Here is a 57,671-nt window from a genome sequence, read left to right as displayed (position 1 = left end):
CTCACCCAATGGGCGTTTTATCTTCTTTAACTTCCGCTTTAACGGCTTTTAATCCTAAAGCTGTGAATGTAAATTCTAAAGAAGAAATGGATCATGCTGCTGAACTGATGATTGCAAAATTCTCTCATCTTTGTGCATGGACGTACAGAAAAACTCAGGGATTACCGCTTAATCACGGAGACAACAGCCTGAATTATGTAGAAAACTTCTACAAAATGGCATTCAGAATGCCAAATCAGGAATTTGAAATCGATCCTGTAGTAGTTCAGGCGTTAGATAAATTATTAATTCTTCACGCAGATCACGAACAAAACTGTTCTACTTCTACAGTAAGAATGGTAGGTTCTGCTCATACAGGTCTTTTTGCTTCTATTTCAGCTGGGGTTTCTGCACTTTGGGGGCCGCTTCATGGTGGTGCAAACCAGGCTGTAATCGAAATGCTTGAGCTTATCGAAAAAGATGGTGGAGATGTAAACAAATGGGTGGCTAAAGCTAAGGATAAAAACGACAGTTTCCGTTTGATGGGCTTCGGACACAGAGTGTACAAAAACTTTGACCCAAGAGCGAAAATCATTAAAAAGGCGGCTGATGATATCCTTAATGCATTGGGTATTCATGATAAAGCTTTGGATATCGCGATGCAGTTGGAAAAAGTGGCTCTGGAAGACGAGTATTTCATAGAAAGAAAACTATATCCAAACGTAGATTTCTATTCAGGAATTATCTACAGAGCTTTGGGAATTCCTACAGAAATGTTCACTGTAATGTTTGCATTAGGAAGACTTCCTGGATGGATTTCTCAGTGGAAAGAAATGAGACTGAAAGGAGATCCTATCGGAAGACCAAGACAGGTTTATCAGGGTGCTCAGAAGAGAGACTACATCGATATGACCAACAGATAATATTTTATATTACTATATATCAATCCCAAAGCAAGCTTTGGGATTTTTTATTTTCAGAAAACTTTTTTAAAATAGGCAATTGAGATATTAAATTCATTAAAAATGATAATTAGTAATATTATTGATTTTTAAAGTAAAAGACCGTTTCACAATTTGTGAAACGGTCTCTTCAATTTTCAATTATGGGCATTGACATCTGTCACAAGTCCAGAGCGTACATGCTCCGGTTTCGTAGTCAAACTCACAACAGCGTCTTGCAGCGGATGCTCCACCAATAATAGATTTTTGCTGATCTCTGCCAAGTTTTTGCGCTTTTTTCAGCACAGAATTTTTTGTTTTCATAATGTAATGATTTTGATAGTTGATGTTGAATGGTTTAGATTAATTAATATATCACTAATATATGAAATTAAATTTAATGTAGATTAAAAAAAGTAGAAAAATATTAATTAAAAAAATATCTGTCAAAAGACCTTAATTAAGCAAACAATTGTTTTAGTCTATTAATTAACTCAAGTAAAAAACTGTAATAAGAACGTTTTTCAGATTAATACTGAAGGTTAGCACTAAAAACCCTTCAAAAGTTTCACAAATACAGACCTTTACTTATATTTGTAACAATGCATAAATCTTTATGAATCTAAATATTAAAAACGAAACAGGAAGGCTGAGATCAGTAGTATTGGGACAACCCAATTCAATGGGAGGAGTTCCTACACTTGAAGAAAGCTACGATGCTAAATCATATTACTCCATCGAACACAATATATACCCGCAGGAAGCAGATATCATCAATGAAATGAATGCTTTCGAATCAGTATTAAAGAAATATGATGTCGAAGTACTGCGTCCAAGTATTATCGAAGACTACAATCAGGTGTTTGCAAGAGATGTGGCATTTGTAATCGACGATAAAATGATTATCTCCAATGTTATTGCAGACAGAGCAGATGAACAGGATGCATACAGAAATATTTTTAAAAAAGTAGAATGGCGAAAAATCATAAACCTTCCCGAAACCGCTCATATTGAAGGTGGCGATGTGATTGTCTGGGACGATTTCTTATTCATCGGAACTTGCTTCAGCGAAGATTACAGAAGTTACAAAACTGCCAGAACCAACGAATATGCCATCGAAATTCTTAAAGAATACTTTCCTAAAAAAAGAATTATCGATCTCGAATTAAAGAAGAATGATAAAATTCCTTATGAAGGCATTCTACATCTTGATTGCACGTTCAATCCAATCAGTAAAGATAAATGCATTATCTATAAAGATGGCTTTGTAGACGAAAGCGATTACCGCCTTATTATTGATATTTTCGGTGAAGAAAACTGCTTCCACGTAACAGCGGAAGAAATGTTTGAAATGTTTCCCAATATCTTTTCAATCTCTCCGGAGGTTGTCGTTTCAGATAAAACGTTTACCAGAATGAACAATCACCTGAGGAACGAGTGGGGAATAACTGTAGAAGAAATTCCTTACCGTGAAATTTCTAAAATGGGAGGATTGCTGAGATGCTCTACCATGCCGCTTGTTAGAGAGTGATAAAGTTTGTGAGAATTTTTTAATCTTTCAATCTTTTAATTTTAAATCAAAGAAACTATGCAGACAACAGATACCGTATTAATGATAGAGCCGATTGCATTTGGCTTTAACGAAGAAACAGCAAAGAACAATTATTTCCAGAGCGAACAGAAAGGTTTTGATATTCAGTTTAAAGCTTTATCGGAATTTAAAATGTTTGTGGAAAAACTAAGAAATAAAGGAATCAACGTAATCACCATAAAAGATACATTAGATCCCCATACTCCGGATTCTATTTTCCCAAACAACTGGGTGAGCTTCCACAGAGACGGAAAAGTTGTTTTATATCCGATGTTCGCTTCCAACAGAAGAGTGGAAAGAAGAGATGATATCATTGAAACGATAAAAGACCAAGGATTTGAAGTTGCAGAAATCGACGATTGGTCTTTCCCGGAAACGCAAGGCCATTTTCTGGAAGGAACAGGAAGCATGATCTTCGATCACGATAATAAAATTGCTTACGGTTCAGTTTCATTGAGACTTGATGAAAACCTATTCAGAGAATTCTGTGAGAAATATGGTTTTACGCCTGTGGTTTTCCATTCATTCCAAACGGTGGGAGAAGAAAGACTTCCGATCTATCACACCAATGTTATGATGTGTGTGGCAGATAAATTTGTCGTGATTTGCCTCGACTGTATCGATGACGAACTGGAAAGAACTAAAGTCATCGAAACCATTAAAAATTCAGGAAAAGAAATCATCGAAATTTCAGAAGAGCAGATGCAGCAATTTGCCGGAAATATGCTTCAGGTTCAGAATAAAGAAGGTAAGAAATTTTTAGTCATGAGCGAAACTGCATATAAATCGTTACTTCCTGAACAGATTTCAGCAATAGAGAAATACTCCGAAATCATCTATTCAGACCTCAATACCATCGAGGTAAATGGCGGCGGAAGCGCACGTTGTATGCTGGCAGAAGTGTTCCTTCCGAGAAAATAATAACATCATCAACAAGCAATCAGCTTAAATATACATTCTGACTTTGGAAACAGGGTCAGATTTTTTTTTTGAATAATACAGATCTTCATACTAAAAACAAACAGACAAAATCATAAAGATTCCAAAGGACTTTTTATTTTGATTTTACTGATATCGGTAATATGTGTATATATTTCAGTGGTTTTGATATTAGAATGTCCCAATAAATCTTTTATGATTTTTAAGTCTGTTCCATTTTCGAGAAGGTGCGCGGCATAAGAATGTCTCAGCGTATGAACGGTTGCATCTGAAATAATATGTGCATCCCTCAATGCATTTTTGAGAATCTGCTGAACGCTTCTTTTAGAATATGATCCACCGGATTGGCCTTCAAAAAGATATTCCCGAGGACTGTATTCCCTGTAATATGATCTCAGTAGCTCCATAAGTTTTGGAGGTAAATTGACAATCCTGTCCTTTTTGCCTTTAGAATCTATTATAACAACTACGGCATCTGCAAATTTGATGTCAGTGATTTTCAGTGCCAGTGCTTCGCTAAGTCTCAGTCCACAGGCATAAATGGTAGTGAGAATGGCCTTGTGTTTTAGATTTTTGGTGATGTCCAGCAATTTTTTCACCTCTTCTTTGGTGAGAACTTTTGGCAGTGCAGATTCATACCGCTTGGGGAAAAGATGCTTTAGATTAAGATTCTTATTATAAAGCAGTTGATAAAACTTAACAATGCTGGAAAGGATAGTCGTCTGATGAGATGCCGAAACTTTGTGCACATTTTTTTTCCATAATACAAACTTCTCAATATCATCCGGAGATATGGCTTCCGCATCGGAATATCTGACAGAATAAATGGTAAGAAAATGCTGAACAGCACTGCAGTAATTTTTAATCGAAGACAGGCTATATCTCCCAATAATAAGTTTCTCTCTATAAGTATCTAATAGTGAGTTGATTTTCATGGTAGTTTTTATTAAATGTATGAAAATTATTCGCCCATACAAAAAAAATGTGGTATAATATTCTGATATATATACTGTTAATAAGTGAGTTGTATTGCAAATGATAAAATATGATTGGCGCAGGTTGTAAGAATAGCGTTGATGCAGTGCGTAAATTTGGGATAAATATTAATCTTTAAGGTTAATATTGCTTTCGTCAATCCTTAAATTTTAAAAGATAGCATACAAAACAAAAACAAATAACCAAAAACAGATAACCATGAACACAATTCAATTTGGATTAGCAGAACAGTATGATTCTGGTCGTAATTGCAATGTTGCTGCCAACAGTCAGTTTGCAGTAGAGGTACACAATTCGGAAGCTTCGTCGGATATGTGGTATCACGTAGGAAGTATGAATGGAGCTACCATCAACTGGGGAGGAAGCCATAACTACAGCAGTGGCTATCACCCTTCCATAGCGGTCAATAGTAACAATGTGGTTGTAGAAGTACATGAAACAAGTAATGTTTTTACCAACAGTATGTACTATAAAGTAGGAACCATCAATGGCACCGGCATAGATTGGGGAGGAGATGAAAAGTATGACAGTGGCAGACAGCCATGCGTATCTGTCAATGACCATGGAGTAGTAGTAGAAGTACACAAATCCCAGTCCTATGATTCCTTGTATTATCGGGTTGGTCAGATTAATGGAAAAAAAATAGATTGGGGAGACAGCCATAAATATGATGACGGAGTAACTCCCTCTGTAAGCATTAATAACGACGGTGTTGTGGTTGAGGTGCATAAATCTCAGGCATACAATAAACTTTGGTACAGAGTAGGCCGAATTAACGGTAAAAACATCACCTGGGGAAGTGCTCATGAATATCAGGACGGGATAGCGCCGAGCATTGGCCTTACAAATGATGGGACAGTCGTAGAGGTTCATGAGTCACAGGGACTGACAGGCTTATGGCAACTCGTGGGAAAAGTAAACGGAAACGAAATTGCATGGGGAGCTTCTTCTAATTTTGACTCTGGTGCAAATCCCCAGGTAGGTGTGGCTCTTAATGGGAGTGTAGCTGTTCAGGTTCATGAAGGAAGTATGTATCAGTTATGGTATTCCAATAGTAAAGTAATGGATACCGCCAACTTTATGAAAAATCTGTTGCCTGTGATCAGCAATTTACCACTGAAAAAAATGGTACTTCCGGCTACCCACGATACAGGAATGTATGCCGGCGGACTGGCAGGAAGAACACAGGATCTGAACCTGTATGAACAATTAAGCTCGGGCTCAAGATACTTTGACTTAAGATTAGACGGAAACTTAAATATACGCCATGGAATTGTCTACGGGCCTTCACTCGATTCAGTATTAAAGAACATAAAGCAATTCTTTGATGAAGGACATCAGGAACTAGCCATCTTAAAGTTCTCGCACTTTGATGATTTCTCGCAAACAAGTTATCAGAATATGAAAAACCTTATCAATTCATATTTAGGGAACTGGCTTTTCAAAACATTGCCACAAGGCGTTTCCAGATTAGCAGATGTGTCTATGGGGACTTACTTAAATGGTCAAGGAAGTATTTTAGTAGTGGTTGACGGAGATTGGGCGATAGATTATCCTGAAGCAGGCTATTGGGTTTACAGAGACTGGGATTCAGGTTCTCCGGCAAAAGGAAACCTTACGGTATATGACCAGTATTCCGATACAACAGATTTAGCAAAAATGGAGAATGACCAACTCGAGAAGCTTAGAAATTTTAATGGAAAATGTAAAAACGATCCCCAGGTTCCGTGTGATCTGTTCTTACTTTCATGGACACTAACACCGATAACGGCTGTGTGGTCCTACGCACAGGATGCCAATAGAGTATTAGGCAGAAAAATGATGACCCAGTTGCAGCCTAATCAATTTGGGTATTTTTCAAACCTGTTGTATCTGGACTATTTTCAATATGCCAGACCTGTATTTATAGCAGATATATTGTTTAAAAGCTACAATAAAATATAAAGAACACTTAACCAAAAACTAAAACCAAAACAATCATGAAAACAGCAACAAAACCAGAAACCCAAACCCATTGGGTTTTATTAGAGAATTTCACATTCACAAATGGGACTGACGTAGACCGTACCGTTTGGGAAAGTCCGCAATGGCAGCAATACAACAATCCCGACTTTTTTGGGCAAACCAATATCCGTAACCCGGTCGACTATCCAGCTCCAAAACCCGGATATGTACCGGTCATTAATAATGCAGCGCAATTATACCTCAGTACCAATGATCCGAATAATCCAAACAACACGACTTTCCTTGGCGCACAAATCGGAACGAAAAAAAAGTGGGGTCTTGCATCATATAACAGTGTAGCTTTTGAAGCGGAAGTCGTTTTACCAATATCAGGTTCGGGAGCAGCACCCGGTGGCGTAGTTGCGGCATTATTTGCCTACAACTTAATATCCTCAAGCCCGTTTTTACATGATGAAATCGACTTTGAAATTTCATCCAATTATTGGCAAGACAGCGGAGAGCAGATTAATACCAACGTATATGTTGTTACCGATGGCAGCATGAATAATTTTGATCAGGTAGTGAGTACTCCTACTCCGCCAAGCTTGTCGGGAACAGTGGTTCTGCGTATAGAATGGTCGGAAGAAGGGGTAAAATGGTACATAAATAAAGATAAAAATCCCACGCCTTTTTACACAGAAACAAACGTTCCGCAATCTGATATGAGCCTGGTTCTTAATTTCTGGGTTCCCGCATCCGGCTGGGGCTGGGCTTACAATGCTAATTTGCAGCCTACTGCCGCTCCCGGTACGACATGGACTTACCAGGTAAACTGGGCGAAGGTCTGGGTAATAGAAAAGACGATGAATATAACAGTTGAAGCGAATCAGACATGGCAAAATACAGGTTTAACGGTTGTGCCTGGCGATACCATTTCAATTAATTATCAAAGTAATCTATGGACAGCAGACCCTAATACAGACCAGGGTAAATTGTATGATGCTGCCGGATTCTCCGGAATAATAGTAGACCAACCCGGATACACCCTGCTTGGTGCCAACATGGGAGCTTTGTGCGGATTTATAGGAGAACAGCCTGTTGGAGACGGATCTGATAATGCATTTCTTGTGGGAGATGCATACAACGGAACCAGTCAGGAAAGCGGGCAGCTTTGGCTCTGTATCAATGATGATTTAAAAGGCTTATATGGAGCCGGTTTAAGAGACAATATAGCAAGCGTAATTGTTTCCGTAACGGTTTCCTGAACGTGATAATTTAGATTCAGGATAAAAGAAATTCTGCTGTATTGATAGGATTGGGCTTTATCCCAATCTTAATAAGCAAGAGAATATTAGACTTTAGCCAGAATGTAAAGTACGTTTTGGCTAAAGCTTTTTTATAATTTAAAAGGATACGGAGCATACAACATTAATTATAAATCTGACTTTGGAAACAAGGTCAGATTTTTTTATTCCCAAATCTTCGGAATTAGAATAAAATCTTCGGAAGTAGAGTTTTACCGAGGTCAGTAGAGCTATACCCAAGATAAGTAGACTCATACCCGAAGTAAGTAGAGCTATACCTAAGGTCAGTAGACTTATACCCGAGGTAAGTAGAGCTGTACCCAAGGTAAGTAGACTCATACTCAAGGTCAGTAGACTTTTACTCGAGGTAAGTAGCGCTATACCCGAGGTAAGTAGAGTCATACTCAAGGTCAGTAGACTTATACCCGAGGTCAGTAGAGCTATACCCAATGTAAGTAGAGTCATACTCAAGGTCAGTAGAATTATACCCGAGGTAAGTAGAGCTGTACTCAAGATCAGTAAGCTTATCCCCGAAATAAATGTCTGATCCTGATCGAAATTGGATAATCCCAAGGATGGTGAAAAAAATGATTAAAACTTTAGGAATTGCAAAAAAATATATATTTTTATCCCGGTTTTTAAAAAACACACATTTATGAAATTACAGAAAGAAGAATACGTTCCGATGGCGGACGTTCTATTAAGAAGCTTAGCTAGGGATTTGTCTGTTTTCGAGGCGGAAAATCATTTATTCAATTCCGGTTACCTGCAGGCCATGCAGAACAAAACAGATGAGGTACGCGTCAAAGAGGCTGCCGACCTGGTGCTTGTGCAGCAAAAGCAATCTACCGAAGATCTTTACATCCTGGGAGATCAGCTCAGCAAGCCTCTGAAGATTCTCAACATGGTCATCAAAAAGGCCAATGTAAAAACATCACTGGCCACCGATGTCCTGAATAAGATCAAAAAAAGAAATTTTGAAGGAGCATTAATGTCGCTTAATTCCCTGAAACAGATCATTTCTGTACAATCAGCATTATTACAGACCAACGGAATGAAGGCCGATATGCTGACCATCCTGGAAGATGCTTTTACGGCAATTACCGCGAAAAGCAATGAGCAAACCGCGTTTCAGCAGCAGCGTAAAGCATTTACATCGACGAACAATCACCTGTACAAAGAGCTTTACCGGTACATAAGCGAAGTCGCTCAGCTGGGAAAAATTATTTTCAACGGTGAGCAAAAAGCTTCGGAGTACACGATTGATCATATTCTTCCGATGCTTCATGCCGCAAAAAGAAACGGCAGCACAGATCCTACCTCGAAATAAAAATCTTAACGGTGGATAAATGATTTTCATTTTAAACATAAGCTTACAGATGCGTATTTGAACATATATCTGTCAAGCTTATGTTTTTTATTAAAGTCATTTCCATGATATAATACGACAGGTTTTGTCGCAGTACAACAATATCTTTGCTTTAGAAAACCAATGAATATTACATTGAAATAACCCGTTGGTATTTTGCGGAATTTTGGTATTGCTTTCGTCAATTCGAGTGTTTTTTCGTAACAGAGTGAAGAAAAAATGTATCGAGAATTTTTGAGTACGATTGGCGGACATTGTAACTTCTCGATACGCTTTTTCAAAGCTACTCGAAGTGACGTGTACGTTAATGCACAATACAAATGTCCTCCGTCTGTTCGAGTATTTTTTGGAGCAAAGCGGAGAAAAATGTATCGAGAATAATATTTATCCTCAATCCCAAACTTCTCGATATGATTTTTTTAAATCTACTCGAAGTGACGAAAATAACTTAAAATCCACAATGAGTTTAAATAATCGTATGATAATATTAATAAAAAATTGATATTACATATCTGTTGTGCGCGAAATAAAAGAATATTTTTACAATACTTTAAAATTAATAATTAACAACTCAAAATAGACGCTAAGTATGAACAGAATCTACTCAGGAGCATTGTTCTTATGCTCTGTCCTGGCCATTCAGGCCCAGGAAGTAGTCTGGCAGAAAGATATTAAATCTTCCACGCAGGATTTTTTAAGCCAGATTACCACAACCATCGACCAGCAATATTTGGTAACCGGAAGCACTATCCCATCCAACAACAAACAACCGTCAACCATCAACCAAAATAATGGTTATGACTATCATTTGATTAAGTTAAACCAGCAGGGGGAAGAGGTTTGGGAGAAGTATTTCTCGGGACAGAACCATGATTTTCTTTCGGCTACGGTGAATACGCAGGAAGGAGGGTTTTTGCTGGCAGGCACGAGTTTCAGTGGAAAAGGTCTGGATAAAAAAGAAGATTCCAAGGGAGGATCTGATATCTGGCTCATTAGAATCAATGAATTCGGGGATGAATTGTGGCAGAAAACCATTGGCGGCACTTCGGATGAAGAGGCCAGAGCGGTGATTCAGACAACGGATATGGGATTTTTTGTGGCGGGGAATGTTACCTTCGGCTCCGCTCAGGCAACGAGCCAATCAACGGATCCGCGTTCCCTGAGCGGAGTCGAAGGGAAAGCAACGAGAGGTTACGGGTCGAAGGATGTTCTGGTAGTCCGACTGGATAAAAACGGAAAAGAATTATCACAACTGGTGTTAGGTGGAAAAGGTTTGGATGAGGTGGAGAAAATGATTCCCACGAAAGACGGCGGAGCGTTATTGGGCGTATATTCGAGAAGTTCTGAGGTAAAAGCTGGAAGTGGTAAAACCATCAACTATCAACCAATAACAACCAACAACTACGGTGAGGGCGATTATTGGATCATTAAGCTTTCCAAAGACGGCAAAGTAGAATGGGAAAAGAATTTCGGAGGCAAAGGAGATGACCATTTGAGGACGCTGGCATTGACTTCCACGGGCTATTTAATCGGCGGTGAATCGAGATCGGAAAGATCAGGAAATAAAACTGCAGGTATTGAAGAAGGAACGGATCTGTGGTTGATCTCTCTTAATGAAAGAGGCGAAGAAATCTGGCAGAAATCGTACAATTTCAAGAACAGGGATGTGCTGATGGGGATGAGTGTAGTTTATAATCGATCAACTGACAACAATCAACCATCAACCAAGGGCATTTTGCTCGGAGGATACACGCAGGCAGAAGGACGAATTGAAACGGATGATGAGACGTTCTGGATGCTGTACTTGGACCAAAATGGCAATGAGCAATGGAGGAAACACGTTACTGGAGATAAGAGACAAAGAGAAGAGAGACTATCGGATATTAAGCTGAACAGAGACGGTTCGATTGTATTAGCCGGAACGAGTGCCGAGGAGTTGGGGAAAGAAAACTGGAAGATTGTAAAGCTTGGCGACAAACAGATTGACCAGTTGATCGAGAAGCAGGATATTAGGATTTATCCGAATCCGGTGAGTGATTATGCGTATGTGGAAATCAATATGGATGCCGGAAGCGGGATGTTGGGAGATGGGAAGACTGAAGCGGAGATTACGGTGTATGATATGGGGGGAAGGCAGCTGCAGAGCGTAAAAACTAAGAATAAGGTGACGAAGATTAATACGCAGCCGCTGGTGCAGGGAGCTTATCTGGTGAGCGTGAAAACAAATGATAATAAAACGGCGAGTGCTAAATTGATTAAGAAATAAGCGAATTCAATCCATGAAAAATATATTTAAAAAAGTACATTTTATTGTTTTTCTTTTACTATTTATAAACATTTTCGGCCAGTCAGCAGGTCCTAATCCGAATAAAGTTATTCCTATAAGCGTTCCACCATCCCCTACTGCATCATCTTTGGGACAATATGGTGATGTGCCTGTTAATAATTATACAGGCGTGCCAAATATTGGGCTTAATCTGTACACTGTTAAATCAGGAAACATTTCATTTCCCATCTCACTGGGATACCATGCATCAGGAATTAAGGTTACTCAAGAAGCAGGATGGGTCGGTTTAGGCTGGTCGTTAGACGCAGGAGGAATAATAACGAGGTCTGTCGTAGGTCTTGATGATTTGGGTGATGCATATGGATATCCTAAAGAAAGAGATATTCCAACTACTCCAACTGGGCATATTGACGGTAGTACAGGTTATACAGGTTTTGACCTAAACTATGACTACAATTCTGTAGCATCAGATTACAGGGACGGTCAGCCAGATAACTTCTTTTTTAATTTTTTAGGTAATTCTGGTAAAATGGTTTTAGATAAAACGACTGGTGCACAAACAACCATAAGCGGAATACCGTTAAAACTCAATCGTTCAAAATTCATATTTGATAAATCAACAAAGAAGTGGAAAGTAATCAACGAAAAAGGGTGGGAGTTTCTTTTTAATACCATTGAAGAAACTGAAAGTTATACGCCTGAAACTATTACTCAAACCGGTGGGACTATTCCTAATAGTTTATTGATGACCATTAGCAGAATGGATACACTTACATTTAACGCACCTAAAAAATCCATTTCTTCTTGGTATTTAGATAAAATTACGACCCCTGAAGGAGACGAAGTAAGTTTTGAATATGATATTGATATTAATCGAAATACAATTGGCCAAGTGATTAGAGGAGAGTTAGAAAGTGAACAATACAATAATACAGAAGAATTAGAGGGTTTTTTTTTCGGGTATTTGAGTGATGGAAAACATAATCATATCATATCAGCAAATATGCAAGGTAATAGTGAAGTCTACTTAAAAAAAATAATATTCAATGATGGGTATATAGTATTTTCAACGACTGAGAGGGATGATCTAAGAGTTCGGTATTCTCAATATAGCCAACCTTATTTAAAAGCAAGAAAGTTATCAAAGATGGAAGTTTTTGATAATTCTCATCATCTGATTAAAAAAGTTATCTTAGATTATGGATATTTTAATGAAAATACCAATGATGCGTTCGGTGACAAAAAAGAAAGATATTTACGCTTAAAATTAAAAAGTGTAACTGAATCTTTTTATGATAAAGCAACTCAAGGTTTTAAAAATTTACCCTCGCATATCTTTACGTACAATACTCAGCCACTACCTTCGAAAACATCTGCGTCAATGGATTATTACGGATATTATAATGGAGCTGACAATGAAAATGTTCCTGCTTTCAACGACTTGTCAAAAAGTATGTATAATTATAACAATCAACTATTTAATTCTCCATATGTGGTAACAACCTCTTCTTTTGCCGGTTTTGGTAACGATAATGGCGGTAAACAAAAATTTTTAATACCCGAGCAGATAATGAATGGTAGTTATTATAGAAGTAATGATTATCCATTCTTGACAGGAGCTAATCGTAGAGTAAATCCTAACTATAACCAATCTGGAGTATTAAAAGAAATAAAATACCCTACTGGAGGGAAAACTGTGTTTACTTACGAAACCAATGATTATGATACCGCAAGCTATGATAGTCAGGCTTACAGTTATAAGGATCATTATTATTTTTCATATGATGATTCTATGGATCCAAATGGTTATGATATACAGGAATTTACGATTACAGGTACAACCTTGATAAAAATTCATTGTAATATTAGAAGTTATTCCAGTGTTATATCAAATGCAAATATTCAAAATATGAGTGCTGTTTTGATGGATAGCAGTGGTCAGGAAATTATTAGTTTTAAACCAAATCAATCAGGTCAGTTTAATTTTAACACATTTGTAAGTTTTATGCTTGCTCCCGGAACATATCGTCTGAAAGCTGCGAATAATATTAACAGTGATGAATTAGAAGTTGCTTTAAGATTGTATTATACTGAGAGAATTCCCGAAAGAACGCAATTAGGAGCAGGGCTTAGAATTAAAAAGATTGAAAGTTACGGTGATAGTGGAAATTCTAATATCATAACTTCTTATAATTATAAATCAACTGATTATTCCTATGGTCAGCCGATGAATAAAATGAGAAATTTTTATAAGGAATTTGATGGTGAAGGTTTAATTGCTGGATACCAACTGCAAGGATTGGATTGGAACAATGGAGGCAGTAAAATCCTAATCAGATCCTCAGATCCAAGTACACAGCTAAGCTCTTCTGCACAAGGTAGTTTTATTGGATATCGTAAGGTTGAAGTTTCAAAGGAAGATTTTAATGGAAATAAATTGGGTAAAAGTATCTACCATTATGAGAATTTACCAGATACTGAATATCCATATTATTTTCCTGGTATACCTTCGAAAGTAAGTAACAATAATGGAAATCTTTTAAAACAAGAAGATTTTAACTCAAATAACCAATTGATAAAACTTATTGAAAATACATATGACCAAGATCCAAGTGTTAAGAAAGTGGCAAAAGGAGGTTACTTTAAAACCAGCTCTTATAAAACGCAAGCTGATACAAATTATCCTTATTATTTTGGTGGATACACAATAAATGCAGAGTGGTGGAGATTAAAAAATTCAAAGGAAACAATATATTCATCATCAGGAAGTAGTCCCGTTATGACGGAAACATCATATTCATATGATAATCCACTGCATTTCCAACCAACAAAAATTAAAGTGACTTTTTCGGATGGTAACATTAAAGAAACTAATACGTATTATGCACATGAGAAAGGTAACCAGTTAATGATTAATCGTAATATGATTGGAATCCCTTTAGAAAATATAAGCACTAAAAAAATTGGAGATTCTTCAAAAATATTATCTAAAAATGAAATTGTTTTTCCTGCTTCATTACCAAACTCACAATCAGGAAATCTAATTTTGCCATTGTCAGATTTATCATATAATTTACAAAGTAATTTAATGTCCAATGAAGTTACATACGATCTTTATGATGTAAAAGGAAATATATCTCAATATACAGTAAAGGGCAATACACCAATAACACTTATTTGGGGCTACAATAAAACAAAACTAATTGCAAAACTTGAAAATGCCAAACTTACAGATATTCCTCAATCATTAATTGATGATATTGTTAATGCTTCTGATAATGATGCCCAACAGTCAAATGATGCTTCTGAATCAGCTTTGATAATTTCATTGGATAATTTTAGAAAGAATAGTTCATTGTCTTCTTATCCGATAACAACATATACATATGATCCTCTAATAGGCTTAACTTCGGTGAGTAATCCAGCCGGAATGAGGGAAGCTTACATTTACAATTTTGCGAACGGATTAAAAGAAATTAGGGAAAATAGTAAAACAGGAAATATATTTAAAGAATATAAGTATAATTATGATTCCGATTCCTATTCCAACTTGATATTTAAAAATACTTTAAAATCTCAATCATTCATAAAAAATGATTGTACTTCTGGAATGGTCAGCACATCTTCTTATACTTATACTGTTACAGAAGGTCAATATACATCTAATATAAGCCAGGCAGATGCAGATCAACAGGCACAGGATGATATTAATGCAAATGGACAAAATATGGCTAATACAAATGGAACTTGTTATTATCCATATTGTGAATTCAATGCTCAATCTTCAAGCTCATATGTTATGGTTCAATATGCGCCATTTCAAAAGGTAAATAATGTGGTTAATGCCGAATTACATTTTATGGTTACATCGAATCAGGGATTGAATTGGTCTGGAGGAGTTTTATTAGGATATATTCCTTCTCTATGCTGGCCTACTGCAACATTTACAAAAACTTCAGGAAACTGGCAGGTTACGATTTACCAAGGATCTGGGCAAACATTATTAAGATGGACAGGAAGTGGAAATCCTTCTACAGGGACACCGTATAATATTACTTTTAACTATAATGTAAACTAATACCGATGAAAAAAATAATAATGCCCATAGGTGCTTTGCTGTTGTCCGGACTGTCGAATGCCCAAAACCAATCCAGTAGCACAGAGAACTATATTTACAGTAAAACCTACCTTGATTACGATGCAGTTACCGGACAGCCTACGAAAACCTCAGAAACCGTTCAATATTTTGACGGCTTGGGCAGACCCAAGCAGGTAGTGAATGTAAAAGCCTCACCACAAGGCAAAGATGTGGTAAACCATATCGAATACGACGGCTTCGGAAGACAGGTAAAAGACTATCTTCCCGTACCACAACAGGGAACACAAAACGGAGCCATTTATACCTCACCATTGAGTAATGCCACCCAACCCGAACTTTACGGTTCAGAGAAGATCTTTGCAGAGAAAATCCTGGAAAACTCTCCGTTAGATAGAATCCTGCAACAAAAACAGGTAGGTACTGCCTGGGATACAAAACCTGTACAGTTTGGTTACGATGTTAACATTGTTGGCGAAGTAAAGAAATATATGGCTACTTTTAATTATAATACTTTTGAGGCAAAAATTACAGCCTCCGGCTTTTACGGAGCTGGACAGCTTTACAAAAATACTGTTACTGACGAAGATAATAATAAAACTGTAGAATTTAAGAATGGTCAGGGTCAGGTTATTTTAGTTAAAAAAATGCTCACCGCAACGGAAAGTGCAGATACCTATTATGTATACAATGATTATGACCAGTTGGCATTTGTTATTTCACCGAATGCCTCGGAAGCGATTAAGAACCTTGCCGTGGGTGAGGAACTTCCTTCGGATGTATTAAATAATCTCTGCTATCAATACAAATACGACGGCAGAAACCGCCTGGTAGAAAAGAAGCTTCCGGGCAAAGGCAGGGAATATATGGTATATGATAAGCAGGACCGGTTGGTTCTTACGCGTGATGCTGTATTGGAAGCCCAGGGCAAATGGCTTTTTACGAAATACGATCAGTTTTCACGACCTATCTATACCGGTATTTTAGACAGTCCACCGGGCAGAGCTCAGCAGGTGGTGGCTGTGGAAGGTTTAGGCTCCAATAATGAAGTGAGAACTACATCAAGCTTCAACAATACAGGAATGGATGTTTATTACACCACCAATTCAGCCTATCCGCAGTATAATTATGTTTTGTTGTCGGTTAATTACTACGACACTTATCCTACTTACAGTTTCAATCCGGCTTTTCCAACAACGATTTTAGGAGAAACTACACTGACTGATACTCCGACCACTGAAGGATTAAGCACCAAAAGCCTTCCTGTAATGAGCCTGGTTAAAAATATTGAAGACGATAACTGGACGAAAAATTACACCTACTACGACAAAAAAGGAAGAACGATCGGAAGTTACTCGATCAACCATTTGGGCGGAAGAACCAAGGTAGAATCCAGGCTTGATTTTGCAGGCGTGGTTCAGCAGAGCATCACACGCCACAAACGACTGGATACCGATACTGATAAAGTCATTACCGAGAACTTCACCTATGATCCTCAGAACAGATTGCTGATGCATACCCATCAGGTGGACAGCAATCCCGTGGAATATTTAGCCCAGAACACGTATAACGAGCTTTCCCAGCTTTCCGGGAAGAAAGTGGGGGGGATATCTTCTTCAAGTCCGCTTCAGGATATCAGCTATAATTACAATATCCGTGGCTGGATGACGAAGATTAATGATCCTGCGAATCTTAATGGTAAACTATTCGGATATAGTATTAAATATGAACAGCCACAGACTACTAACTGGACACCGAGGTACAATGGAAATATTTCCGAAGTTGATTGGCAAACATCTCAGGATGGGACACAGCGCAGATATGTGTATATGTATGATGCTCTTAACCGTCTTACAGGTGGGTATTATCAGGAACCTAATTCGACAGTTATTTGGACTGGCTATTATAACGAATATTATCATTATGACCTAAATGGTAATATAACGACACTTAACAGGTTTTCAAAGCCAAGTTCAGGAACCACCCCTGAGCATATTGACGACTTGGTGTACAATTATACAGGGAATAGGCTGGATAAGATAACCCTTCCTACAGGAGTTATTAATAATCCATCAGGATACAATGCACTACAAAACACCATTAGCTATGATTTGAATGGTAATATGACAATTCATCCGGATAAAGGAATCACTGCAATTACTTATAATTATCTTAATCTTCCCTCGGTGGTTACAAATTCAAGTGGGAGATCCAGCTATAAGGTCGATTATCTTTACAGAGCGGATGGAACTAAAATAAAAAAGTCCTTAAATAGTTTTGTCCAGAGCAAAACAGATTATCTGGATGGTTTCCAGTACTTAACAAGTGGCTCCGATGTTCTATGTGTGGGCTGTCCACGGCCATCACCGGAACTCCAGTTTGTTCCAACGTCGGAGGGGTATTATGATTTTGTGGAAAATAAGTATATTTACAATTATGTAGACCATTTGGGAAATGTACGTGTAAGTTATTTCAACAATGGCAGTGGAATAGAAGTTCTTGAAGAAAACAATTATTATCCTTTTGGGTTGAAGCATGAAGGGTATAATGCATTGGCTGGAAATTCTGCTTATCAGTATGAGTATAACGGTAAAGAACTGCAGACGGAGACGGGAATGTATGATTATGGAGCGAGGTTTTATATGCCGGATATCGGGAGATGGGGTGTTGTGGATCCAAAAGCAGAATTATTAGAAAGTTCATCCCCTTATGTTTATGCTCTTAATAGTCCTATTCTTTATATAGATAAAGACGGTGAACTTCCAATATTAATTAATGGTAGAGTTTCAGAAGGAGATATAGATAGAGCAAGTCCAAGTTATTGGACTCAAGCTATAATCAATACAATAAAAGGTTCTGGAATTCCTAATCCTGGAGGTCAATTTCATTTTGTAGATGGAGATAGATATGCTCAACAAGATTTTTATGGAAACTGGAGTATACAGAAGGGAAATTATTTTTTAGGAAACACACCTGAAAATAGAATACAAGCAGGTAGAATGGCTATGAATAATGCTGAATTCCAAAGTATTTTATCTAAACTTGCAAAAGACCCTAAAACAGGTAAAATCATAGAAAAAATTCAGATATATACTCACAGTAGAGGAGCCGCCTTTGGTCAAGGTTATACAGAACGTTTAGTTCAAATGATAAAAGAAAATGCAGCTTTATTTGCAGATCCTGATAATGAAGTTGAATTCTCATATAATATGGCTCCTCATCAATCTGGAAGGTTGAAAGCTGTTGATGGAGTGGATACCTATACATTAGATCACAATCACGATGGATTATCCGGAAATGATATGAAAGGTGCGAAAGGTGCTTTCAGTTCCAATGAAAGGGTTAAAGGTTTTTTTGGGGCACATGATATATCTTCATTTCAAAAAGATTTAAAAGCATTTACATCAGCGGTTTTACAAGGAGGCACAAATCAACAAATTATTAATAATTTTGTACAAGAAATGAAGAAAAAGTATAATATAACTGTAACTGTTAGTCAATAATTAATATGAAATCACTATTAAAATTTTATCTTTTAAATATATTGTTATTATTGATCTTTATAATTATTTGGTATTTTTCCTGTTTTTTATTAGGATATGCAAGTAATAGTCAAAAGCACCAGTTTAAAATTTGGATGCTTTATTTTACAACTATTCTACTACATTTTATTTTATCTGGAATAATAATAAAAAGAAATTTTAAGGATTTGAGTATTTTTCATTTAATAATAAATGTTTTACTATATGCACTTGCTACAATATATCTCTATAACAATACTTAAGAACCCCGATCTTGCGTATTTGTAATCTGTGACAGTAATAAAGAACCCACTGCAATTGCGGTGGGTTCTAAACTTCGAAAATAACAAGTATATTTACAACTATGTAGACCATTTGGGAAATGTGCGTGTAAGTTATTTCAATAATGGCAGCAGCGTAGAAGTTCTTGAGGAAAACAATTATTATCCGTTTGGGTTGAAGCATGAAGGGTATAATGCATTGGCAGGGAATTCTGCTTATCAGTACAAGTACAACGGAAAAGAACTTCAGGAGACGGGAATGTATGATTATGGAGCAAGGTTTTATATGGCAGACATTGGACGTTGGGGCGTTGTTGATCCTATGGCAGAAAAAATGCGTCGTCATAGTCCTTACAATTATGCATTTAATAATCCTATTCGTTTTATTGATCCTGATGGTAGACAGAATGAAGATATTATTAAAGTTAATTCACAAGGCTACGTTCAATCTATTACTCCTCAAGAAGGTCCCCATGTTGTTGTTGATGAACAGGGAAATCAGTTAAATCTAAATGATCCTGTAGCAGATCAAGAGCAGTTACAAGAGCTTGTTGATTACGCAGGTACAATGACAGATTATGAAGTACAAGATGCAGAAGTCAGATTATTTACGCCTTATTCGGCTCAAGATATGGCAGATGCTTTTAATAAAATTGGCATTGGAAATATAAAAGATAAAGCACAATATCTTCAGGCTTTTGGAGAGCAATCATTCATTATGTTTCCTTGGATGAGTTATATGGGATCTTTAGGTAACGGGGAATTTGATTTCGCTGGAGAGATGGGAGATCTTGTTAGAACTGGTGAAAATTATCCGGCTTTACGTGGAGCTACAAATGTTCCAGAGGATGCAACAGGAGGATTTGTAAAATTTGAAGGAAGCAATACTTTATACAACGTATATGATGGAGGGAATTTTATGACAGGTAAGGCTTTCCAAATGATTGGAGCTCCATTGGATGTATTAAAAAGCGGAGCAGAATTTAATAGTAGATATATATCACGTCAGGGTCCTGATACTTCAACTGATAAGAAAGCATATACTACAGGGTATAATTATAACAGAGTAGGATGGAAAAAATAAGTATTAAAAATTTAGCAATTTTATCTTTTATAATTTTTTTGTTAAATTTTTCAGCATTTATCTTTATAGATATATTAGGATTGATTAGTCCATATTCAGCATTTAATAGAAAATTTAGTTTTTTTGTTTTATTTCCTTTGAATGTAATAGGTATATTAATATCAATTATTGTAATAATTAAGAATAGTTTAAGTAAAGGAAATATTATTAACTCTTTATTATGTATTCCTTTACTAGCATTATTATTTTACTTCTTCTTTCTGAAAGGAGTTTATCTAAAGTGAAATTGTAATATTGTGGATATCTTATCTCGCGGATTTATAATCCGTGAGCAACAATAAATAACCCACCGCAAAGTGCGTTAAAACTTCGAAAATAATAAATATATTTACAATTATACTGACCATTTGGGAAACGTACATGTAAGTTATTTCAATAATGGCAGCAGCGTAGAAGTTCTTGAACAAAACAATTATTATCCTTTTGGGTTGAAGCATGAAGGGTATAATGCATTGGCTGGAAATTCAGCTTATCAGTATAAGTACAACGGAAAGGAGTTGCAGACGGAGACCATTTGGGAAATGTGCGCGTAAGTTATTTACGTAATGGCAGCAGCATAGAAGTTCTTGAAAAAAACAATTGTTAGTAGATTTTTAAAATAATGGAAAATAAAAACACCGAAATAAATGAATTACTTGTAAGATTAAATGAAGAATCACTACAAGACTATAAAATTGTTGATTTTTGGGAAGCTGATACCACAGCAATAGGTATTCAAATAGGAAATAATTTAATATACATATCAACATTTAATTATGAAACAACTCATAAATACAATGTTATTATTGAAAAATATGATACTGGAGAAATAATTGAGCAAGAGAAAGAAATTATATATAATGAACTAATTGAAATGATTCAAAAAATAAAAATATAAATTTTAAATATGCTTCTCAAACGGTTGTCAATGCAAATAAATACATTCGAATTTATAGTAATGTAAGTGGGCATATTATTTTTGAAAAAGTAATGGGATATTAATATTTTTATTGAAAAATGTTAGAGGAAAATATAGATACAGAAAATTTATTTAAACTTTCTTCGGAGTATATAAATAATATACTAAAAGATGAAGAAATTTTGCAAGAATTAAAAGAATCTTGTGAAAATGAGAATATACAATTAATAAATAAGAGTATTTCTTATGTTTTATATGACAAGAATGAACTCTTTAGCAATAATTATAAAATCGAAATGAATATAGAGTGTAAAATTAAAACCATTGGTTCTTATATTTTATATTTAGATAAAGATCAAAATTTTATTGATGAATTTTTTGTTATAAATTAAAGTAAACCTCACCCGCTGGCAAGTTTATAATTTTGAGCAGATAACAAAACCCACCGTAATTACGGTGGGTTTTGTGTTATAAGGCAAAAACATTTTACCTCGAATATCTTTAACAACCACTACAAAAAAAATCAACCACTCAATTAAAGAACCCGAAAAACTTACCTATTTTTGTTTTTAAAGTTAAAACGTATGAAAATGCAGAAGTATCTTCTTTCACTCATGCTTTTGTTGGGGATGTTAAGTTTAAAAGCCCAGCAAAAGACATTTTGTAACCCGGTCAATATTGATTACGGCTATACGCCGTTCGAAGTTTTTTCAAAACAGGGAAAACATCGTGCGACAGCGGATCCGGTGATTGTTAATTTTAAAAATAAACTGTTCCTCTTTTCTACCAATCAGGAAGGATACTGGTACAGCGATGATATGCTCGACTGGAAATTCGTGAAAAGGAAATTCCTGAGAGATAACAAATATATTCACGACCTGAATGCTCCGGCCGTTTGGGCGATGAAGGACACCTTGTATGTTTTCGGATCGACATGGGAGCAGGATTTCCCGATCTGGAAAAGCACCAACCCAACAAAAGATGACTGGAAAATCGCAGTTGACACCCTGAAAGTCGGAGCTTGGGATCCTGCTTTTCATTATGATGAAGATAAAAATAAGCTGTATCTGTATTGGGGTTCCAGCAACGAGTGGCCGCTGTTAGGGACGGAAGTGAAAGTAAAAACACTACAGTCGGAAGGTTTTGTAAAACCGATTGTAAGATTGAAGCCTGAAGATCACGGCTGGGAAAGATTCGGGGAATACAATGACAATGTTTTTCTTCAGCCTTTCGTGGAAGGAGCGTGGATGACCAAGCACAACGGTAAGTATTATATGCAGTATGGTGCTCCGGCAACAGAATTCAGCGGATATTCTGATGGGGTGTATGTGAGTGATAAACCGTTGGAAGGCTTCGAGTATCAACAGCACAATCCTTTTTCATACAAACCGGGAGGTTTTGCCAGGGGAGCAGGACACGGCGCTACTTTTGAAGATAACTATAAAAACTGGTGGCATGTTTCCACGATATTTATTTCCACGAAAAATAATTTTGAAAGACGTTTGGGAATATGGCCTGCAGGATTTGACAAGGATGATGTGATGTATTGCAATACAGCGTATGGTGATTATCCGACTTATCTTCCGCAATACGCACAAGGGAAAGATTTTTCAAAAGGACTTTTTGCAGGATGGATGTTGCTGAATTATAATAAGCCGGTTCAGGTATCATCAACATTAGGAGGTTATCATTCCAATTACGCGGTTGATGAAGATATTAAAACCTACTGGAGCGCTAAAACAGGGAATTCCGGGGAGTGGTTTCAGACGGATTTAGGAGAAGTATCCACCATTAATGCCATTCAGATCAATTATGCGGATCAGGATGTTGAGTTTATGGGAAAAACCTTAGGCAAAATGCATCAGTATAAGATTTACGGCTCCAACGACGGTAAAAAATGGAACATGATTGTTGATAAAAGCAAAAATATGAAAGATGTTCCCCACGATTATGTTGAATTGGAAAAACCGGCCAAAGCAAGATTCCTGAAAATGGAAAATCTGAAAATGCCGACCGGAAAATTTGCCTTAAGCGGTTTCCGGGTTTTCGGAAAAGGAGCGGGGACAGTTCCCGGAAAAGTTCAAAACTTTGTCCCATTGAGAGCAGATCCTAAAAAATATGGAGAAAGAAGAAGCATCTGGATGAAGTGGCAACAAAATGCTGACGCTGACGGATATGTAATTTACTGGGGAAAATCTCCGGAAAAATTATACGGAAGCATCATGGTCTATGGTAAAAATGAATACTTCTTCACCGGGGCCGACAGAACGGATGCCTATTATTTCCAGATTGAAGCTTTTAATGCCAACGGTGTTTCGGAAAGATCGGAAGTTTTTAAATCAGAATAAAATTAAAAATAAGCGCTTTGAATTTTTTCAGAGCGTTTATTTTTTGTCAATATTTTTTAGAAATTCATCGGTTTTTTGGATTAAAAATTTGGCGTTTGAATCTTTTTCCCATCCGAGATGATCTCCGTTAAATTCATAAGATTCATGATAAACATTATTTTTATTTAGAACCGAATCTAAGATTTTCATTTGTGATAAAGGGACAACCTGGTCGTTCATTCCGTAATATGAAAGTGTAGGAGCTGAGGTCGTGCTGATCCAATGAACAGGACTTCCAAAGTTCATTAATGTTGTCTTAGTTCCAACAGTTTTCGGATCGATGAGTTGTTTTTCAACAAAGGTATAATCAACATAGTTTTTAAAACCTGGATCATTGAGATTAGCCGGACCCACAATATTAATAACGGCTTTTACTTTTTTATCTTTATCAAATTTATAAGCATACATCATCGATAAATGTCCACCTGCACTGTTTCCGAGAAGAATATATTTGGGATTAATTTTTAATTTCTTTTCTAAATAATTCATTGCTGTTTTAATGTCATCAGTCTGATCAGGAAGTGCAAAACTTGTAGCTGAAGCCAGCCGATAATCAACATTAACGAAAATCTTCTTTGGAAATTTTTTCATTAAATCAAAAGTAAAACTTGTCAATTGTGATTTTTTCCCGCCTCTCCATCCACCGCCGTGAATAATCATGAAAACGTCATTATCTTTTACCGTACTTTCAGGGATGTAAACATCCATTTTCTGCTCAGTTTCTTTCCCATAAGGAATATTTTTCTCTATTCTGAATGAAATATTATTACCAAAATCAATAGTCTTTTGTTGGCAACTGCTTAATATCAAAAGTAAAACTCCTAAGACAGATAAATATGTTCTCATATTTGGGCTTTTTATGATATCAATGAAGCAAAAATTGTGCTTTAACCAAAGTGTAGAAATAAAATAAAAACTCACCGGAAAACCGATGAGTTACCACAAAAAATAATCTATATGAAGAATGATTGATTTATCTTGTTCTGTTTTTGATAGCGTCAGAAGCACTTTCGATATCTCTTACTTTTTTCACTTTCTGATTTCCGAAATTGTAAGTGATGCTTACGTTTACGCTTCTTCTATACATATCATTTTTAATATAATTGTAATTTCCGTTAGCCTGATAATCTTCAATTTCTACGACATTGGTTCTAAGTACATCATTAAGATTCACAGCAAATGTCCATTCGTTCCAGTTTTTCTTGATGCTAAGGTCAAGGCTCATTAGGTTTTTCAGCATTCCGAGCTCGATCTGTTGTTTGTCAACAAAGAAATAATTAACCCCAAGGAACCACGTTTTCTTCTTGTCTAAACGGATGGTATTATTACTGGTAATAACAAGGCTGGTTGATTTTACATTATTTCGGTACACCAATGGATTTCCGTCTTTGTCTACAAAAGTATCTCCTGTCGTAGGATCCTGTGCCAGCGTTCCGTTGTTGATATTATGTTGAACTCCTGCGTTGAAATTCAGCGTTAAGTATTGTTTAAATAATGACTTTTGAACACCCAGCATGGCAGACATTTCCTGCTTGTCTCCAAAGTTTGTTCTGACGTAACGCAATACATTCTGAGACCCTATCTGGCCATCAATAGATTTTACATAACCCTGTAGAGGTACCTGTGTAATTTGATCTTTCACATAAGTATGGTTCAGGATCAGAAAGTATGAATTTTTATACATATACGTCAGTTCCTGATTGTAAGTGGAAGATGCCTTTACAAAAGGATTATTCTGAGTGTAATTAAAGTCTGTAAGATAATTTCTTACCGGATTAAGTTCCCAGAAACTCGGTCTTCGCATTCTGCTTGAAAATGAATAAGAAATATTATTTTTATCGTTGATGGCATAATTAAAACTCAAATAAGGAAGCAGGTTTTTGTAATTTCTTTCAATACTTTGATGTCTCTGACTTTCAATTTCATTGGTTGGGCTGTCTGCTGTGCCCAGACTGTTCGTAATCTCATATCTTGCTCCTATTTTTCCTGAGAATTTATCTGAAAGTTTCTTTTCAAGTGTCAGGTAAACTCCGTAAATATTTTCATCATATATAAAATGGTTAAAGTCCGGCTTTGGATTAGGATCTGTCCCCAAGTCTTTTAAGCTTCCATCATCATTAAACAGATAGGTGTAATTCTTAGTGTCATTATCAGTTTTTGTTTTATTGAAATTCCCTCCTACGGAAAAAGTAAAATCGTTTTTAAACTTTTGAATATAATCTACCGTTCCTGAAAAGTTATTAATGATTTGCGGAATGTCTTGGGTAATTGTTTTTATTGGAGTTAAGCTTTCATTTAAAGTATTGTTTCTGGAAAACTGGAATCTCTTATAATTCAGATAAGCAGCATTGGCGTTGAATTTACTGCCCAAAGAATCAAGCTTTATTTCATAATTTAAATTAACTGAATTATTATAATTTCTGGCATCTTCTTTATTTTTAGTCCAGCTGTGAATGGTTGTCATTACTCCGGCATTATTTGGCTGTATAAGAGTATTGTATAAATCAATCGTGGAATTATAACTTTTATTAGCCCAAGAGTTCCAAGATAAGGCAAGGTTGCTCTTTTCAGTTAGCTGATAATCAATATTTAAATATCCTCCAAGATTTTTATTCGGATCATCAATATCACCTACAGATTCATTCTGCATTTTATCTGTTCCGTTTCTCAATATGTAGGATTGCGGATTGATATTTTCCCCTCCACTAAGATTTGCATTGATGCCCAGTTTGTCTTTTCTATAATTTACAGAAAAACTTGCATTGCTCGAATTGTATTTGTTCTGAGAGTTAGACATTCTCATGTTTCCACTCGTTCCGTTACTCATTTTTTTCTTTAAAATGATGTTGATAATTCCGTCGGAAGATTCAACCTGATATTCACTTCCCGGAACAGTAATCACTTCAATTTTCTGAATGTTTTCAGCTGGCGTATTTTTAAGGAATTGAGTTAAAGATTCCGCATCCATATTGGTTTTTCTGCCGTTGATGTAGATAAGAGCGTTATTCTTTCCTACAATTTTCAACGTTTTATCATCAGTGGTCGATAATAGGGGAGTCTGTTTCAATAGATCAAAAGTAGTATTTCCTTTTGCGACAGGAGAAGCGGCAACATCGTACACAAAACGGTCACTTTGTTTTTTGAAAACCTGTTTGGTTAAAGTTACCCCTTCAATACTTTTTGTTTTTAAAGTGTCCTGCTTTTTTTCCTGAGCGAAAGAAAGTCCACTGAAAAATATAGCTGCAATAAGAATAGTCGTTTTCATGTTTTATTTTTTTTGAGAGTTTAATAGCTTGTATTTGTTATTATTTAACATTGCAAAGATATATAATAAATTAAGTATCTTGCAATACAAAGTACTTAAAATGTTTTTAAATAATATTTAACTGATTGATTTTCAGTAAATAAAATTTTAATTAAAATTTTAGATTATATTGTCTTTGTTATTATTTAGACAATTCAGGGTGAAATTTTGTTACATCTGATCTTAAAAAAATTAAAAGTCTATAAACAAAACAATTAAAAATGAAGGTGAAATTTTCGATAAAGCACAAAAAAAGGATCTGAAAAAGATCCTGTATATTTTATTCTCTGTCGAAACGGGCGAGCTTTTTATCAATCCAGATGGTGGCAAAAGGGAAAAATGCTGCAATCAATGAAAAGACACTGTCTTCATCATCCCAGACAAATATTTTTCTGATAGCAGGCAAAAATAAAAGATAAAGCGTAAAAAACAATCCGTGAATACTGCCTATCGTACTGATATAGACAATAGGGAAAATGTCTTCAGGATTCGTACGGATCCAGATCATAGCGGTAAAAAGAAAGAACCAGGAAACCGCTTCTGCCAGGCAAATATTTTTAAACCATTTGATTATTTTTTCCTGAGGATATTTTGAAAATAGTTTTTCTAAGAAATTCATAGCTGTTCAATTGATGATTAAGGCATATTCTAGATTAAAGAGTCAGAAGCTTCCGGCATCCATCCTTAAACAGATGCAAATCTACTTATAAAAACTACTACCATCCAAATACTCAAAAACTTCCGGTGGAAGCATCGGTCTTACATTTTTTCCGGTTTTGATCATATTCCGGATTTCCGTTGCAGACAGCTCAATCACAGGTGCTTTGATTAAAGAAATATTTTCGTGCTGCAGATATTCCGAGTCTTTTTTATCTTCCTCAAAAACTCTTGGATAAACGATAATATGATGATTTTTAACTAAAGTTTCAGCATTTTTCCATTTGTGAAGATTCTTCAGATTATCCTCTCCCATGATTAAGCTAAAAGAATAATCCGGGTATTTTTCATGGAGGTAAGTTAAAGTATCAATTGTATAACTTGGCTGAGGTAAAGAAAATTCTACATTGGAAGCACGCATTTTCGGATAATTCTTCACAGCGAGCTGCACCATATCAAGACGGTTATGATCTTTCAGTAAAGATTTCTTTTCTTTGAATGGATTCTGCGGACTTACCACAAACCAAAGTTCATCCATATCCGAATGTTCCAGAATATAGTTGGCAAGAATCAGATGCCCGATATGAATTGGATTGAAAGATCCGAAAAATAAACCTATTTTCTTCATAAATCCTAATCCCTGAATTTCACATCCTTAATATTCAGATAATGCGTCACATTTCCTTTCCAGTGGTTTTCTTCTAAGGTAAAAGCAAGGTCAAAATTTTTAGTTCTGAAATCATCTGCAAATTGCCCCAGCTTAAAACCTACACACTCAATATTTCTCCCGGTAGATTCCTGTCTGATATAAAACTTAATATGATTGTTATCTTTCCCCATCGTTTTAATATATCCGGAAAGCTTTTGATTGGTTAAAGCCAGGATCGGCTTCATATTATGAGGCCCAAATGGAGCAAGTTTTCTGTGAAAATTAATAAATTCCCGGTTGATCTCATCGATCTGGATTTCGGAATCAATCGTGATAGAAGGTTCTTTCTGATGCTCTTTTATTTTTTCGGAAACCACTCTTTCAAATTTTTCCTTAAAAGCATCAAATTTATCTTTCTCCATCGACAGTCCTGCCGCAGCGTGATGTCCCCCGAATTTTAAAAAATATTCAGAACACATATCCAATGCTTCGTGAACATCAAAATCGGAAACAGATCTTGCCGAAGCTACCATTTCACCGTTATTTCCATCCGTAAAAACAAGAGTAGGTTTATAATACGTTTCAATTAATCGTGACGCTACAATTCCGATTACACCTTTATTCCATTCAGGATGGTAAACAATTGTTGTATATTTGGTTTCCTGCTGAGATTCAATGATTTGATTTAAAGCGGAAAGGGTGGAATTCATATCCAGCTCTCGCCTTTCATCATTGAGATCCATGATGTCGCTTACAATTTGGTGGGCATGCTTCAGATTATCGGAAACCATTAATTCAACAGCTGCTTTTCCATGGGAAATTCTTCCTGCAGCGTTGATTTTAGGTGCAATCTCGAAAACAATATTTGAAATTTCAAAATGGGAAAGTTTATCTTCCGGTATTAATAATCTCAGTCCCAGATTTCGCGTTTTACGAAGTATTTTCAGTCCCATTTTAGCCAAAACCCTGTTTTCGCCGGTCATAGAAACGATATCGGCAGCAATGGAAATGGCAAGAAGATCCGTAAGCTCAAATAGCTCGGCTTCAGGAAGTTTATAAATTGTATTTAATCCCTGACAAAGTTTAAAGCCGACACCACATCCGGAAAGTTCCTTGAAAGGATAACGGCAATCGCTTCTCTTCGGATCAAGAACAGCCACAGCATTTGGAATTTCATCGCCAGGTAAATGGTGATCGCAAATGATAAAATCAATTCCCAGATTTTGGGCATAATTAATCATATCCAAGGCCTTTATTCCACAATCCAGGGCAATAATTAATGAAAAGCCATTTTCTTTTGCAAAATCAATTCCTTCCGTGGAAATTCCGTATCCTTCCGAATTTCTGTCGGGAATATAAAAATCAAGATATTTTTTCTGAACAATTTTGCTGAGGTACAGGTACATCAAGGCAACGGCAGTAGTTCCGTCTACGTCGTAATCTCCGTACACCAGTATTTTTTCTCCGTTCTCAATCGCAGTTGCAATACGCTCTACAGCTTTCTGCATATCTGCCATTAAAAACGGGCTGTGGATATCGGTAAGGTTGGGTTTAAAAAATTCTCTGGCCTTTTGATAATTGTCAATTCCTCTAAGAACGAGGAGTTTAGATTCAAAAGTTCCAAAACCAAGAGACGAACTTAATCCATCCACAATTTCTTCATCGGGTTCGGGCTTGTAAATCCATTTTTGACTCATTTCACAAAAATAGGGAAATATATTTTAAGAGAAAAGTTTATTGTTGTAGCTAAATGTTAAAAAAAAACCGTTCAAATGATGAACGGTTTCTAAGTATTTAAGAATACATTTTCTCTCTTAATTCTTTTACCTTTTTATCAGCAAGGTACTCGTCATAAGTCATTTCCCTGTCGATGATTCCCTGTGGAGTCAGCTCAATGATACGGTTACAGACTGTGGAAAGCATTTCGTGGTCATGAGATGACAATAGAATGTTTCCTTTAAAGTTGGATAGTGAGTTGTTCAAAGTGGTGATACTTTCAAGGTCTAAGTGATTGGTCGGTTCATCCAGTAAAAGAATGTTTGCTTTTTGAAGCATCATTCGGCTGAACATACATCTCATTTTTTCACCCCCCGAAAGTACTTTACAAGATTTTAAGGCTTCATCACCGGAGAAAAGCATTCTTCCTAAGAATCCTCTTACGAATTCTTCGTGGCGCTCTTCATCATTTTTAGTAAATTGTCTCAGCCAGTCAACCAGGCTTAGATCTTCCTGGAAAAAGCTTGTGTTATCCAAAGGCATATGAGATTGAGTTGTAGTAACTCCCCACGCCACTGTTCCTTTATCTGCTTCTATATTGCCCGCTAAAATTTCGAAAAATTCTGTGATTGCTAAAGAGTTTTTAGATAAAACAGCAACTTTATCTCCCTTTTTAAGATTTAAATCGATATTTGAGAACAATAATTCTCCATCTTTTGTTTTTTCTAAACCTTTTACATCAAGAATCTGATCTCCAGCTTCTCTTTCCATTTCGAAAATAATTGCCGGATATCTTCTTGAAGATGGTTTAATATCATCGATGTTTAATTTATCGATCATTTTTTTTCTTGCTGTTGCCTGCTTTGCCTTAGCAACATTAGAACTGAATCTTGCGATGAAATCCTGAAGTTCTTTTTTCTTTTCCTCTGCTTTTTTATTGGCCTGGGCTCTCTGTCTTGTTGCCAATTGTGAAGCCTGGTACCAGAAAGAGTAGTTACCGGTGTAAAGATTCAGTTTCGCATAATCAAGGTCACCGATGTGGGTACAAACGGTGTCTAAGAAGTGACGGTCGTGAGATACAACGATTACTGTGTTTTCGTAATCTGCAAGGAAATCTTCTAACCATGAAATGGTATCGATATCAAGGTCATTCGTAGGCTCATCCAAGATCAGTACATCTGGATTCCCGAAAAGAGCCTGCGCCAAAAGAACTTTTACTTTATCCTTGTTTTCAAGCTCACTCATCATCTGCCAGTGCATGTCTTCTGTAATTCCTACGTTTGAAAGCATGGTCTGCGCATCAGATTCTGCTGTCCAACCTCCCATTTCATCATAGATCACGCCCAGTTCTCCTGCTTTTATTCCGTCTTCATCAGAGAAGTCTTCTTTTGCATAAAGCGCATCCATTTCCTCTTTTATCTCGAATAATTTCTTATTACCTCTCAAAACTGCTTCAAGCACTGTATATTGATCGTAAGCAAAGTGATCCTGCTCCAGAACCGACATTCTTTTCCCAGGTTCCAAAGATACGTGTCCTGTTGTTGGGTCTTGTTTTCCTGTCAATATTTTAAGGAATGTAGACTTTCCTGCACCATTTGCTCCGATAATCCCGTAGCAGTTTCCTTTCGTAAACATAATGTTTACCTCGTCAAAAAGAACTCTTTTCCCGAATTGTAAAGATAAGTTAGATACTGTTAACATATAGTTTTGTAAATTTGGCGCAAAAATACGAAAAGAATTTGGGTATTTCGTAATAATGTAGTATTCAAGTTTTTAATGTGGGGTATTTTTTATATATTTAAAAAGAAATTTTTAAGATGAAGATCGAAAAGACAGTAAATATAGTAAACAGGAGAGCAAGATTCGAGTATGAAATTCTCGAAGAATATGAAGCAGGAATGGTGCTTACAGGCACGGAAATAAAATCTTTACGTTCTTCCAAAGCTTCTATTGCAGAATCGTTCTGTCAGTTTATTGATGGGGAATTATACATTATTAATATGATGATTGATGAATATAAATTGGGTACATTTTATAATCATAAAACAAAAAGGGAACGGAAATTGCTGTTGCACAAAAAAGAACTTCAAAAACTTGAGAAGAAATTAAAGGATGCAGGAAATACCGTTATACCTTTAAAATTATATATCAATGAAAGAGGAAAAGCAAAGGTGCTGATTGCTTTAGGAAGAGGGAAAAAACTCTTTGATAAAAGGGAGAGCATTAAAGATAGAGAAAATAAAAGAAACCTCGACAGAATATTAAAGAAAAGTTAAAAATCATCGGAAAAACTTTGTATATAAAGAAAAATTATATTTATTTTGCATTATCAATTATTTAATCATTTAATTCTATGAAAAATCTAAAATTAGGAATTTCAGCATTGGCGCTTACTGTCGCTTCTACTGTGTTCGCTCAGACTACCAACAATCCGTGGATGATCGGAGTTGGTGCTCACGCGGAAAACCATATGGCACAGAGAGGTAATTTCAGTAATACGTTCTCTGCTAATAATTTGACGAAGACAATGTTCAATATGAACAACTTCTCTATTACTCCGCCATTATCTAAACTTACTGTTGCTAGAAATGTAGGTAAAGGTTTAGTAATAGATTGGCAAACTACTGTAGGTAATGTTGAAAACAAGAGATTTAACATGGGTAAAGAATTCATGTTAATGACAGGTCTTGGTTTCCAGGCTAAAGCTGCAGGTCTTTTATGGGATGAAGAATCTTGGTTCGACCCATATTTAAGAGTAGGTGCTAACTACCTGAGACATGACTATACATCTCTTACTTTCCCTAGAACTGATGCTAATGGCGAGGTTATTGGAAATGGTGATGGTGGTAACGAAAATGGTAAGGCAAATTTCTTTACTGTTGCTACAGGTGCTGGTATTAACTTCTGGGTAACTAAAAATTTCGGTTTAGGAATTCAGGGAGATTATGTTTCTACTCCTGGAGATAAATCAAATGTTGCAAACTTCTGGCAAGCTTCTGCTTCATTAAACTTCAGATTTGGTAACAGAGACAGAGATAAAGACGGTATTTTAGATAAAGACGATTTATGTCCTGATACTCCAGGTTTACCAGAATTCCAGGGATGTCCTGATACTGATGGTGATGGAGTTCCAGATAAAGACGATCAATGTCCAGACGTAGCTGGTCCGGTTGAAAACAACGGATGCCCTTGGCCAGATACTGATGGTGACGGTGTTATCGACAAAGATGATGCTTGTCCTACAGTTGCAGGTCCTGCAGAAAACAACGGATGCCCTTGGCCAGATACTGATGGTGATGGAATCTTAGATAAAGATGATGCTTGTCCTACAGTACCAGGTCTTCCAGAATACAACGGATGTCCTAAACCTAAGGTGCAAACTGCTATTGATGTTGAAACTAAATTAGGAAGTGTATTCTTTGATTTTAACAAAGCTACTATTAAAGCGGAATCTAAACCAGCTCTAGATGAAGCTGCTGAAATTATTAAGAAAGATGGAGGTAACTATCTACTAGAAGGTAGAACAGATGCTAAAGGATCTGAAGCTTACAACTTAAAATTGTCTAGAGAAAGAGCTGCGGCTGTAGTTGCTGCTTTAGATGCGAGAGGTGTAGATGCTAATGCTCTTAAATCTGTAGGTGTTGGTAAAGCTAAAGCTACTGTACCTGCTACAGCTTCTGATGCTGAAAGACAAGTGGACAGAAAAGTAGTAGTAAAAGCTATTGAAGATATGAATGAATGGAACTCAATGAAGAAGAAAGATTATGAAGATGCTCCAGTGAAAAAAGCTCCAGCTAAAAAAACTACTAAGAAAAAAGTAGTTAAAAAAAGAAAATAATTAAATTTTTCTAAATATAAATACCTCCAGTATTCTGGGGGTATTTTTTTTTTGTTGACTTTTGAGTAATTTTGTTAAAAATTTAAAAATAAAATGGGAAGAGCATTTGAATATAGAAAAGCTTCTAAAATGGCCAGATGGGATAAGATGGCCAAAACTTTCTCTAAGATAGGAAAAGATATTGCGTTGGCAGTAAAGGCTGGTGGAGCGGATCCCGAATCCAATCCAGCGCTAAGAAGGTGTATCCAGAATGCGAAAGGAGCAAATATGCCGAAAGATAATGTTGAAAGAGCCATTAAAAAAGCAAGCGGTGCAGATGCGGAAAATTATGAAGAAATTACTTACGAAGGATACGGACAAGGCGGAGTTGCTTTTTTTGTTGAATGCACCACGAATAACCCTACAAGAACTGTTGCCAACGTGAGAGCTGTTTTTAACAAGTTTGACGGTAACCTTGGTAAAAATGGTGAACTTGCATTTATATTTGACAGAAAAGGTATTTTTACCATCGATTTAGCTCAAATCAAAATGGATTGGGACGATTTTGAAATGGAAATGATTGACGGAGGTGCAGAAGATGTGGAAAGAGATGAAGAAGAAGTAATGATTACGACGGCTTTTGAAGATTTCGGTTCTCTGTCTCATAAATTGGATGAATTGGGCATAGAAGCGAAAAGCGCAGAGCTTCAAAGAATTCCGAATAATACAAAAGAAGTGAATGAAGAGCAATTCAAAGCTAATATGAAAATGCTTGAGCGTTTCGAAGATGATGATGACGTACAAAACGTTTATCACAATATGGAAATTACAGAAGAGATGATGGAAACATTGTAAAAAAATAATATAACATTCATATACAGTTAATTTTCAATTAGTTTCTTTGCATAAGATTATGAAAAGAAACGTTGAATTGGTTGTCATATCGGATGTTCATTTGGGAACTTATGGATGTAAGGCTAAAGAATTACTGAGATATCTTAATTCTATTCAGCCTAAAACTTTAGTGTTGAACGGTGATATCATTGATATCTGGCAATTCAAAAAGTCTTACTTTCCTAAGCCTCATCTGAAGGTGATCAAAAAGATCCTTTCATTGGCTACAAAAAATACAGATGTGTACTACATCACCGGAAATCATGATGAAATGTTCCGGAAGTTTACCGACTTCGAATTGGGTAAACTAAAAGTCTGTAATAAAATCTGCTTAGATATTAACGATAAAAAAACATGGATCTTCCATGGTGACGTTTTTGATGCATCCGTTCAGCATTCAAAATGGATCGCCAAGCTTGGAGGAAAGGGCTACGACCTGTTAATTATAATCAATAATGTTGTAAATTGGTTTTTGGAGAAAATGGGTAGAGAGAAATATTCGTTTTCAAAAAAGATTAAAAATAATGTGAAAAAAGCCGTAAAATATATCGGAGATTTTGAACTTACTGCTTCTGAACTTGCTATCGACAATCATTATGATTATGTAATCTGCGGACATATCCATCAGCCGCAAATTCGCGAAGTAATCAACAAAAAAGGGTCCTGTACATATCTGAATTCAGGAGACTGGATCGAAAACCTTTCCGCTCTGGAATATCATGATAAAGAATGGAAAATTTTTTATTATGAAGATCATAAGCATATACTGAAAGACGATGCGCAAGATGAAATAAAAGATATTGATAGTGCAGAACTTTTGAAAATAGTAACCAATTTTACGAAATGAAAATCCTGTATGCATTTCAGGGGACAGGAAATGGTCATGTGGCAAGAGCGCAGGAAATTGTTCCCATCCTAAAAAAATATGCTTCTGTTGAAACATTGATAAGTGGACATCAGTCGCAATTAAAAGCCGATTTTGATGTTAATTATCAACATAAAGGAATTTCTCTTCTTTATGATAAAACAGGCGGATTATCATATAAAAAAACATTTACAGAAAATAGTTTTGTTGAAGCATTCAAAGCAATAAGAGGAATTGACCTTTCACAATACGATCTTATTATTAATGATTACGAACCGCTTACCGGCTGGGCATGCAAACTGAAAAATCATCCGATGATTGAGCTAAGTCATCAGGCTTCGATGTTATTTAAAGAAACGCCAAAACCAGAAAAGAGAGATTTTTTTGGAGAATTGGTGCTGAAATATTATGTTCCGAGTAAACGAAGAATTGGTTTTCATTTTGAAAGTTATCATCCGCAGATTAAAAAGCCTGTTATCAGAAAAAAAATCAGAAATCTCAATCCGGATAAAAAAAGTTTTTATCTGGTATATCTTCCAAGTTTTTCAGATGAAAATATCATTAAAGTTTTAACTCAGATTCCTGTTGAGTGGAAAGTCTTTTCTAAATATTCTAACCTACAGTTCAGGGAAAAAAATGTTGAAGTTTTTCCTATCGATGAATTTCAGTATTTGCGAGCTTTTGAAAACTGCGATGGAATTCTATGTAATGCCGGTTTTGAAAGTCCTGCAGAAGCGCTTTTTATGGATAAAAAACTATTTGTCATACCTATTCATAATCAGTACGAACAGGAATGTAATGCCTGTGCTTTAGATAAAATGGGAATTCCGAATTCCAAGGTTTTAAAATTGGAAGAAATACAGGATTGGGTAGCTTCAGATCAACATCTGAAAGTAGATTATCCTAATGATATAGAAAACATAATATTAAATGAAGTTTTGTGTTTTGTTTAATCTTTTAAAGATTTGATATAATTAAAGATAAATAATTATATTTACATTATCTGAAACCAAATTATTAACACCAAAAAATTATTAAAATGAAAAAATCAGAAATCTTAAGAGCTAATGTTCTGTCTAAAAATGAACTGAAAAATCTTTATGCAGGAGATAAAAATCCTCCATGCGTGATCTCATGTTGTGACCCGAAATTACCACCGTGCGGATTTGTTAATTGCAATGGCGTACAATGTCCCGGACAACCAAAATAAATCGTATGACTTCAAATAAAAAGACCACAAAATGGTCTTTTTTAATTTATAAGGAATTGAGTATTGCTATTTATTCAGGAAAACATCGTCAACGTCGTTCATTCGCATCATGACAGATCTAGCGTAAGAACAGTGCGGATATACCTTCCAATTGTTTTCTCTCGCAAACTTTATAGCTTCTTCTACAAGATATTTTCCCATTCCGCGGCCTTCAAATTCAGGATGAACCAATACAAAAGAAATGATTAATTTATTTTCTTCGGGGAAAATCGTGTATGTTAATCTGCCTACCTCTTTAATTTCATTGTTTAAAGTGATGACACCGCCGTTTCCCGATTTATTATTTTCGAATCTCATATCATAAGTTTTAATAATCATAAAACTGCAAAAACCACACCGATATAATGAATTGTGAATTGTCATTCGTTTTCATGCGTCAATTTAAGAATGAATTAGATTCACCATTCATTGGCAAAGCAAAATTGAGAATTGACTCAATTAATTATCTCTCCCTGTGTAGTAATTATAATCTTTAATAATAACGCCTATAAACTGTCTTTCCGTCATTTTAGTAGGATCAATTTCCAGTTTTAGGATACTTTTTATTTTATCTGAAAGTTTACTGATGATCTGCCGGTCGTCTACTCTTAACGCTTTTAAATAATTATCTTTTATAATTCTCATATCATTATCACTCAGTGCAATCACCTGAGGAAAAGTAGGAAGGTAATCTTCTTTAATATTTTCCAGGATGGTATGAGAAATATTAATATTATTCTTTAAAGAAATGACTGCTGTTCCGGAGGCAATATCTCCCAATCGCTGATTGTTTTTAGAAATGATCATAGAGATCAGAGCGACCACTCCGACAAAAGAAGTATCAATAATTCTGAAAACCCAGCGGATCAGGTAATCTCCGAATCCTGCCTGATATCCATCGATTTTTACTACACGAATTTTCATAATCTTTTTTCCGGGAGTTTGTCCTTCCATGAGACTCTCAAGAACCACAGGGTAAATAAATGCCGGAAGGAGAAGGATAATGTAAATGGCAGCGATCGACCACTGATCCATCCCCGCAAGCACATAGCCAAGATCGAGAATATTGAAAAACGTATAAATAACAGCAATTCCATAGGCGATCTTTATCAGCATGTCGATAATGAATGCAACAAGCCGGTCTCCAATACTGGCGACATTAAAATTAATATTTACATTTTGTGAAGTATTAATCGCAATTTGAGACATAATTTTTATTATTTTAGCCTTAAGTTATGAGAGAAGTTTATTTCATTAAACAAAATAAAGAAAAATGGTTGGGAATCGAACAGGTTATTCAGGGTAAAATTAAAAAAAATCCTGACGATCTTTCGTCGCTGTACATTAATCTCGTCAACGATCTTTCTTTTGTGCAGACCTATTATCCGAAAAGCAATACGACAGTCTATCTGAATCATCTTTCTTCGCAGATTTTCCAAAAAATTTATAAAACAAAAAGGGTAGAAGAAAACCGCCTTTTGTATTTTTTTAAAACGGAAGTTCCTTTACTGGTGTATCAGTATAGAAGGTATTTGGGGTATGCATTTTTATTTTTTACACTGTTTACGCTGATCGGAGTACTTTCCGCGATATATGATAAAGATTTTGCGAATATTATTTTAGGGGAAGGATACGTCAATCAGACGATCGAAAATATAAAATCAGGAAATGCAGTTGGCATTTATCAAAGTGGTTCGACCTGGGGAAGTACGATCGGGATTATATTCAACAATATCGGAGTTGGAGCCAAACTTTATATTTACGGAATTTTCGGTGGTGTGGGTACTTTGTGGGCGCTCTTGTCAAACAGTGTGATGCTCGGTTCGTTCCAGTATTTTTTTTATGATTATGGCGCATTGCAGGACAGCGCGCGAGGTATCTGGCTTCACGGTGTTTTTGAAATATTTTCCATGGTGGTAGAAGCGATGTGCGGACTGATTCTGGGAGCTTCTATTTTGTTTCCGCGAACTTTTTCAAGATTTAATTCTTTTAAAAACGGATTTAAAGATTCCTTTAAAATATTTTTAAGTACGGTTCCGTTTACGGTCTGTGCAGGAATCATCGAAGGATATGTCACGAGACATGCGCTGGAAATGCCTTTGTTTTTAAATTTAATCATTATCTTCGGATCGTTGGCAGTGATCGGGTTTTATTATTTTTTCTATCCTTCCATCGTCAACAGAAAAATCAATAACCAAATTCATGATGCAGTTTTATAAAAAGAGAGATTTTGGAACTTTTATCACAGATAGTTTCGCCTTTTTTAAATTATACGGGAAAAATTACTTTAAAAATTTTTTACTTCTCAACGGTTTGCTGTTGATTCTTATGGTCGTTGTCATTGTCTTCGGGTATAAAGAATTCTTCGGAGCGATTTTCGGATCCAATATCAGCGGGCAGAGCTATTATTTTGAACAGCTTTTCAATGATAATCTCGGAGTATTCATTGTTTCGGGCATATTGCTATTCATACTGTCTACAGCATTAATAACTATTAATTTACTGTTTCCGGTTTTTTATATGAAAAGAATTGCGGAAGGAAATACTCATATTAAGACAGACGATATTCTTGGGGACTTCAGAGTAAACGGAAAAAAAGTTGCTGCCACATATTTTGGCTTGACTTTTCTTGTACTGCCGGTTGCGACCATTATTTTTGGAATTTCATACATCCTTATTTTTATTATTATCGGTCTTGTGCTTATTCTTTTTGTTGGGCCAAACCTTTTCAATATTGTTTCGTTTCTCTGTTACGATTATTTCAATGGTAAAAGAAGCTTTTTTGAATCATTAAGTTATGCTGTACGTTCACAGTTTTCTTATGCCAACAGAAGAGAAAAGTCTCCTTATTGGAAATACTGGGGTGCAACGCTTATCATGTTCATATTGTTTTATATTGTAAGCATATTTTTCTCATCTATTCCGATGATTATGTTCTTTATAAAACTTTCCACCACAGCCCCAGATGCGCAGTTTGAGCGTAATCCTTTTGTAGGAAGCTTTGGTATATTGTTTTTTCTTATATATGGTATTTCCTCAGTTATCTCAACGTTACTGATGAATGTTTTATATATCAATTCGGGGTTAATGTATTACGACAGCCGTACAGATCTTCATCAAAAAGTAGAACTGGCAGAAATAGACACCATTGGAATTAATGAATAGACTTTTTTTTATTTTATTGATTTTCATTTCTGCCGGCCATATTCATGCGCAGACTCAGGACGACCCGCCACCGCCGGTCGCAGAAGTTTATGTAGACTCTCTGAGTACGGGGCATTACAAAAATATGTATCGTGCAGATTCTGTTTTACTGCAAAAACCGATTACAGAAAATACACTTTACCCTAAAAAATTTAAAGACAGCATTCAGTCGAGGTACAAAGAAAAAGATTTTGACTATACAACGGTAAAGCCAAGAATGTCTTTGTGGGAAAAAATCATGGCAAAAATAGTGAAGATCCTGAACAGCATTTTCGGAGAGACGGTTTTTACAAAATCCGGAAACATAGCCGGTATTCTGGTGCGGTTATTTGCTATTATTTTAGTCGGTTTCCTGCTTTATTTTATTATTAAATATCTCATCGGAAAGGAGGGAAATTTCCTGTTTGGAAAGAAAAATAAAAAAGTAGATATTAAAGAAGAAGAGCTTCATGAAAACATCCACGAAATCAATTTCCCTGAAAGTATCCTGAAGTTTGAAAGATCCGGAGATTTCCGTTCGGCGGTACGTTATCAGTTTCTCTTTGTATTAAAAAAATTAAGTGATAAAAAACTTATCATCTGGAATCCCGAAAAAACCAATAAAGATTATGTTGCCGAGCTGAAAGCGCCAAATCTTAAAGATGAATTCTTTAATCTGTCATATATTTTTGATTATGTATGGTACGGAGAATTCGGTATTTCTGAGGAAAGTTATCAGAAATTCAAAAACCAGTATCAATCCTTTAAACCGTAATTTTTATCATGAATAAAACTTTCAAAATATATGCTGTGATCTTCATCGTCGTGATGATTATTCTGGCGTTATTTGAAGTAAACAAGGCGGAGACTACGGACTGGAGGAAAAATTTCGATATCAATCAGAAGTCACCTTTCGGGTTGTATGTTTTTAACCATGAGGTTAATACACTTTTTAAGAATAAAATTAAAAAAATAAATCAGACACCTTATGATTACTACCAGTCTGAAAAAAAACCTCATAATATTCTGGTGATAGAAGAAGACATTGACACAGAATCGTGGGGCAAAATTCTGGATCAGGTTTCTGAAGGATCGGATGCGATGCTTATTGTGAGCGAAATGCCAAAAGAGGTTTCGGACAGCATTGGCTATTATGATTCGCAGATTTCTTTTGAAGACAAAAATGTTTTGAAACTTACAGATAAAAAGTATCAGAATGATTTTATTCATCTGGATAAATTTCCGTCAGGAAGAGGTTTTACCTTCATAAAACCAGGCGTTGAAGTTTTAGGAAAGACCGTGGAGAAAAACAATTCCGACCAGGCCAATTTCATTAAAATTAAATTCGGGCAGGGAAATATCTATGTGCATTGCGAACCGCTTTTCATCAGCAATTATTATCTTCTAAAACGAGGAAATGTAAAATATGCTCAGGATATTTTTTCATATCTTGATGATCGCGAAACGGTTTGGTTTGTAGAAAATGATGCAAAAGTTTCACAGTTTTTCCTGAGGTTTATTCTCTCAAATCCGGCGTTGAAATATGCCTGGTGGGTATTATTGGGAGGACTTGTACTTTTTATTTTCTTTAATGCTAAGAGAAAACAACGAATCGTCCCAATTATCGAACCGCTAAAAAATACGTCGGTAGATTTTGTGAAAAGCATAGGCAATTTGTATCTGCAGGAAGGAGATTTCCATGATATGATGGCCAAAAAAGCGCAGTATTTTCTGAATAAAATCAGAATGGATCTTCTGATTGATACCCAGAATCTGGATGAAGAATTTGCCAAAAAACTTCATCTTAAAACAGGTAAACCTATAGAAATGATTGACGAAGCCATAAAGCTAATCAAAAAAGCACAAGATCCTTACGCACAGGTAATGAAAGAAGATCTTGCAAAAATGAATAAATTACTTGATGAAATAATTTAAAAAAATGTAACAATCTAAAAGTATAACAGTGTAACAATTCTCTTTAATTGGTAAACTGTTACATTGATAAATTGTTAAATTATATGATATGGAAAACTTTGAAAACCAAAATACAGAAGATCATTCTTCTATAAACCTTGATAAAAAGGAAGAACAGTTTCAGTCGAGAATTGATATGATTGAGCTTCGTTCCAGCCTGGATAAAGTTAAAACCGAAATTGGTAAAGTGATTGTAGGGCAGGAAAGTATGGTAGAGCATCTTTTGGCTGCGCTTCTGTCTAATGGACATGTATTGATTGAAGGTGTTCCCGGAGTGGCAAAAACGATTACAGCAAAGCTGCTGGCCAAAACTATTGACGTAGGCTTCAGCAGAATTCAGTTTACACCGGATCTTATGCCTTCCGATATTTTGGGAACTTCTATCTTCAACGTAAAAAATTCTGAATTTGAATTTAAAAAAGGTCCGATTTTCTCAAGCTTTATTTTAATTGATGAGATCAACAGGTCCCCTGCAAAAACCCAGGCTGCTCTTTTTGAAGTAATGGAGGAAAGACAAATTACGATGGATGGTACTCGTTACACGATGGATGAGCCTTTTCTGGTGGTTGCAACCCAAAATCCAATTGAGCACGAAGGAACGTACAGGCTTCCTGAAGCACAGCTTGATCGCTTTCTGTTTAAAATAAATGTAGGTTATCCAGACCTCGCGCAGGAAATTTCGATTATTAAAAATCAGCACGAAAGCAAAAATGAAGATAAAACAGAGGTGGTGAATCGTGTTATTACGGCGCAGCAATTAAAAAACTATCAGCATCTGGTAAAAGAAATCATCGTAGAAGCTCAACTGATGGAGTATATTGCCAAGATTATTGTAAATACAAGAGAAAATCAGTTCCTGTATTTGGGTGCATCACCGCGTGCAAGTCTGGCATTGTTAACCGCTTCTAAGGCTTTTGCCGCGTTAAGAGGAAGAGATTTTGTAACTCCGGAAGATATTAAAGAAGCCAGCTATGCCGTTTTGCGACACAGAGTGATCGTATCGCCTGAAAGAGAAATGGAAGGACTTACGGCAGACGAAATTATCAGACAAATTTTAGAAGGGATAGAAATACCAAGATAGAAATTGGCTGTTGGCTCAGAACCGTCAGTTGACAGTTTTTAGCTTGCTGCCTATTGCTTATAGCATTTAGCTAATGAAAAACCTATACATCAATACCCGATTTTTCTTTACGCTCATCGTAGTGGGAGTACTGTATGTCTTCGCATTTTTCTTTCCATTTCTGATGTGGGTGGCACATATTACTTTGCTGCTTTGCTTTCTTGCGGTAATGGTGGATTATCTTTTTATTTTTAATAAAAATAAAGGGATTTCAGCGCAAAGGATTTTGCCTGAAAAATTATCAAACGGAGACGAAAACCCTGTAAAAATTGATATTAAAAACAATTATGATTTTAAAATTCATGTAAGGATAATCGATGAAATTCCGTTTCAGTTTCAGAAGCGTGATTTCCTGATTGAAAAGGAAATTGAACGGGGAAAGAATACTTTTTTTCAATACATTTTGGAGCCGAAAGAACGAGGAGAATACAATTTTGGAAGCCTGAATGTTTATGTTTCATCATTGCTTGGTTTTGTTTCAAAAAGATTTAATTTTCAGAAAGATGCTAATTTAGCTTCATATCCATCATTCATTCATCTGAGAAAATATGAGCTCATGGCGATTCAAAGTGAGTTTTTATTGGGTGGAATCAAGAAAATAAGAAAGCTGGGACACACGATGGAATTTGAGCAGATCAAAGAATATGTTCCGGGTGATGATATCAGAACCATCAATTGGAAAGCGACTTCCAAAACAAACCGATTAATGGTCAATCAGTTTCAGGATGAAAAATCGCAACGAATCTTCATGCTGATCGATACAGGAAGGACAATGAAAATGCCTTTCAAAGGATTAAGTCTGTTGGATTATTCCATCAATGCGACGATGGCTTTGTCCCACATTATTCTGAAGAAAGGCGATCGTGCAGGAATGATGACCTTCTCTAAAAAAACGGAAAATAAAATTGCGGCTGAGAATAAATCGGGTCAGTTACGGAAAATTTCAGAAGCGCTTTATAATATCAAAACAGATTTTTTTGAAAGTGATTTTAACCGATTGTATCAGGACGTAAAATATTCCTTAAACCAGAGAAGTTTAATTTTACTGTTTACCAATTTTGAGACGCTTGACGGACTGAACCGACAGATGAAGTATCTTCGCGGAATTGCCAAAAACCATTTGCTGGTAGTGGTTTTCTTTAAAAATTCAGAGCTTCAGACATTGATGCATAAAAACCCTGAAAGTATGCAGGAAATTTATGATGAAATCATTGCCGAAAAATTTGAGTTTGAGAAAAAACTTATCATCCAGGAACTACGCAAATACGGAATTTATACTGTATATACATTGCCTGAAAATTTGAATATTGATGTTATTAATAAATATCTTGAGATCAAAGCAAGAGGAATTTTATAATGTCTAGAGGCAGCAGGCAGTATGCCATAAGCAGTAAGTGCTTTAAGTTTAATATATAAAGTTTTAGGTCTAATACATATAATTTTAAGTCTTAAATAAAAGTCTTTAAACATTAAGTATAAAATTTTAAGCGTTAAGTATTAGAGTTTAAGTCTTAAGCAAAAGTCTTTAAGCATTAAGTATAAAGTTTTATATATAAAGTATAGATTATTAATCATTAGACATAATGTATTAAGTATAAAGTTTAATCATTTAGCAATAAATAATAATGAAAATAACACTTAACAGAATCAATGACGATTTTTTGTTTGAATGCACCAATTCTCAGGGAAATTCAATCCTTTTAGATAATACTACCCAGCCGGGAGCAAAGGGAGTTTCTCCTATGGAAAGCGTCCTGATGGCAGTTGCAGGCTGTAGCGGAATTGATGTCGTTTCCATTCTCAAAAAGCAAAGACAGGAAATCACTGGCTTTAAAGCCGAAGTGGAAGGGGAAAGAATTCCGGTAGACGATGCCAAGCCTTTTAAATCAATCAAAGTAAAATTTCTTTTGGAAGGAAATATTGATCCTAAAAAAGCCTTTAAAGCAGCTCAGCTATCTTTTGAAAAATATTGCTCTGTTTCTAAAACTCTTGAACCCAATGTAGAAATTGGCTACGAGGTTTTTGTTAACGGAGAAATGGTTGAAGCTTAGCCTTTACCCATCATATAAAACAAAACGCGGATAAAAAAAATATCCGCGTTTTCAGTATGAATGTGTAGTGTAGTGTTATCTTTTAATTGTTTTCATGCTTTTTAATGAGCCGTCTTTCATTGTTAAGGTCAGAATATACATTCCTGATTTTATTTCTCCCACGAACAGTGATGAAGATGGATTTTCAACAGTTTTTACTACAACTCCCGAAAGATCTGTTAAAACTGCCTTCTTCACATTTTCAGCCTTTTCAATATGTAATGTATCAATAAAAGGATTTGGATATGCAATTCTCTCTTTTTCTTTTGCGGTTACCTCGCTTGTTGCCAAAGATAATGGTTCTAATGTAACCGTTACAGTAAGTGTGTTGTTATCTATTTTATTGTAATCTGCGTTGCAGTCTGATCCTCCATATGTTCTCCATGCTCTCATTTCAAAGTTTACCGTTCCTGTAAGATCATTCGCTAAAGTAAGACCGGTTCTGTTATAAGAATATGTACCTGTAGAAGATCCGGATCCGGAGGTTACTGAAGCTTCCGTGGTGTTGTTCGTGGTACAAACCAAAAGGCTTCTTTGCTCGGCCATCCACCCATTGGAAACCGTAGACATGGTGTACGAAACAGCGGTAGATTTTATTTTATATCCTGTCGGAACATTGATGCTTAAACTTCCTGGACAGCTTGTAGTAGATGTCGTTGTAACTCCTGAATTGTTAAACTGTGTATTAATATCTCCTGCTGTATATGTCGTGCTGATTTGCCCCGGAGTAAATTCTTTCATTTTCCAGAAACTTTGTGAAGAACCTCCGCAATTGGATCTTACCCAGAAATAATACGTTTGCCCTGTCGTTAATTGGTTAAGCGTTACCGAAGTACCCGAAGTTACACTCCCTGTAGGAGTTGTTGTTGCTGTCGGTGGGGTAGGCGAAGTGCTGTAATAATATTGATATCCGGAAGCCGGAGCGCTGGCAGATGCTGTCCAGCTTATTGTTGCTTCAGACATGGTAGTTGTCGCCGTAATATTGGTTGGCGTAGCGCAGGCATTGTAGGCATCTGCTGCGAAAGCGAAGATATTAGGGATTCCTCCTGTTCCCACTTTAGTTACTGTTACACTTTGAACGCTCTTGGATTGATTTGCTGTGCTAATTGCTAAAGGAATCTGATATAGTCTCGGATTAGTTCCCGAACCGGACTCAAGATTATCGTTTGAAGTATTAATCCTTCCGATTCCCTGGATTGCATAGCTGCTTCCTCCGTACCAGTCGGAAATACTCACTCCTGAGAAGGTTTCTGAAGTATTGTCGGTAAAATTAACATCTACATCTACTGTGCAGCTCCCACTTCCTCCTGTTGCGAGCATATATACAGTAATAGCCTGAAGAGGTGTAGAGAAAATTAAAGTTCCGTTATCATTGGCAGCTTCCAGCCTTAGACTGTTATTTGAACTGTAAGATCCCATCTGATAAGATAATCCGGAAGTAGAAGATACTACTGAATTGATGATGCCATTAATGGGAAGCCCGTAATTTAAAGGTGTGCTGGCTGATGTCAGTTGAAAATCGCGGGAGATAAAAGCATAACTTACGCCATCTACATCGTTGTTGGTAGAAGAGGCAGATGGGCCTACACCATTGGCGATAACATCAGCATTGTAACCGCTTGTAACCGGCATTGGCTGATATTCCTGAGCTTTAAGGTAATGATTGCATACAGTCGATAACGCCACGACTGCTAGAGGTAGTAGTTTTCCTTTCATAAATTCTATTATTAGGTTTAAGCGGCTAATATAGATATTTTATTGATAAAAAAGTATTATATTTTTAAAATTGATGGTAATTTTTCATGTATAAGTTAAATATAGTGTAGTTTGTTTAATTCTATATAGATTTTAACTATTGTATTAATGATTTTACATTGAAATAATAAATATTTCAACTTTTAATCATAAAAAAAAGCCTCTTTTTTGAGAGGCTGGTATTGTATTTAAGAATAATCGCTAAAATGTTAATCTTGGTTTCATCAGTTTTGCAACTGTCGCAGTCCACCCTGTCTGATGGGAGGCTCCGATTCCGCGTCCGTTATCACCATGGAAATACTCAAAGAACGTTACGTAGTCTTTAAAGTTTTCATCATAATTAAATTTTGCATTTCCACCGTTGAACGGTCGTTGCCCTACTTCGTCTTTAAGGAAAATAGAACATAACCTGTTGCTGATATTTTGTGCCACTTCATCAAGATTTTTCTTGTCACCACTACCGGTCGGTAGTTCAACTTTCAGGCTGTTTCCGTAATAAAAATAAAACCTTTGTAAACTTTCAACAATCAGGAAATTGATCGGGAACCAGATCGGTCCCCTCCAGTTGCTATTTCCTCCAAACATGCGGCTGTCACTCTCTCCGGGTGTATAATAGACAACATTTTCTGTTCCGTGTACAGAGAATACAAACGGATTTTCTTCATATACTTTCGACATGGCACGTATTCCGTAATCACTTAAAAATTCCTTTTCATCAAGCATACGACTTAGAACCTTTGTCAGTCTTGTTTTACGGAGAATGCTCATCAGGTGCTTTCTTCCCTGTCCTTCTTCTTCCCAGTGCGACACAAGCTTGGTAAGCTCAGGTTTATTTTTCAGTACCCAATCCATCCTTTCAACAAAATTCGGCATTTTATCGAGAAGATGATGATCTATGATTTCCACGGCAAACATAGGAATAAGGCCAACGATGCTTCTTAGTCTCAGTGAAACACTATCGCCGTTTCCGAGTTGTAGAACATCGTAAAAAAATCCGTCTTCCTCATTCCAGAGTCCTTTTGTGCCTTCACCCAGGTTTTCCATGGCTTGGGCTATGTAAAGATAATGCTCAAAAAATTTAATGGCCATATCTTCATAAACCTGGTAATATTGAGCTAGTTCCATGGCAATACGCATCATGTTTAAAGCATACATGGCCATCCAGCTTGTGCCATCAGCCTGCTCTAAATGCTGTCCGTCTTTCAGAATCATGTTACGGTCAAAAGCTCCGATATTATCAAGTCCAAGGAAACCTCCACCAAATATATTTTTACCGTTTTTGTCCTTTCGGTTTACCCACCATGTAAAATTCAGGAGTAGCTTCTGGAAGACTTTTTCTAAAAATAAAAGATCGGGTTTCCCATTCTGCTTTTCATCAATTTTAAAGACCCTGAAGCATGACCATGCGTGAACGGGAGGATTTACATCGCTCAAATTCCATTCGTAAGCCGGCATTTGTCCGTTCGGATGCATATACCATTCTTTGGTAAGCAAAAGCAGCTGGTTTTTGGCAAAATCTGCATCAATAATAGCAAAAGGAACACAATGAAAGGCCAGATCCCAGGTCGCATACCAAGGATATTCCCATTTGTCTGGCATGGATATGATGTCTTTATTGTGGAGATGATTCCACTCTGTATTTCGTACGTAATTATTAAAATCTCTGGGAGCTTCAAAATTAGGATCTCCTTTCAACCATTTTCCTACATTATAATGATAAAACTGCTTATTCCATAATAATCCTGCAAAAGCCTGTCGCTGTACATTTCTTTCATCCTCATTCACCACATCATTCTGAATTTCATTATAAAACTCATCTGCCTCTGCAATTCTTTCATTGAAAATAGCATCAAAATTTTCAAACGGGTCATCAAGCTCATCAGGAGAAAGCCTGAAATCAAAAGATTTTGAGCTTCCTGCTTCGATTATATCATCCAGCAAGAATGAGGCTTTTGTGCCTTCTTTTTCAGGATTTACAGTATTGCTTCCGTAGATAATATAATCATTGATCCCATCTTTAAAATACGTATTTCCAGTGTATGGAGCTCCGTATAGTTTTGGGGTGTTGGTTTCATTTTCACAGAAAACACTTTCTGCACCAATATTCCTGGAATAAAACTTCTTGATAGAAATGCTATCATGCTGAATATTGATACAGCCTTCATGTGAAGCGGATGTCTGCCCTTTGTAAGTATTATAACCCCATTTCCAGTTGTTTCTGAACCATACTGTAGGTGCGACAACAATAGGTGCATCAGCATTACTTCTGTTAAAAACCGTGACTCGGACTAAAAAATCGTTGTGATCTGCTTTGGCATATTCGATGAAAATATCAAAATATTCATCTTTATCAAAAATCCCGGTATCGAAAATTTCATATTCAGGTTCTTTTTTGCTTCTTCGTGCATTTTCTGCCCGGATTTCATCATAAGGAAAGGCGTTGATCGGATATTTATACAGCATTTTCATGTAGCTGTGGGTTGGGGTGTTATCCAGATAATAAAAAATTTCCTTTATATCTTCGCCATGGTTTCCCTGAGGATTACTCAGCCCGAAAAAGCGCTCCTTGACCATTTTATCTTTCTTGTTCCAAAACGAGAGAGCAAAGCAAAAAATCTGTTTGAAATCCGAGATTCCGGCGATCCCTTCTTCTCCCCAGCGATAGGCATAGCTTTCGGCATTATTATGATTGGCAAAATTCCATGCATCGCCATTGGGACTGTAGTCTTCACGTACATTTCCCCACTGCCGGTTACTCACGTAAGGTCCCCAGTTTTTCCAGTCTGTGTTTTGTAATCTTTGTTTTTCAGCAACCATATCTCATCACTTTTCATTACGAAGGTAGTTTTTTTGTCAAAAAATTCCAACCTCATTAATTTGAATTAAACTTAATGTATTTCTGCAAACTGCCTGCCGATGGATGTTTGAGATATTAAATTAAATTTTTATAAAATTTTAAAATAAAAGTTTTATCTTTGCACCATTCGTTCATTCAAATATTGAAAATGTTATCAAGAAAGGTTGAGGGATTAGACCCTATGAAACCTTAGCAACCCTTCGCGAAAGCGGAGAAGGTGCTACGTTCTACCAAAGTAATTTTTGGACAGATAACTTACTGAAGTTCTTTCAGCCATTTCCTGTGGCATTTTCAATTGTATTAATAAAATAGAATTGAAAGCAGAACTAAAACATATTAATTTTTCGTATCGTACAAATTCCGGCAAGGAATATCATATCCCGTTGAGCTATCAGCTTTTCGGGAAAGAGCTGTTTTCGGCACCGATCATTTTAGTAAATCATGCACTGACAGGTAATTCGGATGTTTCGGGAGAAAAAGGCTGGTGGAAAAAGCTGATTGGTGAAAATCAGGTTATCAATACCGAAAAATATACGGTTCTGTGTTTTAATATTCCCGGAAATGGCTATGATAATTTTTTTATTGATGAATATGAGAATTTTACAGTTTCGGATATTGCCAATATCTTTTTGCAAGGTCTTGAAATTTTAAATATTAAAAGTTTACACGCCATTATCGGAGGTTCTTTAGGAGGAGCAATAGGCTGGGAAATGTTGGCTAAAAATCCAAATCTTTCCGAAATTTTCATTCCTATTGCCTGTGATTTTAAAACCCATGACTGGCTCTATGCACAGTGTCTGGTTCAGAAGTTTTTATTAAATCAAAATGATGAGCCATTACAGAAGGCAAGAATTCATGCGATGTTGTGCTACCGAACACCAGAATCTTTAAACGCCAGGTTTCAAAACAAGTATAATCAGGAAAAAAAGAGATTAGAGTCAGAAGATTGGCTGATGTATCATGGGAAAGTATTAAACGAAAGATTTAGTTTAAAATCTTATAAGCTGATGAACCATTTGTTGATGAATATTAATGCGAATGAGAGTGATTTAGAAAAAATCCAGGCCCGAATGCACATGATCTCCGTTGATACAGATTTGTTTTTTCCTGCTTCCGAAATCAGGAGTTGCTATGAAAAGCTTAAAGAGAAAAAAGAAAATGTTTTTTATCACGAGATCACCTCAATTCATGGGCACGATGCCTTCTTAATGGAATACGAACAATTAAATACTATCATTAAAAATATATTGTAGAAGATGAAGAATGCTAACGAAATAAAATTTTTAAAAAACAGATCAATCATCAAATTTGAAGGAGAAGATTTCTTAGGTGAAATCGGGATTGACGGACGCATTTTTAAAGCGCTTACCCTGGCAAGAATCAGTGTGGGAGTAATTTCCCAGCAGGCAATCGAGAACGGACTTTCTATTCTCGTTCAGGAAGCAGATTCCGAAAAGGCGGTAAATTGTCTGATTGATGAATTTGAAGAGGAAAGAAAATCAGGAAAGGTTTCCCAGATTTACAGCATCAATAATGTGTCGGTTTTAGGTTTTGTTGCAGAAGATTTTAATAAAGTCTTAGCAGAGCTGGCAAGAAACAATGTTTTCCCGTTACTTTTAAATCAGATTGCAGCAGAAAAAAGAGTGAATATCGTTGTAACTTCTTCTCAGGACGAAAAAGCAAAAAATATCATCGAATCTGAAATTTCCAAAAAGCCAAAAACGGTTCACCTTGCAATTATAGGACATGGAAATGTTGGGAAAACTTTGATAGAACAGGTTTTAGAGTCTTCAGAAGAAATTAAGAGACGAAAAAAAATAGACCTCAAAGTCGTGGCAGTTGCTAATTCAAAGAAAATTGCATTCAACAAAAAAGGTTTCGGGATTAATTGGAATGATGAGATTGTAAACTCAGAAAATCCGTCTAATGTTCAGGAGCTGATTAATTTTTCAAAGAAAAATCAGCTGGAAAATCTTATCGTCGTAGATAATACCGCGAGTAAGGATTTTGTGAAAAACTATCACGCATTGGCCGAAAATGGCTTCGATCTGGTTTCTTCAAATAAAATTTTCAATACACTTCCGATTGAAGAATACCGTAAACTAAGATATACGTTGAACAAAAATAACCGACGTTATCTGTATGAAACCAACGTTGGTGCCGGATTGCCATTGATTGATACCATAAAATTGCTACACCTTTCGGGAGAAAACATCACCAGAATCAAAGGTGTTTTCTCAGGGACTTTGAGCTATGTTTTCAATAATTTTTCTTTGAGAAATGATAATTTTTCCACAATTATCAATGAAGCGTTGGAAAAAGGTTATACAGAGCCTGATCCAAGAGAAGACCTGTCAGGAAATGATGTGGCGCGGAAGCTATTGATCTTAGCCAGAGAATTAGATTTAATTAATGAATTTGACGATATCAATATTCAGAATCTGGTTCCGGAAAATCTACTTTCGGTATCAAAATCAGAATTCCTTTCAAGACTGGACGAGCTGGATGAAGAGTATCAAAAAATAAAAGAGAATCAAGAGTCCGGCCATGTGTTGAGATATGTGGGAGATCTTCATGGAGACTTACAGAAAGAAAAAGGCGAACTTGATGTAAAATTAATTTCTGTTCCTGCAACTTCCGCTTTAGGGCAATTAAAAGGTTCCGATTCAATCTTTGAAATATACACAGAAAGTTACGGTGAAAACCCAATTGTCATCATGGGAGCCGGAGCCGGAGCTAAGGTTACCGCAAGAGGCGTTTTCGGGGACATTTTAAGAGTAAGTGAAACAAAGTAATTAATGTAACAATATAACACTGTAGCAGTTTATCAATATTTAACCCTGTCATTCTGAACGAAGTGAAGAATCTCATTGTTGCATTGTTACACAGCTACATTGATAAATTAATTTATATGGAAAATTTTGAAACCATTGCCATAAGAACCCAGACAGAGAGAACTCAGTTTGATGAGCATTCAACGCCGCTTTTTCTTACTTCAAGCTTTGTTTTTGAAGATGCGGAAGATATGAGGGCAAGTTTTGCGGAAGAAAAATCAAAAAACTTGTACAGCCGTTTTTCAAACCCAAATGTAACGGAATTTACCGATAAAATTGTCAAAATGGAAGGTGCAGAAGCTGGATATGCTTTTGCAACGGGAATGGCAGCGATTTATTCAACGTTTGCGACTTTGTTAAATGCGGGCGACCATATCGTAAGTTGTCAGTCAGTTTTCGGATCTACGCACACTTTGTTCACAAAATATTTCCCCAAATGGAATATTGAAACAACTTATTTCAAAGCAGAAGATGCTGAAAATATAGAAAAATACATTCAACCAAACACAAAAATTTTATACTTAGAAACACCCACCAATCCTGCGATTGAAGTATTGGATTTGGAATTTTTCGGAAAAATTGCAAAGAAGCATAATTTAATTTTTATTGTTGATAACTGTTTTGCAACACCGTATTTGCAGCAGCCTATAAAATACGGAGCAGATATCGTGGTGCACTCCGCTACAAAATTAATCGATGGTCAGGGGCGTGTTTTAGGAGGAGTAGCTGTCGGCAGAGAAGATTTGATTCGTGAAATTTATCTTTTCGCAAGGAATACAGGTCCTGCAATGTCACCTTTTAATGCATGGGTTTTATCGAAAAGTCTGGAAACGTTAGCCATCCGTGTTGAAAAGCATTGTGAAAATGCATTGAAAGTGGCTGAGTTTTTAGAAAGTCACCCAAATGTAGAATTGGTGAAATATCCTTTTCTGAAATCTCATCCGGGTTATGAAATTGCCAAAAAGCAAATGAAATTAGGGGGAAACATTGTGGCATTTGAAATTAAAGGAGGAATTGAAGGTGGTAGAAACTTTTTAAATAATATTAAAATGTGTTCACTTTCCGCAAACCTTGGAGATACAAGAACAATTGTTACTCACCCGGCTTCTACAACGCATTCTAAATTAACGGACGAAGAAAGGAACGAAGTAGGAATTACGGCAGGTCTGGTTCGGTGCTCTGTGGGTCTGGAAAATGTGGATGATATTATTGCAGATTTGAAACAGGCATTGGATTAAAATTTTTTGGGCAGCTTTATCCGCCTTCCGCTCCCAATCTTTTTGCCAGTGCTTTTAGCCTCACAAAAAGGATTTCCGCTCAAGTCGGGCTGCAAAGATTGACCACATAAATTTGGAAAATTCGAATGTAATTCGGAAAATTTAAATAATTAAAAAATGAAAAATTCAGAACAATTATACAAAGCACTATCCGAGAGAATTTTAATACTGGACGGAGCGATGGGAACGATGCTTCAGCGGTATAAATTTGAAGAAGAAGATTATCGCGGAGAGCGTTTTAAAGATTGGGAACATCCGGTAAAAGGAAACAATGATTTGCTTTCCCTTACACAACCACAGGCGATTGAAGAAGTTCATAAAAAATATCTTGAAGCAGGAGCAGATATTATAGAAACAAACACGTTTTCGGGTACAACAATCGCTATGGCAGATTATCACATGGAAGATCTGGTGTATGAGTTGAACTATGAATCTGCAAAAATAGCAAGAAAAGTCTGTGACGAATTTACTGTCCAAAATCCTGATAAACCAAGATTTGTTGCAGGATCCATCGGTCCGACCAACCGAACAGCAAGTTTGAGCCCTGATGTGAATGATCCGGGTTACAGAGCAATTACATTTGAAGAATTGAGAATTGCTTACAAACAGCAGTGCGAAGCTTTATTAGACGGCGGTTCGGATATTCTCTTAGTAGAAACGATTTTTGATACTTTAAATGCGAAAGCCGCCCTTTTCGCAATCGATGAAATTCAGGATGAAAGAGGAATGAAAATTCCCATTATGGTTTCCGGAACAATTACCGATGCTTCAGGAAGAACATTGAGCGGACAAACCGCAGAAGCATTTTTAATTTCCGTTTCGCACCTGAATCTTTTGAGTGTTGGTTTTAATTGCGCGCTGGGAGCAAACCAATTAACACCGTATCTGGAGACATTAGCTCATAATTCAGAGTTTTATGTTTCAGCGTATCCGAATGCAGGCTTGCCAAATGCTTTCGGTAAGTACGATGAAACGCCTGAAGATATGGCGAGTCAGATCAAAGAATATACGGAAAAAGGACTGATTAATATTATCGGAGGTTGTTGTGGAACGACACCGGAACATATTAAAGCTATTGCAGATCTGGCAGCACAATACTCGCCAAGAAAATTGAAGAAATTTGTTTGAATTAATAGAATTTTTTAATTAAATCCTTAATAAAAGGAATGGTTTTTAATATTATCTTTAATTATCACACAAAATTAAATATAATGGAAAAGCCTGTTTATTTAAAAGATTCTAATGATGCCAAGTTGTTTAATGAATTAAGAAAGAAAGTGAACCAACGAGTAGAAGCAATTCCTGAAAACCGGGATATTTACATCCAGATCAAAGCCGTTATTCTGCCTTTGCTTTATGTTGGTTTGTATGTGTTTGCACTTTTTAATGCAGGCAAGCCTTGGATTTATATTTTAAGTTTCGTTTTGATGGGTATTTCTTTGGTGTTGATTTATCTAAATCTAATTCATGAAGCGGCTCACAACAATATTTTTAAAAGCAAAAAAATGAATGGTATGGTATTGCAGATCTTTGATTTTGTAGGTGCCAATTCCTATATCTGGAAAAAAAGGCATATTGCAAGCCATCATGCCTATCCAAATGTTGACGGTTGGGACACCGATATCGAACAGAGTGGTCTTTTATTGATTATTCCTTGGATTAAAGCTAAAGGAATTCAACGATATCAGCACAGGTTTTTCTTTTTGGTGTATCCGTTGTATCTATTTAATTGGATGTTTATCCGTGATTTCAGAGATTTTTTTGACAACAACCGGGTAATTCTTAAAACCCAGGGAGCAATACCGATGAAAGAAAAAATTAAAATGGTTGCGTATAAACTGTTCTATTTTTTCTACCAGATTGCTGTTCCTGTTTTGTTTTTTAAAGTTTCTATAAGTCTTGCATTGGGAGCCTGGTTTTTGCAGGTAATTGCGGCGAGTATTTTTGCACTATTCGTGCTACTGCCGTTACATCCGCTTCCTGACAATGCTTTTCCAAAATTGGATGAGAAAAACGGACTGCCTTTCAGTTGGCTTAACCATCAGTTTGAAGTGACCAACGATTTAAAAGAAAACAACTGGTTTGTACGAAATGTATTGGGAAATTTCAACTTTCATGTGGCACATCACCTTTTTCCGAATTACAGTTACGCCTATTATAATGAAATTACAGAGGAAATCGCATCGTTCGCGAAAGAGCATGGATTAGCGTACAAACGATTTCCAATTACGACAGCTTTAGGCAAACATGTGGATTTGCTGAAGCAAAATGCGAATAACGCATATTTTATTTTAGAAGAATAAATTGATGAAATATTTAAGATTATCAGGGCTTGAGCCACTGATTATTACGCCGGAAAGTAACTTTATCAACGTTGGTGAAAGAACCAATGTTGCCGGTTCAAAGAAATTTTTAAGATTAATAAAAGAAGAAAAATTTGCAGAAGCACTGGATATAGCCCGTCATCAGGTTGAAGGCGGCGCGCAAATTCTGGATGTCAATTTCGATGATGGATTGATTGACGGTAAAGCTTCCATGATCAAATTTTTAAATTTGATAGCTTCTGAGCCAGATATCGCAAGAATCCCTCTGATGGTTGACTCTTCAAAATGGGAAATTCTGGAAGCCGGATTGCAGGTTGCTCAGGGTAAATGTGTAGTAAATTCGATCAGCTTAAAAGGTGGTGAAGAAGAATTTATCAGACAGGCCAAAGCCATTAAAAGATATGGAGCTGCCGTAATTGTAATGGCATTTGATGAAGTAGGACAGGCTGATACTTATGAACGCAGAATTGAAATTTCAAAACGATCTTACGATATTTTAGTGAATCGTTTAAACTTTCTTGCAGAAGATATTATTTTCGATTTGAATATTTTCCCGGTTGCAACGGGAATGGATGAACACCGCCGAAATGCCATCGATTTCATCGAGGCAACCAGATGGGTAAGGCAAAATCTTCCATATGCATCAGTAAGTGGAGGTGTTTCCAATGTTTCCTTTTCATTCAGAGGAAATGATACGGTTAGAGAGGCAATGCATTCTGTTTTCCTGTATCACGCCATTCAGGCGGGAATGAATATGGGAATCGTGAATCCTGCGATGCTGGAAGTTTATGATGAAATTAATAAAGAACTCCTTGAGCTTGTTGAAGATGTAATTCTCGACAAAAGAGAAGATGCCACAGAACGACTTTTAGATTATTCCGAAAAGCATAAATCGGTTAAAAAAGAAAAAGTTGAAGATTTAGAATGGCGAAATTATCCTTTACAAGAAAGAATTACTCATGCTTTGGTTAAAGGAATCGACCGTTTTATTGAAGAAGACGTTGAGGAAGCAAGGCTACAGGCAGAAAAACCACTTCATGTGATCGAGATTAATCTGATGACCGGAATGGGCGTTGTCGGAGATCTATTCGGAAGTGGAAAAATGTTTTTACCACAGGTTGTAAAATCGGCAAGGGTAATGAAAAAAGCGGTGGCTTATCTACAACCCTATATCGAAGCTGAAAAAGACGGCTCAAAACCTGCCAACGGAAAAATTCTGATGGCAACCGTAAAAGGTGATGTTCATGATATTGGTAAAAATATTGTGAGCGTAGTGTTGGGTTGTAACAATTACGAAATCGTCGATTTGGGAGTAATGGTTCCGGCCGAAAAAATTATTCAGACTGCTATTGAAGAAAAGGTAGATGTTATCGGACTGAGCGGATTGATTACGCCAAGTCTGGATGAAATGGTGTACATCGCTCAGGAA

The 57,671-nt window shown here is 36.2% G+C and carries 43 protein-coding genes, 2 pseudogenes and 1 riboswitch (2 of these 46 running past the window's edge); of the genes and pseudogenes, 33 read left to right on the top strand and 12 right to left on the bottom strand.

Going from position 1 to position 57,671, the window contains the following annotated elements; translation table 11 throughout:
* The 3 genes from BLR30_RS06200 to ctlX all read left to right on the top strand — a co-directional run.
* Window positions 1-902 carry the 3' portion of a citrate synthase gene (locus BLR30_RS06200; RefSeq protein ID WP_089856230.1) on the top strand. It extends 385 nt beyond the left edge of the window, so 902 of the gene's 1,287 nt are visible here — the last part of the coding sequence; its start codon lies beyond the left edge, outside the window; it ends in the stop codon at window positions 900-902.
* 634 nt (window positions 903-1,536) lie between these two features.
* Window positions 1,537-2,451 (top strand): dimethylarginine dimethylaminohydrolase family protein, encoded by a 915-nt coding sequence (locus tag BLR30_RS06195; protein ID WP_089856227.1) that lies wholly within the window; start codon window positions 1,537-1,539, stop codon window positions 2,449-2,451.
* 57 nt (window positions 2,452-2,508) lie between these two features.
* Window positions 2,509-3,432, top strand: a complete 924-nt coding sequence (gene ctlX / locus BLR30_RS06190; protein WP_089856224.1) for a citrulline utilization hydrolase CtlX — start codon at window positions 2,509-2,511, stop codon at window positions 3,430-3,432.
* 110 nt (window positions 3,433-3,542) lie between these two features.
* Here the strand turns inward: ctlX and BLR30_RS06185 are convergent, their stop codons facing one another.
* On the bottom strand, window positions 3,543-4,385 hold the full coding sequence (locus tag BLR30_RS06185; protein WP_089856222.1) for a tyrosine-type recombinase/integrase: 843 nt from the start codon (window positions 4,383-4,385) through the stop codon (window positions 3,543-3,545).
* 259 nt (window positions 4,386-4,644) lie between these two features.
* On the opposite strand from BLR30_RS06185, the gene BLR30_RS06180 reads away from it, so the two are divergent.
* Both BLR30_RS06180 and BLR30_RS06175 read left to right on the top strand, forming a co-directional pair.
* Window positions 4,645-6,390, top strand: coding sequence for a phosphatidylinositol-specific phospholipase C domain-containing protein (locus tag BLR30_RS06180; RefSeq protein WP_139164596.1), 1,746 nt, complete (start codon window positions 4,645-4,647; stop codon window positions 6,388-6,390).
* Between the two features lie 35 nt (window positions 6,391-6,425).
* Window positions 6,426-7,655 (top strand): glycoside hydrolase family 16 protein, encoded by a 1,230-nt coding sequence (locus tag BLR30_RS06175; protein ID WP_089856217.1) that lies wholly within the window; start codon window positions 6,426-6,428, stop codon window positions 7,653-7,655.
* A 397-nt stretch (window positions 7,656-8,052) separates the two neighbouring features.
* Here BLR30_RS06175 and BLR30_RS17555 read toward each other — a convergent pair whose 3' ends face one another.
* The gene (locus tag BLR30_RS17555; RefSeq protein WP_139164595.1) at window positions 8,053-8,343 is read right to left on the bottom strand and encodes a hypothetical protein; all 291 of its coding nucleotides are present in this window, start codon (window positions 8,341-8,343) and stop codon (window positions 8,053-8,055) included.
* Between the two features lie 6 nt (window positions 8,344-8,349).
* Between BLR30_RS17555 and BLR30_RS06165 the strand changes: the two genes are divergently transcribed.
* The 9 genes and pseudogenes from BLR30_RS06165 (at window position 8,350) to BLR30_RS06120 (ending at window position 23,638) form a co-directional block, all read left to right on the top strand.
* The gene (locus tag BLR30_RS06165) at window positions 8,350-9,024 is read left to right on the top strand and encodes a hypothetical protein (protein ID WP_089856213.1); all 675 of its coding nucleotides are present in this window, start codon (window positions 8,350-8,352) and stop codon (window positions 9,022-9,024) included.
* Between the two features lie 628 nt (window positions 9,025-9,652).
* Window positions 9,653-11,329, top strand: coding sequence for a T9SS type A sorting domain-containing protein (locus BLR30_RS06160; protein WP_089856211.1), 1,677 nt, complete (start codon window positions 9,653-9,655; stop codon window positions 11,327-11,329).
* A gap of 13 nt (window positions 11,330-11,342) precedes the next feature.
* Window positions 11,343-15,428, top strand: coding sequence for a DUF5977 domain-containing protein (locus tag BLR30_RS06155; protein ID WP_089856209.1), 4,086 nt, complete (start codon window positions 11,343-11,345; stop codon window positions 15,426-15,428).
* Between the two features lie 5 nt (window positions 15,429-15,433).
* Entirely contained in the window at window positions 15,434-18,949 is a 3,516-nt protein-coding gene (locus BLR30_RS06150) for a DUF6443 domain-containing protein (RefSeq protein WP_089856207.1), read from the top strand.
* A gap of 363 nt (window positions 18,950-19,312) precedes the next feature.
* Window positions 19,313-19,651, top strand: a pseudogene (locus BLR30_RS18060) (RHS repeat domain-containing protein); the annotation flags it as partial.
* 1,058 nt (window positions 19,652-20,709) lie between these two features.
* A pseudogene (locus BLR30_RS06135) lies at window positions 20,710-20,913 on the top strand (hypothetical protein); the annotation flags it as partial.
* 80 nt (window positions 20,914-20,993) lie between these two features.
* Complete coding sequence (locus tag BLR30_RS06130) at window positions 20,994-21,269, top strand: hypothetical protein (RefSeq protein ID WP_089856200.1); 276 nt, start codon at window positions 20,994-20,996, stop codon at window positions 21,267-21,269.
* Window positions 21,270-21,388: 119 nt separating this feature from the next.
* The gene (locus BLR30_RS06125) at window positions 21,389-21,682 is read left to right on the top strand and encodes a hypothetical protein (protein ID WP_089856198.1); all 294 of its coding nucleotides are present in this window, start codon (window positions 21,389-21,391) and stop codon (window positions 21,680-21,682) included.
* 198 nt (window positions 21,683-21,880) lie between these two features.
* Window positions 21,881-23,638, top strand: coding sequence for a discoidin domain-containing protein (locus BLR30_RS06120; RefSeq protein ID WP_089856527.1), 1,758 nt, complete (start codon window positions 21,881-21,883; stop codon window positions 23,636-23,638).
* A 36-nt stretch (window positions 23,639-23,674) separates the two neighbouring features.
* Here the strand turns inward: BLR30_RS06120 and BLR30_RS06115 are convergent, their stop codons facing one another.
* From BLR30_RS06115 to BLR30_RS06090, 6 genes are all read right to left on the bottom strand, one after another.
* Complete coding sequence (locus BLR30_RS06115) at window positions 23,675-24,523, bottom strand: alpha/beta hydrolase (RefSeq protein ID WP_089856196.1); 849 nt, start codon at window positions 24,521-24,523, stop codon at window positions 23,675-23,677.
* Window positions 24,524-24,650: 127 nt separating this feature from the next.
* Window positions 24,651-26,942 (bottom strand): TonB-dependent receptor domain-containing protein, encoded by a 2,292-nt coding sequence (locus tag BLR30_RS06110; RefSeq protein WP_089856194.1) that lies wholly within the window; start codon window positions 26,940-26,942, stop codon window positions 24,651-24,653.
* 319 nt (window positions 26,943-27,261) lie between these two features.
* Window positions 27,262-27,600 (bottom strand): DUF3817 domain-containing protein, encoded by a 339-nt coding sequence (locus tag BLR30_RS06105; RefSeq protein ID WP_089856191.1) that lies wholly within the window; start codon window positions 27,598-27,600, stop codon window positions 27,262-27,264.
* An 81-nt stretch (window positions 27,601-27,681) separates the two neighbouring features.
* Window positions 27,682-28,266: a nicotinate (nicotinamide) nucleotide adenylyltransferase gene (gene nadD / locus BLR30_RS06100; protein WP_089856188.1), complete on the bottom strand. Its 585-nt coding sequence runs from the start codon at window positions 28,264-28,266 to the stop codon at window positions 27,682-27,684.
* Between the two features lie 5 nt (window positions 28,267-28,271).
* Window positions 28,272-29,984: a single-stranded-DNA-specific exonuclease RecJ gene (gene recJ / locus BLR30_RS06095; RefSeq protein ID WP_089856186.1), complete on the bottom strand. Its 1,713-nt coding sequence runs from the start codon at window positions 29,982-29,984 to the stop codon at window positions 28,272-28,274.
* Between the two features lie 97 nt (window positions 29,985-30,081).
* A complete protein-coding gene (locus BLR30_RS06090) occupies window positions 30,082-31,704 on the bottom strand; it encodes an ABC-F family ATP-binding cassette domain-containing protein (RefSeq protein ID WP_089856184.1) in 1,623 nt (540 codons plus the stop codon).
* A gap of 116 nt (window positions 31,705-31,820) precedes the next feature.
* Between BLR30_RS06090 and smpB the strand changes: the two genes are divergently transcribed.
* From smpB to BLR30_RS17670, 6 genes are all read left to right on the top strand, one after another.
* Window positions 31,821-32,279 carry an SsrA-binding protein SmpB gene (gene smpB / locus BLR30_RS06085; protein ID WP_089856182.1) on the top strand — a complete coding sequence of 153 codons (459 nt, stop codon included), beginning with the start codon at window positions 31,821-31,823 and terminating at the stop codon, window positions 32,277-32,279.
* Window positions 32,280-32,356: 77 nt separating this feature from the next.
* Window positions 32,357-33,841 carry an OmpA family protein gene (locus tag BLR30_RS06080; protein WP_089856179.1) on the top strand — a complete coding sequence of 495 codons (1,485 nt, stop codon included), beginning with the start codon at window positions 32,357-32,359 and terminating at the stop codon, window positions 33,839-33,841.
* 93 nt (window positions 33,842-33,934) lie between these two features.
* Window positions 33,935-34,675: a YebC/PmpR family DNA-binding transcriptional regulator gene (locus BLR30_RS06075; RefSeq protein WP_089856176.1), complete on the top strand. Its 741-nt coding sequence runs from the start codon at window positions 33,935-33,937 to the stop codon at window positions 34,673-34,675.
* Between the two features lie 58 nt (window positions 34,676-34,733).
* Entirely contained in the window at window positions 34,734-35,561 is an 828-nt protein-coding gene (locus BLR30_RS06070; protein WP_089856174.1) for a UDP-2,3-diacylglucosamine diphosphatase, read from the top strand.
* Entirely contained in the window at window positions 35,558-36,532 is a 975-nt protein-coding gene (locus tag BLR30_RS06065; RefSeq protein ID WP_089856172.1) for a glycosyltransferase family protein, read from the top strand. Before BLR30_RS06070 ends, BLR30_RS06065 begins: the two co-directional genes overlap by 4 nt.
* Before the next feature lie 86 nt (window positions 36,533-36,618).
* Window positions 36,619-36,789: a hypothetical protein gene (locus BLR30_RS17670; RefSeq protein WP_175443609.1), complete on the top strand. Its 171-nt coding sequence runs from the start codon at window positions 36,619-36,621 to the stop codon at window positions 36,787-36,789.
* A gap of 66 nt (window positions 36,790-36,855) precedes the next feature.
* Here BLR30_RS17670 and BLR30_RS06060 read toward each other — a convergent pair whose 3' ends face one another.
* Together BLR30_RS06060 and BLR30_RS06055 are read right to left on the bottom strand one after the other, a co-directional pair.
* Window positions 36,856-37,146 (bottom strand): GNAT family N-acetyltransferase, encoded by a 291-nt coding sequence (locus BLR30_RS06060; protein ID WP_089856526.1) that lies wholly within the window; start codon window positions 37,144-37,146, stop codon window positions 36,856-36,858.
* Between the two features lie 141 nt (window positions 37,147-37,287).
* On the bottom strand, window positions 37,288-38,037 hold the full coding sequence (locus BLR30_RS06055) for an RDD family protein (protein WP_089856170.1): 750 nt from the start codon (window positions 38,035-38,037) through the stop codon (window positions 37,288-37,290).
* A 26-nt stretch (window positions 38,038-38,063) separates the two neighbouring features.
* Between BLR30_RS06055 and BLR30_RS06050 the strand changes: the two genes are divergently transcribed.
* From BLR30_RS06050 to BLR30_RS06020, 7 genes are all read left to right on the top strand, one after another.
* Complete coding sequence (locus BLR30_RS06050) at window positions 38,064-39,047, top strand: stage II sporulation protein M (protein WP_089856168.1); 984 nt, start codon at window positions 38,064-38,066, stop codon at window positions 39,045-39,047.
* Window positions 39,031-39,993: a DUF4013 domain-containing protein gene (locus BLR30_RS06045; RefSeq protein WP_089856167.1), complete on the top strand. Its 963-nt coding sequence runs from the start codon at window positions 39,031-39,033 to the stop codon at window positions 39,991-39,993. Before BLR30_RS06050 ends, BLR30_RS06045 begins: the two co-directional genes overlap by 17 nt.
* Window positions 39,986-40,786, top strand: a complete 801-nt coding sequence (locus tag BLR30_RS06040) for a DUF4129 domain-containing protein (protein WP_089856164.1) — start codon at window positions 39,986-39,988, stop codon at window positions 40,784-40,786. Before BLR30_RS06045 ends, BLR30_RS06040 begins: the two co-directional genes overlap by 8 nt.
* A gap of 8 nt (window positions 40,787-40,794) precedes the next feature.
* Complete coding sequence (locus tag BLR30_RS06035) at window positions 40,795-41,946, top strand: hypothetical protein (protein ID WP_089856162.1); 1,152 nt, start codon at window positions 40,795-40,797, stop codon at window positions 41,944-41,946.
* 88 nt (window positions 41,947-42,034) lie between these two features.
* The gene (locus BLR30_RS06030; protein ID WP_394332367.1) at window positions 42,035-43,066 is read left to right on the top strand and encodes an AAA family ATPase; all 1,032 of its coding nucleotides are present in this window, start codon (window positions 42,035-42,037) and stop codon (window positions 43,064-43,066) included.
* A 73-nt stretch (window positions 43,067-43,139) separates the two neighbouring features.
* Window positions 43,140-44,462, top strand: a complete 1,323-nt coding sequence (locus BLR30_RS06025) for a DUF58 domain-containing protein (protein WP_089856160.1) — start codon at window positions 43,140-43,142, stop codon at window positions 44,460-44,462.
* Between the two features lie 268 nt (window positions 44,463-44,730).
* Window positions 44,731-45,156: an OsmC family protein gene (locus BLR30_RS06020; RefSeq protein WP_089856159.1), complete on the top strand. Its 426-nt coding sequence runs from the start codon at window positions 44,731-44,733 to the stop codon at window positions 45,154-45,156.
* Window positions 45,157-45,231: 75 nt separating this feature from the next.
* Here BLR30_RS06020 and BLR30_RS06015 read toward each other — a convergent pair whose 3' ends face one another.
* Both BLR30_RS06015 and BLR30_RS06010 read right to left on the bottom strand, forming a co-directional pair.
* A complete protein-coding gene (locus BLR30_RS06015; protein ID WP_089856157.1) occupies window positions 45,232-46,911 on the bottom strand; it encodes a T9SS type A sorting domain-containing protein in 1,680 nt (559 codons plus the stop codon).
* 240 nt (window positions 46,912-47,151) lie between these two features.
* Window positions 47,152-49,767 carry an MGH1-like glycoside hydrolase domain-containing protein gene (locus tag BLR30_RS06010; protein WP_089856155.1) on the bottom strand — a complete coding sequence of 872 codons (2,616 nt, stop codon included), beginning with the start codon at window positions 49,765-49,767 and terminating at the stop codon, window positions 47,152-47,154.
* Between the two features lie 188 nt (window positions 49,768-49,955).
* Window positions 49,956-50,064: riboswitch (SAM riboswitch) on the top strand.
* A gap of 57 nt (window positions 50,065-50,121) precedes the next feature.
* Here BLR30_RS06010 and BLR30_RS17875 point away from each other — a divergent pair.
* From BLR30_RS17875 to metH, 6 genes are all read left to right on the top strand, one after another.
* Window positions 50,122-51,060, top strand: coding sequence for an alpha/beta fold hydrolase (locus BLR30_RS17875; RefSeq protein ID WP_228400727.1), 939 nt, complete (start codon window positions 50,122-50,124; stop codon window positions 51,058-51,060).
* A gap of 3 nt (window positions 51,061-51,063) precedes the next feature.
* Window positions 51,064-52,602, top strand: a complete 1,539-nt coding sequence (locus BLR30_RS17870) for an ACT domain-containing protein (protein WP_228400726.1) — start codon at window positions 51,064-51,066, stop codon at window positions 52,600-52,602.
* 116 nt (window positions 52,603-52,718) lie between these two features.
* Entirely contained in the window at window positions 52,719-53,879 is a 1,161-nt protein-coding gene (locus BLR30_RS06000) for an O-succinylhomoserine sulfhydrylase (RefSeq protein WP_089856154.1), read from the top strand.
* Between the two features lie 156 nt (window positions 53,880-54,035).
* On the top strand, window positions 54,036-55,046 hold the full coding sequence (locus BLR30_RS05995) for a homocysteine S-methyltransferase family protein (protein ID WP_089856152.1): 1,011 nt from the start codon (window positions 54,036-54,038) through the stop codon (window positions 55,044-55,046).
* An 83-nt stretch (window positions 55,047-55,129) separates the two neighbouring features.
* Window positions 55,130-56,221: a fatty acid desaturase family protein gene (locus BLR30_RS05990; RefSeq protein WP_089856522.1), complete on the top strand. Its 1,092-nt coding sequence runs from the start codon at window positions 55,130-55,132 to the stop codon at window positions 56,219-56,221.
* A 4-nt stretch (window positions 56,222-56,225) separates the two neighbouring features.
* A protein-coding gene (gene metH / locus BLR30_RS05985; RefSeq protein ID WP_089856150.1) for a methionine synthase crosses the window boundary here: on the top strand, window positions 56,226-57,671 show its 5' portion. The gene runs 1,215 nt beyond the window's last position; 1,446 of the gene's 2,661 nt are visible here — the first part of the coding sequence; the start codon lies at window positions 56,226-56,228; the stop codon falls past the right edge of the window.

Source organism: Chryseobacterium taeanense (assembly GCF_900099685.1).
GTDB lineage: Bacteria > Bacteroidota > Bacteroidia > Flavobacteriales > Weeksellaceae > Chryseobacterium > Chryseobacterium taeanense.
The sequence above is the reverse complement of the archived record's forward strand: the minus strand, read 5'-3'. Positions and strand labels throughout refer to the sequence as shown.

Bases quoted from the DNA above. Each gene is read 5' to 3' on its own strand.
- BLR30_RS06195 (WP_089856227.1), top strand. From the start codon at position 1,537: ATGAATCTAAATATTAAAAACGAAACAGGAAGGCTGAGATCAGTAGTA.
- ctlX (WP_089856224.1), top strand. From the start codon at position 2,509: ATGCAGACAACAGATACCGTATTAATGATAGAGCCGATTGCATTTGGC.
- BLR30_RS06185 (WP_089856222.1), bottom strand. From the start codon at position 4,385: ATGAAAATCAACTCACTATTAGATACTTATAGAGAGAAACTTATTATT.
- BLR30_RS06180 (WP_139164596.1), top strand. From the start codon at position 4,645: ATGAACACAATTCAATTTGGATTAGCAGAACAGTATGATTCTGGTCGT.
- BLR30_RS06175 (WP_089856217.1), top strand. From the start codon at position 6,426: ATGAAAACAGCAACAAAACCAGAAACCCAAACCCATTGGGTTTTATTA.
- BLR30_RS06165 (WP_089856213.1), top strand. From the start codon at position 8,350: ATGAAATTACAGAAAGAAGAATACGTTCCGATGGCGGACGTTCTATTA.
- BLR30_RS06160 (WP_089856211.1), top strand. From the start codon at position 9,653: ATGAACAGAATCTACTCAGGAGCATTGTTCTTATGCTCTGTCCTGGCC.
- BLR30_RS06155 (WP_089856209.1), top strand. From the start codon at position 11,343: ATGAAAAATATATTTAAAAAAGTACATTTTATTGTTTTTCTTTTACTA.
- BLR30_RS06150 (WP_089856207.1), top strand. From the start codon at position 15,434: ATGAAAAAAATAATAATGCCCATAGGTGCTTTGCTGTTGTCCGGACTG.
- BLR30_RS06130 (WP_089856200.1), top strand. From the start codon at position 20,994: ATGGAAAATAAAAACACCGAAATAAATGAATTACTTGTAAGATTAAAT.
- BLR30_RS06125 (WP_089856198.1), top strand. From the start codon at position 21,389: ATGTTAGAGGAAAATATAGATACAGAAAATTTATTTAAACTTTCTTCG.
- BLR30_RS06120 (WP_089856527.1), top strand. From the start codon at position 21,881: ATGCAGAAGTATCTTCTTTCACTCATGCTTTTGTTGGGGATGTTAAGT.
- BLR30_RS06115 (WP_089856196.1), bottom strand. From the start codon at position 24,523: ATGAGAACATATTTATCTGTCTTAGGAGTTTTACTTTTGATATTAAGC.
- BLR30_RS06110 (WP_089856194.1), bottom strand. From the start codon at position 26,942: ATGAAAACGACTATTCTTATTGCAGCTATATTTTTCAGTGGACTTTCT.
- BLR30_RS06105 (WP_089856191.1), bottom strand. From the start codon at position 27,600: ATGAATTTCTTAGAAAAACTATTTTCAAAATATCCTCAGGAAAAAATA.
- nadD (WP_089856188.1), bottom strand. From the start codon at position 28,266: ATGAAGAAAATAGGTTTATTTTTCGGATCTTTCAATCCAATTCATATC.
- recJ (WP_089856186.1), bottom strand. From the start codon at position 29,984: ATGAGTCAAAAATGGATTTACAAGCCCGAACCCGATGAAGAAATTGTG.
- BLR30_RS06090 (WP_089856184.1), bottom strand. From the start codon at position 31,704: ATGTTAACAGTATCTAACTTATCTTTACAATTCGGGAAAAGAGTTCTT.
- smpB (WP_089856182.1), top strand. From the start codon at position 31,821: ATGAAGATCGAAAAGACAGTAAATATAGTAAACAGGAGAGCAAGATTC.
- BLR30_RS06080 (WP_089856179.1), top strand. From the start codon at position 32,357: ATGAAAAATCTAAAATTAGGAATTTCAGCATTGGCGCTTACTGTCGCT.
- BLR30_RS06075 (WP_089856176.1), top strand. From the start codon at position 33,935: ATGGGAAGAGCATTTGAATATAGAAAAGCTTCTAAAATGGCCAGATGG.
- BLR30_RS06070 (WP_089856174.1), top strand. From the start codon at position 34,734: ATGAAAAGAAACGTTGAATTGGTTGTCATATCGGATGTTCATTTGGGA.
- BLR30_RS06065 (WP_089856172.1), top strand. From the start codon at position 35,558: ATGAAAATCCTGTATGCATTTCAGGGGACAGGAAATGGTCATGTGGCA.
- BLR30_RS17670 (WP_175443609.1), top strand. From the start codon at position 36,619: ATGAAAAAATCAGAAATCTTAAGAGCTAATGTTCTGTCTAAAAATGAA.
- BLR30_RS06060 (WP_089856526.1), bottom strand. From the start codon at position 37,146: ATGAGATTCGAAAATAATAAATCGGGAAACGGCGGTGTCATCACTTTA.
- BLR30_RS06055 (WP_089856170.1), bottom strand. From the start codon at position 38,037: ATGTCTCAAATTGCGATTAATACTTCACAAAATGTAAATATTAATTTT.
- BLR30_RS06050 (WP_089856168.1), top strand. From the start codon at position 38,064: ATGAGAGAAGTTTATTTCATTAAACAAAATAAAGAAAAATGGTTGGGA.
- BLR30_RS06045 (WP_089856167.1), top strand. From the start codon at position 39,031: ATGATGCAGTTTTATAAAAAGAGAGATTTTGGAACTTTTATCACAGAT.
- BLR30_RS06040 (WP_089856164.1), top strand. From the start codon at position 39,986: ATGAATAGACTTTTTTTTATTTTATTGATTTTCATTTCTGCCGGCCAT.
- BLR30_RS06035 (WP_089856162.1), top strand. From the start codon at position 40,795: ATGAATAAAACTTTCAAAATATATGCTGTGATCTTCATCGTCGTGATG.
- BLR30_RS06030 (WP_394332367.1), top strand. From the start codon at position 42,035: ATGGAAAACTTTGAAAACCAAAATACAGAAGATCATTCTTCTATAAAC.
- BLR30_RS06025 (WP_089856160.1), top strand. From the start codon at position 43,140: ATGAAAAACCTATACATCAATACCCGATTTTTCTTTACGCTCATCGTA.
- BLR30_RS06020 (WP_089856159.1), top strand. From the start codon at position 44,731: ATGAAAATAACACTTAACAGAATCAATGACGATTTTTTGTTTGAATGC.
- BLR30_RS06015 (WP_089856157.1), bottom strand. From the start codon at position 46,911: ATGAAAGGAAAACTACTACCTCTAGCAGTCGTGGCGTTATCGACTGTA.
- BLR30_RS06010 (WP_089856155.1), bottom strand. From the start codon at position 49,767: ATGGTTGCTGAAAAACAAAGATTACAAAACACAGACTGGAAAAACTGG.
- BLR30_RS17870 (WP_228400726.1), top strand. From the start codon at position 51,064: ATGAAGAATGCTAACGAAATAAAATTTTTAAAAAACAGATCAATCATC.
- BLR30_RS06000 (WP_089856154.1), top strand. From the start codon at position 52,719: ATGGAAAATTTTGAAACCATTGCCATAAGAACCCAGACAGAGAGAACT.
- BLR30_RS05995 (WP_089856152.1), top strand. From the start codon at position 54,036: ATGAAAAATTCAGAACAATTATACAAAGCACTATCCGAGAGAATTTTA.
- BLR30_RS05990 (WP_089856522.1), top strand. From the start codon at position 55,130: ATGGAAAAGCCTGTTTATTTAAAAGATTCTAATGATGCCAAGTTGTTT.